This is a genomic window from Rhizobium sp. PL01 (genome assembly GCF_033447125.1).
Classification (GTDB): Bacteria; Pseudomonadota; Alphaproteobacteria; order Rhizobiales; family Rhizobiaceae; genus Pararhizobium.
The window spans coordinates 114,306-170,316 of record NZ_JAWQUM010000010.1; the positions used below are offsets into that span (position 1 = coordinate 114,306).

Consider the following 56,011-nt stretch of genomic DNA (forward strand, 5'->3'; position numbering starts at 1 on the left):
GCAGAAACTCGCGTGTCCGTCAGGTAATTTCCCGGTTTATGGACGTGCGCACGATCGTCTCGACCCACACGTCGATCGGGCCGAGCGAACAGCCCATTTCCATCATGTCGATCAATTCTTCCGGTCCCTCGACCTCAAGGTCAATCCGGTCGGTGCTGGAGTGGGATATGGCTTGCGAAAGCCCCAGCTTGGCAGCGTGGCGCTGGATCCAAGGTACGAAAGAGGTGGCATCAAGATCCCCAAGGATTGTCATCCGTTCCCGGTGACCATTGTGCCGGTCTGTCATCACGCGCCCTGTATTTGAGTTGCCTGTTGGCCAGCATACCGATTGAGCGAAGCTTCGGAAGCGGAAAATAAATTGGGCCGCATGCTGAAACCATTGATTATGGCAGAGCGATGGTTGCGACTTACTACTCACGGCTCTGTGAATGACGAAATCTCTGGCCGGAATCTTGCGATCGTGAGGGCTCCAGATTCTTTTCTGCTTTCCGGAAAATCAAGGCCGAGCAAGGAACGGTTGGTGTGGCGGCCAGGCATGATGGGATCTCAAGGCGAGGAAATCGCGCACCCGGAGGCTGGTGTTTATATCATGTCGACACGTCACTGCGCGTCTCGCAGCCTGCACGGTCCCAACCGGCACTGGTGAGCGAGTGGCGGACCAAAGTGCGTCGGCTCAATGCGCTGTTCTCTCAACCGCTCCATAGCGGATGTAGGGCGATCTTTACAATCCCTTCGTTGAAACCAACGCCGCCTTCCGGCACTGTCCGTTGTGCCGTAAAACTGAATACCGGTCCGAATCGGAACCGAAGGGTTTTTAATTGCTGATGAAGACAAGCCTCGAACATCTGCCCGAGCGCAAGCAGCGCGAACTCGCCCGCGTCGTTGAGATCATTCATACAGAGTTTTCCGACAAGCTCAGCGGTGGCACAGCTGCGTTCAAGCAGAACGGACGGATATTCAAGATCATTCTGTTTGGCTCTTATGCCCGTGGGACATTTGTCGACGAACCCCACACGATGAAGGGATACCGCTCGGACTACGATGTGCTGGTTATCGTCAACAGCAAGAAGCTGGCCGAACCGGAGTATTGGGACAAGGCAACCGACCGCTTGATGTGGGAGGCCGGGATCGAAACCCCGGTCAGCGTGATCGTCCACGGCGTCCGCGAGGTGAATAAATTCCTTCGGGATGGACAGTATTTCTTCAGCGATATCCGCCGCGAAGGTGTTGTTCTTTACGAATTCGACGACAGGCCACTTGCAACGCCGAAGTTGCTCACGAGACAGCAGGCATACGGGATCGCGAAAAGGCACTACACTGCCCGGTTTAGAGTAGTTGACACATTTGCTGAATCTGCGGTTTTCCGCCTCCAGAAAGACGACGCTCTTGGTACAGCGTTCATGCTGCACCAAGCCATTGAACAAGCGTATTCCGCGCTTCTACTGACGCTGACAAACTACAGTCCCGCTTCGCACAACCTAAAATTCCTGCGCGGCCTGGCCGAGGGGCAGGACCTGCAGCTCGCAGAAGCCTGGCCACGCGATCAGCATCGATACCAATCCTGGTTCAACACGCTGAACGAAGCATACGTCAAAGCGCGGTACTCGGAGCATTACGAGATCAGCCAGGAAGCCTTGACCTGGCTGATTGCCCGGACCTCAATCCTCTACGAGCTCGTAAAAGTAATCTGTGAGGCGCATTTGGTGAAACTCGAGAAAGCGTCCAACTCCGCAGATTAGCATTTGGCCTGAGACCCAACGTCCCTGCAGTTTTCAGGAAGGTCTGGAGTTTTCTGCTCTGGGCCCAACTTTGGAGCGCCGGGAGTTGGAGTTTTCCGGCGATTAGGTTTTCCGTAACTACGTAGCTCAGGGTCGGAACCCAGAATTGCTGCCTGGGGTGTACCCATCATCCTTTGGTGTTTTCTTGTTTCTTTGCTTTGACGAGGAGACCATCAGATCGGAACTCGGTTCAATTCGCAGGGTTTGTGTTGGCCTTCGCCCGTTTAGCACTTGATCAATTTCTGAGGTTCGCGCCTTTGACAGACCAGCCTCGTCTGCAAATCGTGGCCATTGATCAACGGCTGAGCGAACGCGCTCAACGACCTCCAGTGTGTCGCTCTCGGCGATTGATGCCACTCTGGCCACCTCGAGCAGGTGTTGCTTGCCAGGGTTCCTGCCCTCGCCAGCGATTGCAGCACTGTGCTCTCCACCCGGCCCAAGGGAGAAGGTCAGGTCGTAGGCGGGGGAAAGCTCCCATTGGCCGTCCAACCCCATCAGGAAAGCATGGTTTTTTGCGTGATCGTCACGGTTTCGAGCGCAAACGTTGAAGACCATGTGGCCGAACATACGTAGCACCTGCCTACTGTCACGCGTGATTGCACCCGTGATCTTGTGAAGGTCTCCGTAGTCAATCGAAGCAAGAGTGTGATCGGCCTGGATCAAGCCACTCGCAGTTTGCATATGGACACGTCCTTTCGGAGTGCGATCAAATCTCCTTGTTGCAAACAGCTGATTGCCCTTCTGCGTCTTTAATATCTGCGCCTCGGCCATTTTCAATCCTGCGGACTTTGCCATGAGCGCGTAGGCGTACTCTTCGACACCGATCTCCTTGTGGTCGTGGATGCTCGGCCCCTTGACCATCCAATGCTCGAAGCCGATCCCCAACTTATGGCCGTAGTCGATGACGAACGTGTTCTGTTCTGGGTTGAAGCCGATCATGATCTTCGGTCTGGCACCGGCCGAGCCGCCCTGCGCGCCTTGCAGAGCGTCAATTTCCGCCGTAGCCATCTCGTTCTGAACAAGTTCCACCTGCTCAACGAACCAGTCGAGGTCATGCGACCCGCGCCCTTCACCAAGAAATTCTGGGATATAGGCCAATGCTCCCATGCCGGTTGTCCCGACAGCGGAGAGCCGATCCAAAGGTGTCAACGTACTCTTGTCGATTCCAGCCGCCGTCAGCCGACGATCCAATAGCATCTTGCCCCATCCATCGGGAAGACTGTCGTTGAATAACCCATGTAGTCCTTGAAATGGGTTTCTTTTGGCTGGGATCAGTCCCGATTTGACGTGCAAATTGTAGGGCGACATAAGAAGTGGACGGGCAATGAATTCGGCGGAGTATTCGAAGTATGCCAACGCCTCACGAGCGCTCCAGGCTAGGGTACCAAGCTCCCTTTCGTTCCCCTCGAGATCGAGGATCACCTTCATCTTCGTAGCGGGCCTGAACCTCATTTCTTTCGCACCCTCTGCCTTGCCGGACGGTCTATGACATCGTCCATTGTTTTCGGTACACGCGCAGGGAACAAGGCCTCGAATTCGTCCTCGGCCTCCAGTGCAAAGGCGATCTTCACAACGGTCTCGAAGGATGCCTTGCCCGTCTCCTCGAAAGCCCGCAGTGTGCCATAGGGCACTCCAGACCTAGCCGCGAGTTCTCGCTGAGTGAAGTTGGAGTCGATCCGGCGACGTTTCATCCTAGCCGCCGACCTTGCGACGATCTCCGATGGAGATGTCAATTTAAATTCAAACATGATAGCACTTATGTAAGATAAATTTCATAATTGCTTATATCATAGCACTTATATCGCGTCAATTCGAACGACTTTACTTGGTCGCCAAAACAGAGGGCCTAAAGTGTTCGATTCCTCAAGGCGTGAAAGTTAAACCGCGTTGCGTGCTCGGGCATGGTCGAGGGTGAAGTCGAGCAAAGCCCGCGTTGGCATGCCTGATCCTGTTCCACCCAGTCCTAGCCGCGTGGCGGTCGCCTCGGATGGAAACTGAATGGTGTCACGGATCACTGTCGCCGTTGCATGGTCCTTGCCTTCCCGAAGGCCGTCGTGCGCCATGCCGTCAGCCTTGGCAATCCGGAATGCAGCGGGTGGCTGTTCCTGAGCGGCTACAGTTTGCCATTCTGATCGGCAATTTCCATGTTCTGAAGCCATTTGGCAAACTTCAAACTGCGCCTGACCTTCAAGAGATCGCGAATGTACAATTGGTCATGGACGGACGTAGACTGGTAATTCAGCATAATGTCGTCGGCGCCAGGCACTGCGATGATAAAGTTGTTTGCTGCGGCCGCGGTAAGCGTCAGAGCCCGTTTGAGCCTGATGAGTAGGCTTCCCATTGCGATGTGGATCATGGCCTGTGAGCAGTCGACGCGCTGCTCGTAGTCGCGCACGAGACGCCGCCATCGGTTCATCCATCCGAAGGTCCGCTCGACGACCCACCGTCTTGGGAGGATTTTGAAGCAATCAGTGGTATCGCTGCGCCGGATGATCTCGATGGTGAAGTCGAGGAAGGCGGCCTTGTCCATGAGCTTTGTGCGGCCATCGGCGCGATCGGCGAAGAGGTGTTTGAGCCAGGGCCAGCGCTTGCGCACGCTATCGAGGATCAACTGCGCCCCGGCGCTGCCGGAAATGTCAGCAGGCGTGAGATTGACCATCAGCAAGCGGCCGTCGATATCGACTGCGATGGGGCGCTCGCCCATGAGTGAATGACGCCACGCGCACCAAACTTCTTCTCATAGGCCTCGACGGTACCAGAATATTCCTTCGCGAAGTTCTGATAATCCCGCTGCTCATCCTCCTCGGAGACATTCAGGTGGTAGAGATTGCCAAAAAACTCATCGAAACCGTGGTTGGTCGGCAGATGTTCGTTCCGGTCTCCCAAATGGCTCTTGCCAAAATGACCGGTGGCGTAACCGGCAGCCTTCATCACCTCCGCCAGGCTTGGCGAGGCGGTCTGAAGACCAAGGCGGTCGCCCGGTTGCCCGACAGTGGTCATGCCGGAGCGGATCGGATACTGGCCTGTGATGAACGCGGCGCGACCGGCGGTGCAGGATGGCTGTGCATAGTGATCGGTAAAGCGGATACCCTCGTTTCCGATACGATCGATGTTGGGCGTGAAATAGCCCATGGTTCCCATGCCGTAGGCAGAGACGTTCTGCCAACCGATATCGTCACCCCAAATGACGAGGATATTGGGCCGTTTACCTATTGCCGCCGCCTGCGCCTGGCCTCCTGCACGGCAGAAAGGGGGCTGATCGTCGATACCGCAGCAAGGACACTGGAACTCAAAAGAAGGTTTCTACGCGTTAGGCTTGCCGGCGCATCCACGTCTGCGATAGCTTCTTTGTCTGCCGTATTGGGCTTTGGATCATCACTCATGAATGTGCGCTCCTTGCGGTGGTATTTATAGAAACAGGAGTTGCGTCTTCCTGGTTATGAAGAAGCGCTTATCGGTACGAACACGTGAGAACATGTTCCGGTTCTTGAATAAATTCAACACACAAAGCAAACAGGACGACGTCCGCATCTTTTCGCCGAGTGAATTGCGCAGCGTTCAACAAAATTGTCCACGAGTTTGCCATCGTCTGACATCGCCCCGAGGTGTTCGGCAGGGAAATGCTTGCCGTGGATGGCACGCGCATCAAGGGGTCAGTAATAGTCATGTCCGACGGTCACTTGCATGCGATCAACACCTTCTTGATTGCTTCCTTGGCGTTACCCCTGGCCCGTTGGGCATCGCCTTTTGCCTCTTGGATCACGCCCTTCGCATCGATTTCCTCGTTGCCGACAGCATTTCCCACCGCATGCCGCGCCTTGCCTGCGAGTTCTTTGACCTTACCGGAAATTTTATCGGATGTGATACCGATGGTGAGACTCCTTATGAAGACTTGATGCCTCATTGAGTGAACCGCAGCATAGACGTTTGGTTCGGTGCACATGGCTATTTCGTGCCATCGAAATTCAAACCTCGACGGGCTTGGACAATCTCTGACGCGGTCGGCTCACTTTTCTTGGCACGACCTTGAGCGCGATCGGAGTGGATGCGGTCAGAGCGGATCGTGCCGCTTCACTGAGGGATGTTGCAACGAAGTCCGCGTCTATTTCAGCCGCGTCAATTGTGGTTGAACCGTCCCCACTCGCTGCCGGAATGAGTATGCCGACGCGAACTGACGGCTTGCGGCGTTTGAGCCGTCGTACGACCTGTCTGGCATGCGATTTTGAGCCGGCATTGAGAAATGTGACGATCACGGTGTCGGTACCAACCATCGAGATTTCAAGCGCTGCCCTCCCTGAGAGATCGGAATGCGCTGCAGTCACGACCGTAGCGCCCTGAACCTCCAGCACCTGTGACAGCATTGCAGCAGCGGCGTCGTCGATGGCTCCGCGGCCACCGATACTCATCACTGAATGTCCATTGCCGTCAGGCAGTTCCATCTCGCGGTCAGAGGAGCGTACTTCCTCAGCGTCAGCACTGTCTTCTTCCCGTTCCTCCTCGACGGCGATGTCGGAAAGGTTTTCTACCAACGTCATCGAACTGGCGGAGAAAAGCGTTACCTGCGCGTCGGACATGACACCGCGTTGCCTGTCCATCTCTCCCAGCAACAATGCGGGAAGGCCGACCTTGTCGTAGTAGTCAACGAGATATTCGTCCTCGAGAAGCTCTTCGGCGTTGTCTGTGGCCTCATTCGGATCGCCCGCGAGCAGGCGTTGGTAGAGCTTTTCGTGCGGTTCCAGAACGGGTTCGTTGCCGAGCAGAACATCAAGGAAGCTGAACTGTGGCACATACCGCCCAAGAACGACCAAGCAGACCGTCAGGGGAGTCGACAACATCAGGCCGAGCGGTCCCCACAGCCATGACCAGAAGATCGCCGAGATGATGATTGCCAATGGCGACAATCCCGTGTGGGACCCGTATAGCCAAGGTTCGACCACATTGTTGCTGATCAATTCCACGGTGATGAAAAGCGCGGCCACCCAAATGACCAGGGACCAACCGGGCGCGATGGCAAGAGCGAGGAACAGCGGAAGTATCATCCCAATTGCAGCTCCAATGTACGGGACGAAGCGTAAAACGAGCGTCAACAACCCCCAAAGGATTGCATTGGGAATGCCGAGAACCCACAGGCCCAGTGCGATAGGGATGGAATAGAGACTGTTTACGACCAACTGCATAAGAAGGTATTTGCCGACCCGCTTGCCAGCATCTTGAAGAGCTGCCGTGGTTCGATGCAGATCGCTAAGACCGACCAGGCGGATGAACCTGTCGCGCAGGTCTTCGCGCTCAAGAAGCATGAAGACGACCAGGACGATAACGAGGCCCGCCGTTGCGAACGGGCTGATCAGCGGAAGGATGAGGTTTACAAGCGTCTGGATCGGATTGGAGCGTGTGACAATTTCTACTGGCATCGGTTCGCGTGTCGTTGCTTCCGAGGCTGGTGTGTTGTCTTGGTTCTCGGCAGCTCCGGTTTGTATCTCCGCACCCACACGCTCGACCACCTTGCTTAGGTGATCGAAAATTCCATTACCAGAGCCCGCCTGTGCCAAAGCATGGACTTTGGCGACGATGTTTCGCTGATAGGCTGGAATATTCTCCGCAAGGTTTGTCACTTGTGTCGCCACGATGACGCTGAAGAGGGCGATCGCGCAGAAAGCTGAAACCACGGCCATTATCACAGCCAGGATTTTAGGGACCGACCTCTTCCTGAGAAACGAGACGATCGGGGCGAGCGTAAACGCAAGCAGGAGAGCCAGGGCGAGCGGAACGAATATGTCCTGACCGACCTTAAGGATCACAGCGACCGCGATCAGGATGAGAACCGTACGGCCAGAGAGCCTGCTATGTGCCCCGACGTCGTGAACCGGGTAGAGCCCTGCCTCTACCGATCCGCCAATCTTCAATTTTTCCATGGCTTGCCCCCGTTTGGCACGCTGCGCCAATGTTCGTGGCGTCCCCTACGCCGAACGCGCTTTGAGGCAGTAAGTTCCAGAGTGGACGCTCAAGCGAGGCGATCGTCAACCATCGGATTGCTCCGGAAAATCGCAAGCAATTCCGAGAATATTGACTTCGGCGAAATGATCCATGTTGATGAGGGCACCGACGAGGGCGTTACGACCCTCACAGACCGAGGCACCGAGAGCCTGCAGGAGTTTCTCAGAGATATTCGCTCCTGCGAGGGCGTCGTTCCACATTTCCTTATCGATTGCCATGCGACCCACAAATGATCGAGCGTATTATGGCTGACGAGTGCAAACTATAAGACCGCGGCCTTCACCGGATGTGGACCAAGAAAACGCCCATACCCCCATATGGTTCGAAAGTTGAGGCGACTGTCACCCTCGCCAGCGCCAAAAAGTGCGTTCCCGACGCTGACATCAAAAAAGGTGCCTACGCTGGCGAGTAATCGCGGTGAAACGGTTACAAGCCGCCTTGCGATCTTTCGGTGCCCCAGACCATGAATGCACCTCATCGTTAACGGACTCTTAACCACGTTTGTTTATGAAGAGTTAACTTGATCCTGACGCGATCTGATCAAGTCGTCTGCCTGAGAACGGCCCACTCAAGAATCTTGGGTGGGCCTTTTTCGTACCCATGAACGGCGACCGAGGCTAGAGACACATATTCAACCCAGGTGATCGAAGTGCACCAGGCGGCGCCTGTTAGGTGCGTGCGAATTCCAGCAGCGGCGCTATATTATGATTGTCTGCTGCGCGCAGGGTCCACACGTATCGAGCGCGTAATTCGCCAACGTCGCCCATATTGCCGCCGCCCCAACTGAAACGCTCGCCGCCAAGGCGTTCGATCAGAAGGTCGGCCGCCAGGCGAGCGTGACGGCCGTTCCCATTCGGAAACGGGTGAATCGCGACCAGGCGATGGTGGAACCTTATCGCAATCTCATCCGGCGGAAATGTCTCGTGCTCGATCCAGTAACGGATGTCGCTCAACAAGCCCGCAAGCTCCACTCCGATACGGTAAGCCCCGACGCCAATGTTGCGCTCCGTCGTTCGGAATGTGCCGGCCCACTCCCAGACATCTCCGAACATGCGCTTGTGCAGTGTTCTGATGAAGTCTCCGCTGAGCATTCGCTCAAGCGACACCCGCCGGCGGCCGCGCACCCGAGCCGCACCTTCTACAATGTTTTCCTGTTCTGCCTCGTTGAGGTCGCGACGGTGTGTTATCCATGTCTGAAGCAATCCGTCACGCTCGTTTGGCTTAAGAGGTGTGGCGTCCTCAGGCTCCCGAAATAGGTCCGTCATGTCTCGTTCCAGAGGTCGCGCTCGGAGAGTATGTCGCGAATGTATGCCTGCACACGAGATTCGAAGTCCGACTCGCCCGTGCCTTGAGCTTCGAGCCGCATCGTATGCGCGACGCGCTGAAGCTCGCGGGTTGCGATTTTGCGCGCGCGCGACTCGATGATTGCCTCAAGTGAACTGTTTGGAACGAGGGCGTAGACGAGCGTGCAATCCAGCGCCTCAGCTGCTCGACGTAAAGTGTTGAGTTGGATGGTGCCTGCGGCTTCTGACTTCTCGATGGCTTCAACAGTTTGAGGTCTCACGCCAATGCGTGTGCCGAGTTGCGCCCCCGTCATCCCGAGCGCGTCGCGTAGTGCGCGCACCCATCCCTTTGGCGGCGCCCTGAACCGGTCAATAGGTTGGAGCGCTTGAAGTCTTTCATCGAGTCGCAGCCGCCCCCTTTTTCGACTGTCGCTTTTCATACATTAACCTCAGGCTGTAAGCTGATCATAACGAAAGTTTATCAGTACATAGACTGATTATCAATGTGTATGAATCAGTTTGTAATATGATTTATTAAGTCATAATATCAGTCTCTGATCCGTGATTCACGCTAAAAAATCAGCCTGTAGTATGACAAAATGTTAATTGCCCGTCGATGTTTTTCTCCGAGTTTCCGTTACCACACTCTCAGGCGGTCTTTCTTCGTCCGGGACGAACAGCGGCTACGACCGGTATAAGGGACGATCGTTGGCGAGGAGCGACCTCTCCAACTGGCGCACTTGAGTTGTTTTCTCTCCACAAGAACAGGGTCGAAAGTTCGAATCCGCTCACATCAGGATTTTGTCAATTGTTCATTCGAGTGGCATCGAATTTCTCCTTCGTAGGCGGATCCACGGTCTGAGCCCATAGCAATTACCGGCCCGATTCTCGGGCCTATACGGCCGAAACTGCCATCCCAGTTCCACAGGTAGAAACAGCTGAACAACGTGCTTTTCGGCGGCAGGTCCTTCGGCACGGACCGCCATTGGCGGCCTGTGCTGAGAACACAAAGCAGGCCGTGAAGACATCGCGCCTGCGACCGCCGCGCTTGGCTGGTGGGATCAAAGGCTAGACCAGTCCCCATTCCGCGTGCGTCAAATCGCTCGGATAGCGCAGATCATCTCGATTGTATTTCCCACGGTGCGCCTTGGTCCACATCGGTTCCACGCCCTCGTCGAATCAAATCAACGGCATGCAATCACAAGCGATTCATATCATTCAACTTCTTTGTGGACCGACACTCAGAGTCTGTTCAAGAAAGCGGATATCTGGCCAGCCGCCGTGTCATACGCTTGATCATAGTGGTCTGGATGAAGGCGGGGCTTGTTGCGGAAAACCGCTCGAAGTCCTTTGCCAGACGCCGGTTTATGCCAATCCATGCATGCGTGCGCTCAACGATCCAGCGCTTCGGCAGCACCTGGAACCCAACCCGGTTGCGCTTGACGATCTCCATTGGTCTCGGGCTTGCCTTTTCGACCTTTGGACCCTGATAGCCGCCATCGCCGCAGATTGTCTCAACAAAGGGAAAGCGGTTGGCGAGCTTGTCGAAAACGAGAGCTGCTCGTCGCGATCCTGAATGCCCGCCGAATGGACCTCGGCCTTGAGAAGCATACCCAGGGTATCGACCAGAATATGCCGCTTCCGGCCCTTTTTCTTCTTACCCGCATCGTAGCCGATATCGTGGCGGGCATCCAAGCGCGGTATCACGGTCGATCCGCTCAATCCGATCTTTCGTGAAGTTGGCCACAATCACCTGAAGAGCAGGCTTCTCCCATCCGGATGTAGCGCTCGCGCATCATGCCGATCTGGTTTCATCGGAACATGCCGACAGGGTCGCCGGCGCCCACTGATATCGTTTCTCCCGCTGCCTGGCGCAGTGGAAGCCGGCTTCCAGGCGAGTGGCCTTGCGGCTGTGCCGGAGGCACCAACATCAGCTCAGAAAAATGGGCCGCCCGTGCCATCGAAGAATGCAGACAATCAAACACATGCGATCTCTATCGCCGATTTCGTCGATAGAGATTTGTGGCGCAAGCCGTGCGGCGAGGCGGGCAGTGCAATCGACAACGATGTATTGCTGACCCGAGCCATGAACTCGGCAGTGTACTATCGTCGCAGTCTCTGCGACGCGCTCCCGCATTGCGTCGCCCATGAGCTGGCGGACCATGATATCAGTCACGAAGCGCTGATCTTCGTCGTCCGTCAAGCGTTTCAAAGCGATCATCGTATCGTGTCGGCCGCGCAGTCGACCTCGAAGCGATCCGGGAGCGTCATCGCTTCCGCCCGTGCGACCGACGCGTTATAGGTCGCACCCGCAGCGTGCTTGACTTTTTTCGCCATTCTCGCCGGCGATCAACACCACCAGAAAAAAGGAGGCAACGGTTGCCTGGTCGCAGTCCAACAGTCGTCGGCCGTTGATGTGATTGACCCTGTCGAAGGGCGCAACATAGCTGAAGAAACGCACGCTGCGCTGTCAGGCGCTCACCCAACGGAGCATTTTGCCTGAAATCTGGATCGCAACTTGCGGAATTGCCAGAAGGTGACGTAAACCCTGAAACGGTTACAGCGTGGCGCCGGACCCCATGTATGCTTGTAAGAGAGAATAACAGTGATGACTGAGGATCCCGCCTCCGAGATTTATGCGATTGGCGATATTCATGGACGCGCCGATCTTCTTGAGGTCTTGCTCCGTCATGTCGCTGTCGCCTCAGGTCAGGGCGGATTAAAGCCGATCGTGATATTTCTGGGCGATCTGATTGACAGGGGACCCCGCAGCCCGCAGGTGCTGGATCTCGTTGCCTCGACGCTTGAACTTTATCCCGGTTCGCGACTAGTCCTCGGCAATCACGATTTTTACTTGCGCGCTTTGCTTCGCGGCGAACTTGTACCTGAAGACGCGGTGAACTGGATGGATTGGGGTGGCGTTGCAACCGTAAGCGCCTACTCCGATCTCCCAGTGCCCGATTTCGAGGGGATTGCCGCAGAGATACGCGAAGCGTTTCCGCACCATGCACACTTATTGGAGAGCGCGCTGACATACAAGGAAATCGGCAGGTTCTGTTTCGTGCATGCTGGTATCCGTCCCGGGGTTCTCCTCACCGCGCAGACTGACTACGACTTGCGATGGATCAGGGCAGGCTTTCTCGATCATGTCGACGCTTTCGACCATATTGTCGTGCACGGCCACACCATCACAAATTCGCTGCTGCCCGAAATGTATGACAATCGCATCGCCGTCGATACCGCAGCCTATCGGACGGGTCGCCTGAGCGCTGCCGTGATCCGACAGGACAGACTGTCTCACTTCATATTTACCAAGCTCAACCCGACAGGTGATATCTCGGTCGAAGTGTTGCTACCGTAGTGAGGCGGCAGGAGATCGCCCGAACATGACCTTCTAACCGCGAAGATGACGCAATGACGCCGTTCAGGTCCTCAGTTCCGATTCTTACGCGGCATGTCTGAACGCCGGAAATTAGGGCGAAACCAAAGCAAACTTCAATTCAGAACAGGCCCCGCGCGCCGAGCGCTGTCGGTCCTGGTTTCCGGCATTTGCCGTGCTATGTTCAACCTCCTGTGGCTGCCTCGGAAACCCGAGCCGCATGCGCGAATTCCCGAACCGTGGCTCTTCCACCGCTAAGCTCGGCTCTCCGATATGCTCTTAGTCCGTCGGCCGGTGGCAGCCTTCCGGCGTTTCTTCAAAGAGAGAATTGTTCTCAACGCGCTTCGATCAGGATCCGAAGTTTCCTGATTTCATATGCGTATTCCAGCAGCAGATGCGATGCAAGAAAGTTCGGGTCTTCTTCGAGCTCGTGAAGATGGTCCTGATTTCGGACATGAGCGTGGTAGGAAAGGGTTCGATGTTGCCTTCTTTCGACAGGGCCTCATATAGATCAGCAATGGCCGCCAAGGCACGTTCGATCAATCTGCGCCGCTCCGCCAATGACAGGTTAGCCACCTCGTTGGTAGCCTTATAGAGTTCGCTCACGAAGTCGGGTGTCAATGACACCGCCCATCGTGCAGGCTATGCGAATGGAGGCAACGTGGTCCGGCCGATGCCGGTCATTATATTTTCCAGTCGGATGAAGACGTCCGGCGTTTTGTGCAAATCACTGACACTGGCTGGTCTAATTCGAGTGCTTACATGGGGACAAGCCGGGCGCGCACCGCGATACGGTATTGAGTTCGACCCGCCCCCTATTAGAGAATGACGCATGACAGCACAATTCGACATGTTTCCGAGCAGTCCGGACGAGCCTGTTGTCGTGCCAGACCACGAAGCTCTCCCAAAAAGAGCAGTCCCCGACGCGATGAGCGAGGCGGCGATGGTACGGCACCTGATCGAAACGGGCCGCTACAGAATTCTGACGAAGCTCGAGCACCGTGAGATAGCCGCTATCACCCGCGCGCAGTTCCCGCTGAAAGGTGTGATACTTGATACGGAAACAACAGGACGAGATCATCGAGATTGGCGCTATTGCGTTTACATTCGATGAGCGCGGAATGATTGGCGATGTCACCGGGGTTTATGGTGGGCTTCAGCAACCGTCGATATCGATCCCTGCCAGAATCACAAGGCTGACCGGAATCACCGATGAGATGGTTGCCGGCCAGATCATCGATTTGAAAGCGCTGCGGTCGCTCATCGATCCGGCTGACGTGATCATCGCGCACAATGCTGGATTCGATCGACCATTCTGCGAGACGTTTTCCGCCGTTTTTGCAAACAAGGCATGGGCCTGCTCAAACTCGGAAGTCGATTGGGAGTCCCGCGGCTACGAAGGCACGAAGCTTGGCTATCTGCTCGGGCAGGCGGGCTATTTTCATGAGGGCCATCGCGCTGTCGACGATTGCTTCGCGCTGCTTGAGGTGCTGGCGCGCGAGGAAAATGCGTGCGCGACCACCGGATTTGCCGAACTTTATCAGGCAAGTCAGCGATCGCGCGTCCGGGTCCTTGCGGAAAACAGCCCATTCGACATGAAGGATGCTTTGAAGGCCCGTGGCTATCGCTGGTCCGATGGCAGCGACGGTCGCCTGAAGTGCTGGTGGACAGAGGTGGGTGAAGAGGCGCTGGAGGATGAGCTGCGCTACCTTCGAACCGAGATCTACCGGTATCCCCATGCGGACCCGCCGACCAAGCATCTTACGGCCTTTGACCGGTTCAGGGCATAGCGGCTTAGTTTCGGCAAGCGGCCGCACGCACTGCCTTGGACCGTTCGCCCTCGTCCCATGACTTGAAGAATGCCATCATTTCGACTATGGTGATATCAAAGTTAAAGGTGAATAGGATTGTGTTAATGGCGGCGGTCACCATTCGAAACATCTCCGATGAAACACATCGGGCGTTACGCGCAAGAGCAGCTTACCACGGCCGTAGTACCGAAGCCGAGATTCGTCACATTCTGGAAGCTGCGGTCCGTCCATCTGAACGCGTGAAACTCGGGTCATTACTCGCGGCCATCGGCCGTGACGCCGAACTATCGAACAGTGACGTTGAAGCGCTGCAACAGCAGCGCGACATGACACCAGCTGAACCGATGACTTTCGAATGATCTTGCTAGACACCAATTTAGTGTCTGAGCCGTGGAAACCGACTCCTGATCCTGCCGTGATAACTTGGTTGGATGCACAAGCCATTGAGACGCTGTTCATTTCAGCGATTTCAGTTGCTGAACTTCGTTTCGGGATTGCCTCCATGCCGTCCGGGAAACGTCAGACAATTCTCCACGATCGTCTTGAAAGTGACGTTCTTCCGCACTTTGACGGGCGCATTCTGCCCTTTAACTTAGGTGCCTCGCAATTCTACGCGGAGCTGATGGCCGGCGGCCGAATAACCGGGAAGGCGATCGGCAAAGCTGATGGATACATTGCTGCTACGGCAGCACAGAACCACCTTGCGGTCGCAACGAGAGATGCAAGACCATTTGAGGCCGCCGGATTGAAAGTGATCAATCCTTGGGTCGCCTAGGACTGATCGACATTCAGCGTAGCCAGATCATGGCAGCGGCGAGATGTAAGAAGCCTTTGAAGTGGATTGTCTTCCGCTCGTAATGCGTTGCGAAGCGACGGAAATTTTTCAGACGATGGAGGCATCGTTCGATCCGATTTCTGTGTTTGTAGACGCTGATGTGGTGGGATAAAGACCTTGCGGTCTCGTTTCGAGGGGATACCGCTTCACCTTCATGGCGGTGATGGTCTCGCGTAAAGCATTGCTAGCATGAGCTTTATCAGCAAGCACCGCCTCAGCTCGCTGGTCTTCGAGAAAATCCGCTGCAGATCTGATGTCGCTGGCTTGGCCAGGTGTGATGTAAAACCGCAATGGCCTGCCGAAGGTATCGACGAGCATATGGATCTTGATGGTCAAGCCGCCTTGCCGCCTGTTGATGCGAACGCACGATGGTACTGTCCAACTTCAGATATTGGTTGTCGCGGTCCGCCGTCAGCGCATCAAACACAAGCTCCCAGACGCCGGCGTGGCACCAACGGCTGATGCGGCGATGCACCGTCTTCCATCTACCATAGCGGTCCGGCAGGCCACACCAGTGTGCGCCCGACCGCAGGACCCACAAACATCCATCCATCAGCAATAGGACATTGTCGCCATGGTTGATCCCGTTACCCGGATTGTCGCAACAGCCATGTCGTCTCCCACCAAGATCGGAACGAGCACGTCGATCTGCTCGCAACCCGACAACGTTTGGGTTGCTGCGCGCCAGTCCCAGATCAATGCCGACAAGGTCGCGATGCAGACGTCGCGACGAGGACAGCACGAACCAGAACCTGGTGCTATCGAAGACCGCGACATGCGCGAACGGTCAAAGGACGGTGAAGACAACCCAACCGGTGACAGTGAGGACCCGGGAGATCATCTGTTTTCCGGTGAGAGCGAACGGATCGGATGCGTGAATTTTGACGACGAAACAGCATTCGGTGACCGTGTTGCCATCGTTTGACGGCTGAAGCCGAAAGCAGCACCGCCAGCATGTCCTTGACATGGGCGCTGTCGAGGAATTTGAGGCCGCCGAATTTGACGAATGGGATGTTGCGGCGGGTGAGTTCCACCTCCAGCGGCCCGCTATGGCTGGACGTTCGAAACAAGACGGCCTGCTGCTTTAGCGTCATTCCGGTCTCACGGTTGGCCAAAATCTCCTCGATGATGAAGTTTGCCTGGTCCGTCTCGTCCTTGACGGTGACGAGCTTTGGGCGTTGCTCCGACTGGCGCGCGCTCCAGAGGTTCTTCGTGAAGCGTTCAAGGGCCAGGCCGATCACACCGTTTGCGGCGGAAAGGATCGGTTGCGTCGAACGATAGTTGCGGTCAAGCGTGATGATGTCGGCGGCGGGGCTGAAGCAGGCTGGAAAGTCGAGAATGTTGCGGACAGTGGCGGCTCGAAACGAATAGATTGATTGCGCGTCGTCGCCGACAACGGTCAGGCCGCGGCCGCCGGGTTTGAGGGCCATCAGCACGGAGGACTGCAGCCTGTTGGTGTCCTGATATTCATCGACCATGACATGGTCGAAACGATTGCCAATGTCCTCGGCAAGCGCTCGATCATTGACCATTTGCACCCAGTAGAGCAGCAGGTCGTCGTAGTCGAGAACGTTTTGGGCCTGCTTGGCCTCGACATAGCCCGAGAACAGGGTCTTCAGCTGTTCCTCCCAGCTTGACACCCATGGATAATGATTGCGCAGCACGTCGTTGAGTGGCGCCTCGGAATTGACCGTGCGCGAATAGATCGACAGGCAGGTGCCCTTGGTCGGAAACCGGCTTTCGGTCTTGGAGAAGCCCAGGTCGTGGCGGGCGAGGTTCATTAGGTCGGCGCTGTCTTCGCGGTCATGGATGGTGAAGTCGACATTCAGGCCTATCTGCTCGGCGTAGATCCTCAGCAACCGCGCGCCGATACCATGAAACGTACCGGCCCAGGTTAGAGCATCAGTCATGAGAGCAGAGTTTGCACCAAGCACCTGCTTGCAGATCCGTTCAACACGGCGGGCCATTTCAGAGGACGCCCTGCGCGAAAACGTCATCAGCAGGATGCGCCGGGGGTCTGTGCCGTTGACGATCAGATGGGCGACGCGGTGCGCGATCGTATTGGTCTTGCCGGAGCCGGCACCCGCAATGATCAGTAGAGGACCTGCAACATTGGTAGCTGTCTGGCCGACACCGAACTCAACAGCGCTTCGCTGCTGATCGTTCAATTTTTCCAAATGGGCAGTGGCCATGAAACGTCCGACATAGTTCTGGGTGACCGGTGCTGGAGATAACGAGACAGCTCCGAACAAATACGGAACATATAGACTTGCCGGTGTGATGGAAAGACCGATTTCAGCGCTTGTGTTTTTACCCCCATTTGATCGAAAATGTGTTCAATGGAGGAAACTTCGTATGCGGCCGGATACCATGCGAACCGTCGGTTTTTCAGGAGGATCTAACCATGATCGCTCGTTCCCAGGATTGAATAGGGTCTGGAATAGGGTCTCTCAAGCTGGAGATGAGCCGGGGTGAACCAGGTCCGATATAACATGGTCGTGCCGATAGACCTGCTTGCAGGGTCGATAAGCCTACCCGTCCTTCGATCGGAGCGATTGCGGCGGAGAGCAACGGTGATGTCGTGGTCGTCAGCGTTGCCCCTGATGGCCCTGCGGCCCAAGGCGGGTTAAAAGGCGGAGAAATGTCATTTCCGAAGTTCGCAACGAAGAGGTCAGCGGTCTGGCCGACTTTTATCGGCAAGTCTGGAACAGCGGCGAGGCGGGGACGGAAAATCCGGTCAGGATCGTTCGCGAAGGCCGCAAGACCTGGCTGAGGGTCAAGTCTGCCGATCGGGAGAGTTTTCTCAAGCGGCCGCAGCTCCAGTAGCCTGGGATCAGCAAGAGGTTCAGCCACCCGGCACGCTAGCGCCTTCTGCCCGCGGTTCTGTCACGACAAACCGTGCTCCTCAGCAAGCAGTGGTGCGAGAGCAAGCTCTGCAGTTTCACAGCTTTTTTCGCAGCGTAATCACAGTCAGTTCCGAAGGCCTTCCCAACCGCAGAGCGAAGCCTGGCCACAGGGCCGTTCCGTTGTTGACATAGAGTTGCATGTCGCCGACATCGTATAGGCCGGATACGAAGCCGTTGTTGCCTCTGGCAACAAGACGATCCAGACCGACAACCATCCCACCGTGAGTGTGTCCTGATAGCTGCAGCGCAACCCCGGCTTTCGCCGAGCGCACCGCCATTCTCGGCTGATGTTCGAGGAGTATGATCGGAGCACCATCAGGCGCGCCCTTTAAAGCGGCAACGAGGTCTGGTGCGGGCAACGTTGTCCCGAGGGCGGCAAGATCGGTTAGGCCCGCGACGACAATTTGCGCGTCCCGACGCTTGATGATGGTGTGGTCGTTCATCAGCATTCCGATGCCGAGACCGGCGTCGTGCAGCATCCATCGCTCATAGCCGAAGTAGTATTCGTGATTACCGGGTATTGCGTAGATGCCATCCGGAGCGCGGAGGTTCGCAAGGGGCGCGACGTCTGTTCGGCGATTTTCGAGGCTACCGTCGATGAAGTCGCCAGTGACCACTATCAAATCGACACCAAGAGCGTTCGATCTGCGAACGACTTCCTTCGTCCAGGAGGCTGTGAAAAGGCGGCTGATGTGGAGATCGGTCAATTGCAGAATTCGATAGCCATCGAAAGCGGGAGGGAGGCGTGAGATCGCGATCTCGATATTCTTTAAGGGCGGCACACGGATTGCCTGGGCAACCCCGAACACCGACATCAAGATGGCGACGGCGCCCATCGTGTAGCGAATTTCGGGCGGGACCAGCGGAAAGTGCCCAATCAATGGTGTCAATATCAGCGATATCGCATCCAGTGTGATCTGAAACACCGCCAACAGGACAATCACGCCGAAGAGCAGATTGAATGCGATAATCAGGGGTCTGGGGAACTCGGGCGAGAAGACTGACCCCGACGATAGGCGACTAAAGAGATGGTACTGGGAGGCAATCAGAAGAACGCCCGCAACGACGATCTTAATGGACCAAAGCCATGGGAGTGGCTGGATAAAGCGAAGAAGGACAACCAGCCAAGGCAGCCCGAAGATCAGATGGAACATTGAACATGCCTGTGACTACGACTGCATTAACCGCGCGAAGGGTTGGCGTGTGATCAGTGCCTATTCGGTTTATCGTCTAGGTCAAGGTGGCGCTGAACATCTTGTAGTGCAAGTGCACATACGGTGACGGCAAAATCAAAGAGCATTACATGACGCTTGGCGCTCGCGCGCTCTCACAATCCGGATCCGGATAGTCCTGCCTTGAAGCGCGTCTCAGCATCGGCGTCCCTCCTCAACCGGGGCGATTTCCGTTTGAGAGGGCTGCCATCGGAGGGCTCCTCATCTCCTTCTATCACTTGGCATAGAGATGGAATCGCCTGACGTGCTCCACGAAATGGCCAATGGCGTCAGCGATGTTTGGTATGGGACGCATCGCAGGCCGTGAGGGTGCTAGCCGTCGAGGCTTCCTTTCATAAATTGAAAAAAAGCGCAACGAAGCGTACGGCGCTTTGTTCCTGCTTGAATGGAACTCCATCACGGCCGTTTGGTCTTTCGATTGCGTCAATTGAAGAGTACAGGCCTACCAGTTGCCGGGATCTGCCGTGTGATCCGTTGAGGCGAAGTTGACTGCGCTATCCCGGTCCAGTTCTACATGTGTCGTCAGGTTCGCCTCGTCGGTGACCGCGTAGTTTATGGGCGCCGCGGCCCTGGTCAACGTCTGATACATGAGAAGAGCAGCCTCCTCGGCTGTCTCGGCTTGGATTTGACGGCTCGTCATGACTGTGAACGTGTGCATGTCCTTGGCCTCGTTTGTCTGTGGATTCGCAACATTTCGCGAGCGGTGCGATTTTCGGCACCGGCGCCACAAATGCTTCGATCGAGATATTTGCATGTTTTCTTAAATAAGGCCCGGTTTGAATGCGTGCATCCAGCCGATGGCCGGGCGACTGGGCCTTCTTGACCCAGCCGATAGTGCACGCCGTGACCGCTCGTCCAAGCCTGGAAAGCCAGGAGCTGTTCGTGAGCAAACCCTTCGGGCTATTGCCGCAATCGTTCGGCGGCCAAACTCCCGGCGGTGGTTAATCTAAGCGTACTCACACCGTGAACCCGGTCTTCTCCAACGAGATCGAGGCGTTGAAGATCAGATATGGTGGTCTCTGGAATTCGCGCGTCTCCAATGATCCATCGGCTTCCCGTCTTCTTTTGACGGCGGAAGAATGCGATCGCCTTCAATGCGGTCTGTTGCGGGCGGGTGAGCTCACGGCGGGGATTGAGGATGATTGCATTGTCACTCAGCGAGATCATTGTCTGGCCCTCCTTCCAGGGAGCACTTATCCTTGAACATGTGGGGCTCCACCCGGCAATTTCAAGCAGAGAGGCAGTCTTCTTCAACAACCGAACCTTTCGCGCCAGTCAATTCCTGGCGGTGGTGGCAACGCATCCTACACATGCTTTGCCCTACAACCGGAGAGCGGGATCGGCATGACAAAAATTCTGAAATCTTGGTTCGCGAAACAGCGCGGTGTGATCTACGGCGGGGGGCAGACGGCCGTGGCACGCCCTTAAGCCGCTGGCTGTTTGCTGCAAAAGTTGCAATCCTGCTGATTACCCTGGCTGCCTCGCAGTCTGGCCATGCGCCCTGAAGTGGCAGCAAAGATGGCGTAGATCGTTGCCAACGCGACACGTTCATCTTCAAGGACGGATCGGTCAGTGCCAGAAGGAAATCCTGCACAAGCTACATGGGAGGTGTCGGCCTGTTGAGTACGCCGCTACAGGACATGCAGGCGGGGCGCAGGACTGCTCTTGCCGGTCTGACCGATACTGCGTTGGCCCTCGGGTCGGCGCAAGATGCGCAGGTCGTTCGCGTCGTCCAAACAAGGTCGATTTCAACGGCATTGGGATTGTATGGTGTTGGTCGTCGAGGAACTGACGCGTGGTAACTTGGCGTAGCCGAACCTATTGCGGCCTTGTTCGCCGGGGGCCATTTTCGTTCGTAGGTATCCTATGGAAGCCGTATTGAAGTCCGGTCGCTCTGCCAACACAGCCGCATTGTGAAAAGCGAGACCGCTGTCAAGGTAGCCATCACGACTGAGTCGTGATTGTCCTGGACGATAGCGCTGGGCTTGTTCAGGGCTTCTGCTCTTGTGGAGGTAGTCCTGGCGGACCGCTGCCATCCTTCGGGACGAATCCAAGAGAAAACCCGAAGAGCTTTCCGATCTTGTGCAGCGTATCCATAGTGGGGTTGCCCTTGCCGGTCTCGATCTCGGCGATCTGTCTCTTGGTTATCCCCGTGAGTTCGGCGAACTTCTCCTGCGTCAACCCGAGGGACTTCCGAATATCGAGGACCGCTTCCGGCAAACGTAGCTCGGCCGTGGCCGCGCGCTCTCTTACGCGCTGACGCAGAACCCGGATTTCCTCTCTGGCGAGTTGCCTCATTTTAGGCATGGAGAATTCCATGTTGTCACAAGTTCATGTCTGCGTTTGAGGGCTCCAAGAACCCCCTCGCAGACAGTTATCAGGTTCGCTGCCGCTCGCTTCGAGACATTGTTGCGGATGCCGAATTCGTTGAGATCGCCCAACGAAAGTATATGTTCCGCAAAACCACCGATTTCGTCCAACAACCCCATCGTCTTACAAGGGTCGTCGGGAAACACCGCCTGACATACCTCGAACCAATCGGGCGCGGTATCCCTATGCGTTTCCCTCATCGCCGCCCAGCGGGTCGATCGGGCAGTCCCCTCGACAGCAAGGCGCATTGGCGCGAAGTCAAACAGTGGCGCTAGACGTACGCTGCCATCCGGTCCCTTTGAAAGAGCCGTGTTGCGACCGTGGTTGTCAGGGTTGCCGAACGCCCTGTTGGCGATGTCCCTTTTCACGTACTCGACGATGTCAGTGAAGGCTTCGTCGGAATTGCCACGGAGAACATCGATGTAATCTTCGTGACTTGCCAGATGGCCGAAGTCCGCCACGCCGAGCGCCGACACCATGCTCTCCTGGCCAAAGCGCAGCAGTCGCCCGTTTTCCACATGCCGATCGAACCTGGGGATGACAAGGACGCCCTCCGCGTACACCGAAGGTTCGTAGACATGCAGACCAAGTTCCTGCGCCAGCCTTGAATAGCCTGCCTCGCCTTCCAGAATCAGTCGGTCCTGTTCGTCGCGGCTCCTGAGGAGCTTCACGATGACGTGCCTCACAGCTTCGTCGTCGCCGACGAATGCATCCGGATAGTAAAGCCCGTCAGTGGCCAAGGTCATTGCTGCCTTAGGCCACTCTCCCTGAAGGCCGCTCGAACCCGACGCGATCATCCCGAACCTGTCAACGACTTCGACGAAAAGCTCCGATCTTTCCAGGATGTCCCGCTCAGTCACGCCGACGCGGCGTACGGCAGCGAGCCGCAGCTCCTCGGCCTCGGCCGCCTCTTTGATGCGGATATTGCCGATCGGATTGCCGCCCGCGCGCAGAAGCAGCGGTAGATCGGACTCCCGCGCATCGACACCTATACGCAGGTGGCCCGCAAGTTTTCTCCGTGCATGACCTTGCGGCATCAGGTCAAGCATGAATGGCGGCCATGTTTGGCGGTAATATCCAGCTAAGCTGACCGGATAGTTTACCGACATGGCTCTCGCGTCCGTGACGGATTCCTCGTGATGGAAGTCGGTCGCTGCCTTGTCTATGAAGTAGTCTACTTCGTACTCGGCAACCGAGGGCCCCTTATACCCGAGGCTATCGTCCATGATCCGCGCCACTCCGGACACGTGCCACTCGCCCTGCCAATAGGTTTGGAACGTTAATTGCATATACGGTCCCCTATATGGGTTCTATATGCCAAAGAAAGACTTTAAGCAACCCTTATAAGGATCTTTTAAGGATTTGGCCGCGCTTGCCGATTGGATGTATCTTCATGCCGCCCTCATGAACGCAGTTCATAAGCGCTGTAAGTGACAAGATCGCTGAGCACCGCTACGTCGTCACATCGCACTGCTTACGTTACCCTATCCGAAACCGGCCGCCTTGTTTCATTTCCCTGGCCGCGCCCTGGCCTCAAGCTGAACTACAATCTGTTCACCGGCTAAAGCCGGCGCGGGGAAGCCGCGTCGCAGCCCGCAAGCTCATTCACGCCGGAGATGAACTCCGTCCAATGAATATCGACTTCAAAACAACTTGTGGGCCACCCGCCGGCCGCAAGACCGTTACCTCGATGGATTGCACAAAAAAATAATTGGACGGTCAAAAGGACAGCGTATGCCTTATGTCATCGCGCTCCACCACATCGCACCCAAGCTCACGCGTTCCGGTCTGAAAAGACGCTCTCCGAAAGGGTCGATCACATTTTCTGTTTCTGCGTCGTAAATCATGAAGTTCTATAAATCGTCATATGCCGCCTACTTCAGTGAATCCAGTGTGTTAGAACTAAGTGGTGAACCAGGGGCGTTGGTTCGAAGTCGTTCAAGGCGGAGAGGCGGTGTCTCGATTTTGGGGAAGCGTCGGATTTGCTGAAGGGAGGTTAACGTTGGATAAACCTCACAACCTCAGGCGCTGATCCGAACTTCTGTTTGTTCGACGTGTGAAATTCAATGAATTCCTTCGCGGGGAGTGGCTTCGAAAAAAGCCAACCTTGTGCAAAATTCACACCATGTGCCCGCAGATACGCCGCTTGGATTTCTGTTTCGACGCCCTCCGCTACCGAGAAGAGCGCCAGTTCCTGTGCCATTTCGATGATGTGAAGAATGACAGAACTCGTTGCGGTGTTCTTGCCGATGGTATCAACGAAGGACTTGTCGATCTTGAGCGCATCCATCGGTAGCCCCTGGAGGTATTGAAGGCTCGAATATCCCGTTCCAAAGTCATCGATCGCCACCGCATGTCCGGATTTGCGCGCCCTGTCGACCATTGCCCGCGCTGCGTCGATGTTGATGAAGCCGCGTTCCGTGGCTTCGAGCCAGATTTGCGCCTTATGGATGCCCGTGTGCTCCAGCCGTTTGTCCAAAAAGTCGAGAATGCGGCCGGTCACGATGTCTTCGGCACAAAGGTTGATCGCGATGTGGAGAGTACGGTCGTGGACGAGCAACGAATTGAGCTCGGTGATCACGGTTTCGACAACTTGATCGGTGATCGGGACGATCAGCCCCGACTCTTCGGCCAAGGGAATGAACAGATCTGGCCGCACGAGGGTCCCGTCTGGTCTACGCCAACGAACCAAAGCCTCCGCACCGAAGCAAATTCCAGACTCCAGTTGTATGATGGGCTGGTAGTGGACGATGAACTCTCTGTGCCTGACCGCAATTTCGAGCTCCGCCTTGGGCGATAAGCGCTTCTTCGACATCCAGTAGACGATGCCAACGGTGAACAGTGCGATAAACACACCGATCGGCAGGAATTTGGTCATCTGGTTCTTGAACTGGGCAACCTGAAGAGATCGAGGCTCCATGACCACCACGACCAGGCCATTTCGCCTGACCGCTGTATAAAAGTGCGCGGCACTAAGGCCGCTCTGCTCTTGCCCGGCGAGCCTGGTCGCAAGCTCTACGTCCGGATCGTTGAGTGTATTGATGACGAGCCCGTTATTGTCCATCAAGGAGATGGCCATCGTTTTGTCGACGATCACGTCTACGAAGCGGGAAGGAACCACCAGAGCATTATAACTGCCGAGCTGTAGCGCGGTCATCTGCTTTCCACGGCTTATGATCGGCCTTATCCTCAGAAAGACCTCCATCCCGTCGGGCGCCGTGAAATCACCCTGTGTCTTTGCAATTCCGGCAGGCGCAAGTCCCCAAGATGTGCATTTGAGGAAGCCATTTTCAAAATAGCCAATCTCTTCCACCGCGGGAACGTTGATCGTTTCCGTCCGCATGCGGGTGATGTGCTCATTTGAGCAGGGCAGGAGATTGGTCTTCTGCATTGCCTTGATTGCGCTGCGGGCATCTGCGAACGTCACATCCGCGCGTGTGATAACCCTTGACGCAACCATTTCGAGGACGCTGAGTTCCTTTTCGTTGGCCACCTGCCACGATATCCAAGTCATCGCGGCGATCGGGATTATCACGCCGAGTGCGCCCAAAAGGACTGCGAGTGTTATAACGCGCCGACGTCTTGCTTTCATAACCACCTCGCAACCACGAGCCGTCTATTGATCGCAGATTAAATGTCTGCAAAACTTAACGATCACCTTCCGGCCATCGGCGCCGGATTGGGCATCGGCTATGTTCAACTATAACATGCAGGCTTTTCCCATCGATAGACTTACCGCAGCCCAAAAAGGAAATTTTTGAGATTTGGCTTTGAAGATGGCAAACACATTCATCCCGGCCCTTTTCAAATTTTACCCTTTCTTGCAATGTTTTCGGAAAGTCGCGAAGGTTTGGGTGACGTTCAATGCCAGGTGAAATGGACGGGCTCTAATTCGCGAGATCTGTCGCCGCGCGGTGGCCCGATACGTGCGTCATCGACAGCGTCTGTAGCAGTTATGCCTTCGGAAGGGTCTTTACCGCTGACCGCTCGCTACATCTGCAAGCCGATCAACGGCCGCATGGCAAAGGATGTGCTGCAAGTTCTGCCGCGACGACTGATCGGAATAGGTCTTGGGAGCCCGATCAATATCGATTTCGTGTTCAGTCGTCATGCTGTAGCGGAAACTGTGTCCAGTAGTTTCCTATCGTCGAGGTTACCGGACTACCCCTTGACCGTGGCCAATTGGGCTTACACCAAAGCGGTGAGCCATAACTACCCGCCAACTGGCATCTAAGCTTGTGGCCTTGCCTGCTGCCATTCTCGTATGTCATCCGACTGGACCCAGATTGTTTTTTCCTCGCCTTCTCTGCCGCGCTCGAGCTTAAAAGTTGCGATCTCGATGAAAGACTGCAAATGATCTAGAAGTCGCTGGTCGTCGGCCAGCGGAGGCATGGATATGGCCTCCAAGGCCTCCTTTGTGACAATGACGAGCCAATCGGTTTGTCCATCGGTCATTGCGACATGCCCGTTCTCGTCTCGCAAAAAAGGCTGCATATTCTGCCGGAGAATGAGCTTCATTTGGCTTTCCCGTCGCTTCTGATGTTCCGTACGTTCGTGAAATGGCCCAACCCGTAGAAAGCCCATCCCATTCCGGTTGGTAACTTTCAAGACAATCAGATCGCAATCTATTTTCCGCGGGTTATGTCGTCTTCTTGGTCTGACGACTTCATCGTAGAACCTAGCCGCAGTGTTAGAAAGGTCAGGACAGATAGCACGACGGCAATATCGTAGGCACCCAACCCTACCGCTGTGCCGACGGCCCCGGTCGCCCAAAGGCTAGCTGCGGTCGCTGTGCCACGAACGTTGCTTTTGACGACCAGGATGGCTCCGCCTCCGATAAAGCCCATGCCGGTGATCAGACCTTCGACAATGCGAGCGGTCGCTTCCGGGTTGCCGTGAACGAGGGATTCGGTTGCCTGTATGAAGCCGCAACTGGCAATCGCGACCAGCGGAAATGTCCGCAATCCAGCGCTACGTTCACTTTTTTCCCGGTCCCATCCGACTGGAAGAGCCAGTATGTAGGCGGCGATAAGGGCAGTGAGGTGAGGGACGATGTTGAACGAGCCGCCAATGGCGGACAGTTGGTCCAGCAATTGAAATCCTTTCGGTACATAAAATCGCGGAGGCGGAGTGGGGCGTCGACCAGCGTACATTGCGCGACGGAGAAGGGTTGCTCGGCCGCATTGGCTGACATTCCATGCATTGGCCTGTGTTGACACACCTCAACGCGGCCGCCTCCACAAGCCCAAAAGGGACGGAAAACGGCGGTGCCGTCCCTTCAGGGGTAACCGGATCAGTCTTTCAAAGCGACGGTTATCCTTCGGCTTTCTGGTTTACGACCGAGGTCGCAATTCCAGTTAAAGCGATGTCCGTTGCCTGCTCCTCATCGAGCGTCGTCTGAAGCAGCTTGGCCGCATCTTTCATGCCAAGTTCCAGAGCCCAAGTGCGCAGGGTGCCGTATCGCGCCATTTCATAGTGTTCAACCGCCTGTGCGGCGGCCAGAAGGCCAGCATCGAGCGCCGGTGAGCCTTGGTATTCCTCCATGATCTCGTCGCCTTCGTCGGTGATGCCGAGAATGGCTGCACATGTTTTCTTTTCAGGCTTCTTGCCGATGATCTTGAACACCTCTTCCAAGCGTTCAATGTGCACCTTGGTTTCGCCCAGGTGTTTCTCGAATGCCGCCTTTAGCTCCGAATTTTTCGCCGCCGTGTGCATCTTCGGCAGGGTGGCAACAATCTTGTTTTCGGCGAAATAGACATCCTTCAGGGTGTCATGGAAAAGTTCGTCAAGTGTCTTTGTGGTTTTGGCCATGATGGGCTCCGTCAATTGGTCGGCCGCTGGCGGGATTGCCGCGGTCAGTTTCAATCTCGCTGGTACGCTGCAATTTCGATGTTCAAAGCTGGGTGGGCTTGATGGTGTCGACCGGGATTTCACCTTCCAATACACCCCGTCGAACGTCTTCTCGGCCGCGTTCCACCTCGATCACGGTGTAGAGTTTCTCGTTGCGAAACGAGCTTGCGTGGGTCGTCGTGACCCCTCCCGCAGGGGAGGCGTCAATTTCCATAAAGTCCAGCTCGCGAGATGCGGCGACTATCCTGGCATCCCCGGTTGTCCGAGCCGCAACCAGAACCTCACCGTAGCTGGGGGCGTTATCCCAGTTCGGGTCATCGGGTGCTGCAAGCGGAACCAGCCGATAGATGTTCAAGACCTCGCCGACGACGTCTGATCCGATCGTCACCGCATCTTGTCTTTGCGCCTGGCTCTCGGTCGACAAACCAAACGTCGTATCGCTTGAACCGTTTGACGGGCCTGACCCGTCGTCACCGCCTGTCCGGGTATTGTTCGACATAGGATGCCTCCCGTTTTGGAAAGTGAAGCGGGCCGCTCGGCACGGCCCGCCTCGTTTGGATCAGAGAGTACGACGCGGATAGCGGCCGCGTTCCTGCTCGATTTCAGCTGGGCCGAAAGGTTCGGCAGTTTCGTCGAAGTTCGTCCAGCCCTGCTGCGAATACGCAGTCCGGCGTTCGTCGGGATCGACCCAGTTCGACTGCTTCAGGATTGCTTCGGCTTCAGGCTGGAGGTGGTCTTCGACCTTTGCCGTGACAAGAGTACCACCGCGCCGCACGCCTTCAGCGTAGACGTGAGCGTGATCTTCCGGGACGCCGGATGCGGTCATCGCACCGATGAGACCACCGGCCGCTCCGCCTGCAACGGCGCCACCCACGGCACCAAGTGCTGTAGCCGCAAGCCAACCGGCCGCCACAACCGGACCGACGCCGGGGATGGCCATGATGCCGAGACCTGTGAGCAGGCCACCTGCGCCGCCCACCACCGCGCCGATACCCGCTCCGGTGCCAGCCCCTTCGGCCGCGTTGGTTTCGTGGTCACCGTCCTTGTAACGACCGTCTGCATTGTTGGAGACAATGCTGATGTCGTCGGAGGGAATGCCGCGGGCTTCCAAAGCGCGGACCGCAGTGCTTGCATCGCTATAGTCGTCAAACAGACCAGTTACCGTTTTCATGATGACATCCTTTCAACGCGTTTCCGCGGATTATTTCGAGACGATGTTGCCTTGGTAATCGAGCGAGACGGCGACCGGTTTGCCGTCCTTCGTGCCCATTGCCTGCCAGATGCCCTTATCGTCGAGCTTCATATCGCTGACGGCGCTATAGCCAGCGCCTTCGATGCGCTCTTTGGCCTGAGCCTCCGTGAAGGAATTGGCGCCCTCGACGGGTGCCATCGTGTTCGTCGTGTCGGGTGTTGCGACCGCCGGCGTATCGCCGTCCGCCGTCGCCGGAGGGGTTGCGGTCTGGGCGAACGAATTCAGGGCCGACGCGCCAACGAGCGCAGCCGCAAAGAACAGCTTTTTCATTGTTTTTCCTCTACATTTGGCACTTCTTTCGAGCCACAGCAGAAACTTGCAACGGTCAATTTTGTTCCGAGGGGGCAGGGTATTTTCCCTCGCGCGACCGCATCGCCGCACGGAACCAACTTCCCTGGTTGGTGTTCATCATAAGTGCCGCCCCATGGTCACCCGACCAAGGTCGGACCTCAACCACGGCGTCCGATATTTGTGGCTGTGGATCGTCCAGCCTGTTCGCAAGCTATGCAATCATCTGAAAGTGTGACGATGCCAAAGTACTTCTTCACAATGGTGGACAACGAGGGCACAACCCATTCGGAAGGCGCACTCGATTTCGAAAATCATCAAGTGGCCGAAGCTGAGGCCATCAAGGCACTCGCTGGGATGGCGAATGACGACCTTCCCGGCTATCCGTTATATTTGCTTTCGGTCGAGGTCTTCGACGAATTCAAACAACCGATTGTTGAAGTCCGGCTTTTGCTGGAAGTCATTCGAAAATAGCGATCTATGGCTCCGGCTTATGTTGGACGCCGAGTGGGTCAGGGCTTTTACCGCCTGGGCGAAGCACGCTTTTCGGACGCGCGGCCCATCTTACCCCGACATAGCTTCCGAAGACTACGCCTGCCATGCCAAACGGACTTGCTGCGAATATCTGCGCCAGTCCTGCAGTCCAGCCCGAACCTGAGGTCACAAGAAACGCGAGACGGTAGCCAGCCGGAAACAGGAAGCATCCGAATACGACGGCTAGTCGAGCTTCGTGGTGGTATTCCACGCAGGTGTTATCAACGGCGCGTCGCATGTGACACGCCTTTCCGGGGTTGGCTGACTAAGGGGTTCGGGGTTCCATCCTCTGGCGATCGTGATTTTCAATTGCAAGCACGGCAAGTTCTTTGGTCGGGGCAAAACCTTGGCTGATACGATCATGGCCGGTGTCTGATCCGATGGCATTTGACCAGACCCACCCGCTGAGTTCAGCGTTTCCGTCGCGAGATACCCGGCCGATCATTCTTTGGCCGTCATAGCCGACAAAATCGCTGCCTTTGGAAAAGTCCATTGGAACCCAATGGTAGAATGGGGAAACGCTGTCGGTCTGCATTGTTTTCTCCGCACCTTTGTAAGTGCAAGTTGAGGGCTGCCAGTCTTGTCGAGCGTGGGCAGTTCGCCAGCGGCGGGCTATTTCGCGCGCTTCCTGACGTCTTCGATACACGAAACGTCACTTGGCAGATGTTCGTTCCCTAAATCTGGAAAGGGTGGGGTGGCTGCCTGCCGCTTTTTCGAATGAAGGGTAGTCGCCCAGGGCGCATTATCAACATCAGCATCAGCCGTCGAAGCCTGATATCCAGATGCTTGCCCTGTCTAAGAAGGATAAAACCCTTGCCGCGTATACAATTGGCGAAAAAATTGACCACCATTGCTATTATCGGCTCCGGCCCGACCGGGATTTATACGCTAAAGGGGCTGATGGAGAGCGACGGAGCCTCTCTCCGTGACTGTCTACGAGGCGAACGCCGATCTGGGCAAGGGTACGCCTTATCATCCCCGGGCAAACGATCGGGCGATGCTGGCCAACATCGCCAGCATCGAGCTGCCGCCCGTCTGCGAGAGCCTGACAGTGGATCCGGCGTCGTTTGTGCTGGGTATTACGAGCGCAGCAGAGCTCGGCAGTCTCGCCGCAGCTGCCATCATCGAAGACGTGGATGAGCGGCGTTTGGGGTAGAGTGCGTCCGTCAGCTGTCTTGAACGGACGGCTTTGCCCTGTGGGGCAGAACCGTCACCGACGACCAACCATTGGTGTGGTTACTTCATAAGGCCAGCCGATCGAAGAGCCCCTTCGATGACATCCTGGATTTCAGAACCTTCGCCCGCAGAGCGACGCTGGTTGGGCAGGGGCCGCGTAGAACTGACGTCGTCTGCAACAATCCTTTTTTCGAAGGAGGGGGTCAAACCCCAAGATCGAGCGATGTGAACGGTCGAGGAAATACCGACATCGATCATGTAAGGTGCGCTGTGACCATAACCGCTCGCAGTATCGAGAGGCGTTCCGTGAGCCATTCCCTTGATGCGGTAATATTCGATGGCTTCACGGCCGGACGCATCCAACCATGTCTCTTTTGTTTGGCCGTCTACAAGCTCCGATCGGACTGCCTTTGCCCCAACAGCGTGGACGCCAATCCATTGGTCGATGATCGCTCTCGCGTTTGCCTCCACGACGGTGTTGTCCGATGTCCCTTGCCAGACGGAGATCGTTGGCCAAGGGCCAGTGTGCCGGCTGGCTTTGCGCACGTTGGCTTGTAGAATTTCACGTAAGGGAAGGCCATGGCCGCGCATGCGGTCAAACGCTTCCGGGACAGTTGATGCGACGCCGTGCGGAAGACCGGCAATGATCGCGCCGCCGGCAAAGACATCGGGATAGGTGGCGAGGAGAGAGTTTGCCATTGCGCCGCCTGCCGACAGGCCCGTTACATAGACGCGTTTGGGATCGACACCGTGCTGTTTTACCATATCGGTGACCATCTCCCGTATAGACAACGCTTCCCCGTGCTCTCTGGTTACGTCATCAACATTGAACCAGTTGAAACAGAGGTTGGCGTTGTTCTGTCGGGACTGCTCGGGAAACAGCGCTGCGAAACCATAGTCGTCGGCCAGTTTCGACCAGCCGGAACCGAGGTCGTAACCTGCCGCTGTCTGGGTGCAGCCGTGCAGCACCACGACGAGCGCAGTGGATTGTTCGCGCCCGCGGGGAACGCTGTACCACCCGGTCAGTTGGCCTGGGTTGCGGCCTGTGATTTCCAGCTTGGACAAGGTGTTGATAGGGGAAGAGGAGCCAACTCCGCCGTTGCGGTACCGGGCCAGCCGTTCGATCGTATCGGAAATGGTTCTCATCGCAGACCTCGATTGTGCGGAAGGCCTACCGACATCCCGATATTGAAAGGTAATGCTGCACTGCACAATTACAAGAACCCCAACCGCAAGCGAACTGAAAACCTTTGGGGAGAGCCGGCTTCGCCCCAACTTGACAATCCGCAGCACATCGCGCTGCGGATTTCTTGTTGGCTTGTGGCTGCTTGTTTTATGCCAGCATCCTCACGTTCGGCTCACGATCCCAGTAACGTTTCGCCGCCGCCCTTAGGAAGCTGGCGTCTAGTGGCACGACGCCATCGCCCGGTTCGACGCCTGCCTTGTCTAACAAGGGCTGGGCATCTGGGTTGCTAGCGACAGCCTTGAGGTGGCCAAATGCATCCATTGCCCACTGTATGGCTGCCCCTTGTTTGAGCAGCATTTTACAGCCATCCCCGGACAGTAGAATTGCGACCGCATCGAATATCTGAGATGGTGATCCAGCCAGTTGCCCATCGGCCTTTATAACTTGACCGTCGGATAGAACGACCTTTCCGACTTTTGGCGCTACAACGAACGGGGTTGCGCCAGCCTCCTTTATATCGGTGATCAAACCCTTGAGTATTTTGGCATCGCTGCCGTCGGCGATCAGAATTCCGATCTTACGTCCCTCGATCGTCTCTTTCATATTCTTCTGGATCGACAAGGCTGCGGAAGCATCCATGTCGATTGCGTCACGCGCGGGCGGGTTTTTCTTCGGCATATCGATGCCAAGACCATCTGCCACTCGCTTCGCCAGGTCTTCATCGACGTTGAGAAGGTTTCCAACCATGCGGGGCGGCACCTGCTCCAAGGCGACCTTGGAGAGCTCGAAGACAAAGGACGATGCGATGTGCGCCTGTTCCGATGGTGTCTGCGACTTCCAAAAAAGGCGAGCTTGGCTGTAGTGGTCTGCGAACAACTCAGCACGGACACGGAGCTTGTCTCCCTGTTCTTCAACACCAGACGATTTCTCAAAAGTGTGGAATCCGGTCACCGGACACTCGCGTGGGCCACCGTCTTCGCCGTGCGCTGACAAGCTATTGGGCTCGTAGTTCGCCCTGCCTTTCGGCACGTTCATCTGCATCTGACCGTCGCGCTGGAAGTTCATCACAGGACACTTCGGCGCGTTGATCGGAATCTGGTGGAAGTTTGCCGTTCCGAGGCGCGACTTTTGCGTATCCAGATAGCTGAAGAGACGACCCTGAAGCAAAGGATCGTTCGTAAAATCGATCCCCGGCACGATGTTGGCCGGACAGTAGGCGACCTGCTCAGTTTCTGCAAAGAAGTTGTCGGGGTTGCGATCCAGCACGAGGCGTCCGACGATCTTGACCGGTAGAACCTCCTCCGGGATGAGTTTAGTCGCGTCCAGTACATCGTAAGGCAGGCTGTTGGCGAACTCTTCGTCAAACAGTTGCAGGCCGAGCTCCCATTCCGGAAAGCTGCCGGACGCAATTGCTTCGTAAAGATCACGACGATGAAAATCATTGTCGGCTGCCTGGAGCTTGAGCGCCTCATCCCAAATGACCGATTGGATGCCGAGTTTTGGCTTCCAGTGAAACTTCACGAAGGTCGACTTGCCAGCTTCATTAACCAGGCGGTAGGTGTGGATGCCGAAGCCTTCCATCGTGCGTAGCGAACGCGGAATGGCGCGGTCCGACATTGCCCAAGTCAGCATGTGGGTTGTCTCCGGCATAAGAGACGCCCAGTCCCAGAAGGTGTCGTGGGCGCTGCCAGCCTGTGGATAGGCGCGATCCGACTCCATTTTCACCGCATGCACCAGATCGGGGAATTTCATGGCATCCTGGATGAAGAACACAGGAATGTTGTTGCCGACGAGGTCCCAATTCCCCTGTTTCGTATAAAATTTGACAGCAAAGCCACGCACGTCACGTGGAGTATCAACCGACCCCGCACCGCCAGCAACGGTGGAAAATCGCACGAAGACGGGTGTCTTCTCACCCTTACGCTGGAACAGATCCGCCTTGGTGATACCGGAGAGATCTTGCGTTAACTCGAAATACCCATGTGCCGCCGATCCGCGGGCGTGGACAATCCGCTCAGGAATGCGCTCGTGGTCGAAATGGAAGATTTTCTCACGAAGGACGAAGTCTTCGAGGAGCGTTGGTCCTCTGGACCCCGACTTGAGGCTGTTCTGGTTATCCGAGACCCGGATGCCCTGGTTGGTCGTCAGATGGCCCTCTGCGCTGTGAGAACCCTTTTCCGGCACTCGCTGATGGGTTTCGCCGCCAGCGCCAAGCTCATTATCGAATGTTTTTTCAACCATTTGCGTCTCGCCTCCGAACCGTCGAGAAGACAGAATTGTCATCCTCGAACGTCCAATTTTGTGGATTGCTGGGCCGCCACGCAGTTCATTTCGACGAAGAACAGTGTTCTGTATGAACTGAACCTTTGGGACGAGCACATCGAGACTAAAATGCGCGCCGTTCGCAAATGTTCCGAACCAGTAAGCTCGGCGGGCTTGCTTCCTTCGAACCTGCAGGCCTTATCTTGGCCCCTGGCGTCGCAGCTGTATTCCTGAAAACTTGGAAAACTCTTGCCGATGCCATCCACCGAGGGCCGGGCGACAAAGCAGGCATGACGCATCGTTGCAGGGGACAGATTTGCTGCTCGCCCGCTTGGCAGCCGGAACAGGATTTGGCCTATGCCTCGCCGGCGGAGGACAGCCGGGCCGCCTTGTCGAAATAGCGCTGGTAGGCCTGTGCCGCAAGCATGATCGCCCCGGACTGCGCCGGATAGGTGTGGACTACCTCGGCAAGCGCCGTCATGCCGATGCCGGTGCTCATGATGACGGCCATTTCATTGATCAGTTCGCTTGCCCGAGAGGCGACGATGGTCGCGCCGAGGATCTTGTCGCTGCCTTCAGCGACATGGATCTTGACGAAGCCGGCCTCCTGGCCATCCGTGATGGCACGATCAACATCGGTCATCATCACGGTGAAGCTTCTGATCGGGATGGATTGCCGGCGGGCTTCCCAGACATGCAGGCCGATATGGGCGATCTCGGGGTCGCAGTAGGTGCACCACGGAATGAGCGAACTGTCGTGCCGCTGGCGCCCCTGCGTCAGCGCAGTCTGCACCGCGACGCGTGCGGAGGATTGCGCGGTATTGGTGAATTTCAGCGGCAAGCAGACATCGCCGGCGGCGTAGATGTCGGGGTTGCCGGTCCTGAGGAAATCGTCAACCGTGATGCCGCAGTCCGTGTCGAACGCCACGCCGGCCACCGCAAGATCGAGCATTTCGACATTGGGCACGCGCCCGGCGCAGACGAGAATTTCATCGGCGGCGATCTCGCCTTTCATATCGTAGTTGAGCGTCTCCAGAACTTTGGCGTCACCGTCGCGCCGTGCGCCGGCGACGGTGGTGTTCAGGCGGATGTCCATGCCGTCGCGCGCCATGGCCCACGAAAGGATCTCGGCCGCGTCGCGTCCTTCGCGGGGGAGGAATTTCGCGCTTTTCTGCACGATCGTCACATGCGAACCCAGCCGGCAAAAGGCTTGGGCCAGCTCGCAGCCGAGTGGACCGCCGCCAATGACGACAAGACGTTTCGGCAGTGCCGTCATGTCGAAGATCGTCGAGCTGGTGCGATACTCCATTCCGCCGAGGCCGGGAATGTCGGGGATCCTCGGCCGCGCACCCGTGGCGACGAGCGCCTTTTTGAATGTCAGGCCGATATCGTTGACGAGAATCGTATTCGCGCTCGCGAACCGGGCGGCGCCGAACAAGATGTGCACGCCAAGCGCTGCGAGTTGTTCGACCGAATGGTACTCCGCTATACGCGTCCGGATTCCGCGCATGCGCGCCATCACCGCGGCGAAATCGAGAACGGGTTCGCGCGGAATGGGCACGCCGAACCCGTCGGTCTCGCGCATCAGGTCATAGGCAAGCGCGCTGCGGATGATCGCCTTCGACGGCACGGAGCCGGCGTTCAGCGAATTTCCGCCCAGACGGTGGCGCTCGATGAGTGCGACGGAGAAGCCGCGCCGCGCCGCCCATTCGGCCGCCTCCAGCCCCGCCGGCCCGGCACCCACGATGACGAGATCGTAGACGCCTTTCGGTTCGGGGTTGGTCCAGTCCTGCGGCCGCACGCGCCGCAGCAGAAGGTCTTCATTGTCCGGCCTTGTCCGTGGTGCACTGTCTTGCATGTCTATAACCACCCGCCGTTGAACCCGGCCCGCGCCAGACCGTCACGCACATATCCGCAGCGCCGGATGATGTTCCAGATGAGGCCCGTGCGATGATTCTCGATCGTCATTGCGAGCAGGCCCTGGTCGAGCCCGTACCATCCTTCCGAAAGCCAGCCCTCCGAACCACAGCGCAGCGTCGGGTTGAAGCCGCTGGAAAAGCGGTCCGCGGTGCAGACCTGCGGGTAGGTTTCGAGAAGGTGGCGGGTGCCGGAAAGCGCGGCCTCGGCGGCATAGGGCAGCGTTGCCAGCATCGCCCAGGGCGAGATCGTACCGTCGTCCGGGCCATAGGGCACGCCGCGCGACATGTAGCCGTAGAACCGGCGGTCCCTGCCGCTCTGGCGCAAGGCCGGCACCGATGGGCCATCGCCCGCCGTGACACCCCAGAAGTCGCGGCTATAGCCGGCGAACTCGTAGGGATTGCGCTCGCCATAATCGCGGTGGATGGCGATCGTGTTTTTCGTGTTCTCGAAATAGTCGCTGTTCTTTTCCCGCATGAAGGCATCGCGGATGCCGCGAAAGTCGATCCAGGCATGCGAAAACAAATGGGTGAAAAGCGGGCCGGAATAGAGCACGTTCCGGTCCATCAGGTTTTCCCACTGGTAGGTCAGGCTCCAGGTCTCGTAGCAGCTGGCCGTCAGCGGGAAGGTCGGCGAGCCGAACCCGAGGACATACAGGATCAGGGCTTCGTTATAGCCCTCCCAGCCATAGTGGAGAAAACCGCATTCGGGCTTCCAGCCTTGCGAGAGGCCGGCGGTTTCATTCTGCGCCCAGCGCCAGTCGACGCGGCGGTAGAGCGCGTCGGCATGCTCGCGAATTTCGCGCTCCTCGTTGTCGCCGTCGAAGTAGCCCGCCGCCACGAGGATGCCCGCTATCAGCAGAGCGGTGTCGACAAGCGAGAGTTCGCATTGCCAGACGCGCTTGCCCGTCTTCATATCGAGAAAATGATAGTAGAAACCCTTGTAGCCGGTGGCGTCGCTTGCAGCACTTTGCGTGCTGCGGGCAAAGAACCGCAACACCTTGAACGTGCGGGCCGCGGCCTCGGGGCGCGACATCCAGCCGTTTTGCACGGCGACAGGATAACAGGACAGCGCGAAGCCGACGACGGCAATGCTGCACGGCGAGCCCGGACGGGACGTGTCCGCGACGAGGCCGGTATCCTCATCGGCATAGTCGACCAGATAGGAGAAGGCCGCCCGCTGAAGCCGTTCGACCAGCGCCTCGTCCGAAAGCAACCTCACGCCGTCCATAAAACCTGCCCTGACAATGAATAATCGTAGCCGATCATGCGATACCGTTACACATGCAGGGACGCGTCCTTCCAGATGCGGAAGCCGCCGATGAAGGCGCGGGTGTTGTCGCCGCGCAGCGCATTTGGCGGCAGGTCGTGGAGATGTTCGACATTGCCGCCGCCGATGACGACATAGCCCGGCAGCAATGCCGCACTCAACAGTTCGGTGACGGCAAACACCGCCTTGCGCCATTTTTTCTTGCCGCGTTTCTCCAATGCCGGTTCGCCGACATAGTCCTCGAAGGTCTTGCCGTTCTTGTAGGGCAGATGGCCGACCTCCATCGGAAGACAAACGTTTTCGACGATCATGGCGGTTCCGAGCCCGGTGCCCAGACCGAGGAAAAGCATGCGCGCGCCTTCGTAGCTGCCGATCGCCTGCATCATGGCGTCGTTGACGATTTTGACCGGCTTGCCGAAGGCCTTTGCGAAATCATGGCCTGTCCAGCCGGCACCCAGATGGACCGGATCCCTGAGAGGCTTGTTGTCGCCGACCGGTCCCGGATAGCCGATGGAGACCACGTCATAGGACCATCCCTCGGCAAGGGATTTGACCGCCTCGACCATCTGGACCGCCGTCATGGCGGCACCGGATTCGACACGACGCTCCTCGTCCTCGATGCTCGTCCTGATCTTCACATGCGATCCGCCGACGTCGATCGCCAGAACGATCGGATCCTTGGCGGTTGCGCCGTTTTCTGCTTTTTTCATTCGATCCATCCGTCGCTTCAATCAGAGGTCTCATGCCATCCGTTCGGCGGCCCGACGTTTTTCATGACCTCGCGAGGCCCCCAGGTGCCGGGTTCGTAGACAGCCGGCGGCGAGGGATCATCGAGCACCGGCGCCACGATGCGCCAGGCGATCTCGCTCGCATCCTGCCGCGTGAAAAGCTGGGCGTTGCCGTTCATCGCATCGCCGATCAACCGTTCGTAAGGCGTCATGTCACCACTGTCGTCATCGACCGCGAAAAGCTCGATCGGCTCGCCGACCATTGCATCTCCCGCAGCCTTGCGCCGGGCACCGATCGCCACCGCCACCTGCGGCGAGATCCGGAACCGCAGATAGTTGGCGTCATCTGGCGTGATCGTGTCGAACACATCGAGCGGCGGGCGCTTCAGGCGCACGACGACTTCGGTCACGTGGACCGGCAGGTTCTTGCCGGCGCGAATGAAAAAGGGAACATCCTTCCATCGCCAGGTATCGACGTGAAAGCGAACGGCCGCAAAGGTCTCCACCGGAGAGTTCGGCTTCACGCCCGGCTCTTCGAGGTAACCTTTGAATTGTCCGCGTACCACATCGGCCGGCTGGAGCGTGCGCACCGCCTTCAGCACCTGCACCTTTTCGTCGATCAGGTCGTCAACCGTGCGGCCCGCGGGCGGCTCCATCGCAAGCAGCAGCAGGACGTTGAGCAGATGGTTCTGGATGACGTCGCGCAGGCATCCCACCTCGTCGTAGAACTTGCCCCGGCCTTCCACGCCAAAATTCTCCGCCATGGTAATTTCGACGGATTCGACATGGTTGCGGTTCCAGATCGGCTCCAGGAAGGAATTGGCGAAGCGGAAATAAAGCAGGTTTTGAATCGCCTCCTTGCCCAGGTAATGATCGATGCGGAAGATCGATTTCTCCGCGAAGGCCACATGCAGCAGGCTGTTGAGCCAGCGCGCCGATTGCAGGTCGCGCCCGAAGGGCTTTTCCACCATCAGCCGGCCGCCCTTGGCGAGGTCCGATTGCTGCAGGCCCTGCACGACCACCTCGAACATGCTGGGCGGCACGGCGAGATAGAAGAGCGGTCGCTTGCAGGCACCGATCGCGGTTTTCAGCGCGTCGAAGGTCGACTGGTTGCGGTAATCGCCGCTGACATAGATCAGCAGCGAGGCGAGCCTGGCAAAAACCGCCTCGTCGATTGTCCCGACAGCGTTGGTGATGCCGTCGCGCGCCCGCGCGGTCAGCGTGTCGAGCGGCCAGTCGTCAAAGGCGATGCCGATGATCGGTTCATTGAGATTGCCGCGCGCCACCATCTGGTAGAGCGCGGGAAAAATCTTCTTGTGTGCGAGGTCCCCCGTCGCGCCGAACAGCACCAGCGCATCACAACGATCGTCCGTCATGCTCATCTCCTGCAATGCGATCAGTCCTTCTTCTTCTCGACATGGCCGCCGAAGGCGAAGCGCATGGCGGATAGCAGCTTGTCGGCAAATTCGGATTCGCCTTGCGAACTGAAGCGGTCGAACAGCGCCGAGGAGAGCACTGGGGCCGGTACGCCGGTGTCGATTGCCGCCTTCAGCGTCCACCGGCCCTCGCCGGAATCCGAGACGCGTCCACCGAAATTGGCAAGCGCCGGATCGTCCTTCAGGACGCCTGCCGTCAAGTCGAGCAGCCATGAGCCGATCACGCTACCATGGCGCCAGACTTCGGTGACGGCGGGGAGGTCGATGTCGAACTGATAATATTCCGGGTGTTTGAGCGGGCTTGTTTCTGCGTCCGCCTCGCGCTTGCGCTTGCCGGCATTGGCAGCTTTCAGGATGTTGATGCCTTCGGCATAGGCCGCCATCATGCCGTATTCGATGCCGTTGTGGATCATCTTGACGAAGTGGCCCGCGCCGCTCGCGCCGCAGTGAAGATAGCCTGATGATGCCGTATCTCGGGTCCCCGAGAGTGTTGTGCCCGCATCGGCGCCGGGGGCAAGGCTTGCGAAGATTGGATCCAGATGGCGCACCGCCGCCACCGGTCCGCCGATCATCAGGCAGTAGCCGCGGTCGAGCCCCCAGACGCCGCCGCTGGTGCCGACATCGACGAAGCTGATGTCTCTCGGTGCCAGCTTGCTGGCGATGTCGACTGCATCCTCGTAATGGGAGTTGCCGCCGTCGATGATGATGTCGCCGGGCTGCATCAGCGCTGCAACCTCGTCGGCGATCTTGCCGGTGATCGCGGCCGGCAGCATCAGCCATATGCAGGCGGGCTTGGAAAGCTTGGCGACAAGATCCTCAATCGAGGTCGCGCCGGATGCGCCGTCCGAGGCAAGCGCTGCGACGGCCCCCGGATTGATGTCGTAGACCACGCAGTCATGGCCGTCCTTCATCAGGCGGCGCACCATGTTTGCGCCCATGCGCCCCAAACCCATCATGCCGATCTGCATAGCAACGTCCTTTCTGGATTGAATGCCTGTCCGCCGGAGCTTCAAATTCCCTAATCCGGCGCGATGATGACTGTGAAATTCGTGCCTTCCCAACGTCCGGCTTCGACCCAGAAGACGGTGAATTCGAGGCTTGTACCTTCCGCCAGCCCGGACGCGGGGATTTCAACGAGGTGGATGCCGAAGGCATTGCCGCCCGTCGCGCTGTCATTGACGGTCGCCCACCCATCGGCGCTCCAGCGGACGTTCGCGGCGGCCAAGAGTTCGATGCGCAGCAGCTTGCCTTGCGGGATCGTGCGCACCTTGTTGTTGAAGCGCCAGGACCGGAAGGGCGCGGTGGTCCTGTTCTTTATGTAGCGCTCCGGCCCTTGCTGCGGCATGTCGAAAACCTTGCCGTCGCGAAGCGAGCGTAGAAGCTTGATATATTCCGCATGCGCCCAGACGAGCGGCATCGCGCTGCCGGACGGACCGCCGAGATGCAACTCCCGTTCCGGCATGTCGGCGCCGTCCCAGACCTGTTCCGGCAGCAGCCCGCCGACACCTGCCGATGCGGCAAAGGTTCCCAGCAGGTCCATTGCGGATTGCGGCCGGCCGGCGGCGAGTTCGTAATGCGCCCGCTCGCCTGCGAGCAACGGCCACGGCCTGCCCTGTCCCGTCCCGTCGAAGGGCGCGCCGTTGGCATGTTCGCCGTAGCCATCGTCGGTGTAGCGATACCAGAGCGGCCCTTGCGGGAGGTTGGCGCGCAGATGCGCATCAATGAGCTTCACGGTGTTGACGATCCGGGGATCGTCCGCCGCCCTGAGGCCGAAGCGCACCAGCGCCAGTGCATCGGGGCTGACGATCAGGTCGGGCGCCCGGTCGGTGTCGTCGGGCGGGCGGTTCTTGATCGGCACGAAACCATCCTTGGGGGAGGCTGCATCCGCGAGATCGGCCGGCGCGATGCGGACATAGTAGCCGTCTATGCCGAGTTGGGCACAGCTGGCGGTGCGGCTCACATAGGTCCATTTCTCGATCTGGTCGTTCCAGCAATCGGCGGTCTGCCGGGCGAAACCGGCGGCCTCGCCCTTGCCGCAGGTTTCCAGAATGTCTGCGGCGGCAAGCAGCGCTGCAATTTCCACGGCGAGCGTAAAGGGCGAGTAGCCGCTATCCTCTTCCCACCGGTCTTCGCCGGTGACCGGCCCGTTCTGGACAAGGTAGGCGGTGGCGCGTTCCACCATGGGCAGATAGGCGGCAAGCGCTTCGCCGGCCAGGCAACCCATGCGGTGCAGCGCGTCGGCAAGCAGCAGCGGAAAGCCGCACTCGTCCATCTGGATGCCGTCCCAGTAGGTCGTTCCGTCGAGCCAGGCGTTTTGCGGCCAGTGGCCGTCGGCCTCCTGTATTGTCCGCAGATAAGCAAGGATTTGAAGCGCATCGTCCGTCAAGCCGGCTGCAAGGAAGCCGCCCGCCGTTTCGACCAGATCACGCGGCCAGACGAGATGATAACCTCCGAGATCGTCATCGCCCTTGCTGGATCCCCAGGGGATGGAGAGGCTTGCGACGGCGGGCCCGGGGAAACCGAGCGAGCGGTGGGTGCCGAGCACGGCCGTGCTTGTGCGATAGAGGTTCGCGCCCTTGTGGCCGGGCTGGTCGAGCGGCAATAGGCGTTTTTGCCAGTCGCGCCATCCCGCCACATAGGCTGTTGCAGCGTTGTCGTAGCCGTCGTTGAGGCTCGCAAGCGCATTGTAGCCCGCTTCCTCAGGCGTCGGGCCGAAGGACAGCGCGATCACCGCGGTGTCGTTCTCGTCCGTGAAGCCGATTTCTGCGGTGAGCGCGACATTTCCATCCGTCGCGTTCTGGTATTGGAGACCGAGCCGTCCCGAAACCGATAGGCGCCGCCATCCATCCGAAGCGCCGACATAGTCTGCAGACGCCTCCCGCCATGGTAGGGAGCATGCGAGCGCCAGCGATTGTCCGCGACCGGACGCAAAGAGCATGCGCACGCCCTTGTAGTCACCGATCCAGGCGGAATTGCCCATTCCAGCATTGACGAGATGCGGAGCCAGCAGCGCATAGACGCGGTAATCTCCGGCCTTGCCCGACAGCGGCGTGAAGCGGATATTTTGCAGAACCGTCGGCCGGCGCGGATCGGAAAGAACGCGCTTTTCTATAACGTAGGCGCCATCGAGCGCGGTATTGGTGAGATGGAAGGCGGGAACGCCATCGTGGAACCACGCGACGTCATGCGCGGCGTGGCGCTTCTCCTCGGAGAAATAGCCGTCATCCCGTGTAATGACCAGACCGAGATCGCGCGTGCAGGCGTGGTCGAGACGCGGATGATAAACTTCGTTGAGGATGCCGTGGCTGACGGTGAACCAGGTGCGTGATGCCGCCGAAAGTGCCGTGCCGACGCCGCTCTTTGCGCTGGATGTCCAGCGGGCGGCAATCCCCGGTGCGCCCGGTGCGGGCACGTTTGTGACGGGCATTCCAATGTCCCTCCACGCTTTGCAACCGCAAATCAGCAGGCGGAAGTCTGGCAACGCAAGTTATGTCGCTTTTTCGCTGAGCGGACAACTGTTACATTCAACGCCTCCAAATCCCGTAGGGACAATATCCTGTCTGGATGGCGCCCGTTTGGTAATGCGCTTTTGGACAGCATTTGCGCTTTGCTGGAGGGGTGCATTCTCGTCTCCGGCCTTCAGATAGGCGGGACGCTTTGCGCTCGTTTGATTGCAGACCCGAGAGGGGACGGCGGCGGCGGGCGAGCGATCCAAACAATTTGCTGTGAAGCGCTGATCGCGTTCAGGCGGAATGGGGCTTCGGGCGAAATCCCGAGCGGAAGGCTTGCCACTGGCTTGAGCCTCCAAGCGGCCAGAAGTGGATTGACGTTGGCTGCGGCAATGGAGCGTTTACAGAAACTCTGATCTCTCGTGCTGTGAGGGCGCGCAGCGTGTTTTCACCCATGCCCTCGTTGACCAGCTGGCGCAGCGTTTCGACATCCTAGTCAGTCAGAAGTTCGGCCAACTCGTCGCGGCGTTCCATTGGCAGCACAGCGGCGATGGTGTCGAGCGCGTTTGCGCGCAGATCGACGGGATCTTTCGAAGGGGACGGTTTGGGCACGGCAACACTCTGGATCGACGGTTTTCGACGGCTCTGGGACCGTGCTTAGCACCGACAGCGCGGAAACATCACCGCCAGAAGCCGTGCTGAGAGACGACGCTGAGGTTTCATCGAGGTGAAATTCGTTGTTTTGCTCGATGATTTGTGACATTTCTTTATGCGGTCACCTCCAGAATGTTATCCAGCGTTGCCCGCCCTGCGTCAGCCTTCATCGCGTTGAAGCCGGTCGGTCCATCCGCGTCAGCAATGGAGCTTTCCATCGATGCGACAGTTTCGGCGGTAAGCGCTGCGCTTACCTCTTGAAGCCAACCATCCAGATATTGTTGCCGCTGCGAACGAACGAGCCGTTCAAGCTCCTTGGCAGACGGTCCATAGATATTGCGATCTCGGCACCAAAGAAACACCGCCTCAAACATACCGCTGACGGATTGTCCGGAAGGGCAAAGCTCACCAATGATCCACCGAGAAAGCGCTTCCCGGTCTCGTCGCGTCATTCGGCGAAAGCCGAGATACTGTAAAATCTCGGCGCAACGCCAACGGACAGTTCTCCCGCCGAAATCATAGCCGGACAGTTCGTCGGCTGGGACGCCGATTTGCTCTGCCAGGTATTCGGCAGCATCATGCGGGACCAATGTGCCATCGTCAGCGAAGAAACCACGAGCGCTGAAAAACTTCAACTGCGCGGCCAAGCCGAGCCTCGTAGCCGCCGGTTTAGAATTGATGAAATCAATGTCGGCGAAGGTCAGGCTCCATTGGCTGACAAAATCCGAACTCGAAATACCCGTACTCATTAAAACGCTCCTCAAATTGAAGCGCAATCTCACGAGCGAGCGCTTCTCAGGTCAATCCTGCAAGCCATGTTCCCACAACGTTCTTCGAATTGGCCGAAATCACAGCTTCGGGCCGACTGGGCCAATAAGCTATGACCTCCCGCATCACCGACCAGGATCACCCCTTACATGAAATTGAGCAGTTCGAGCGTGAGCGTGCTGCCCAGAGAGAGGCGCAGCATATTGTCCTGACATGGCTGCAAGCCATCGCAACCGCCCACAGCACCGGCGAAGACCTGGCATTGCTGGGGTACGGGTCCGAAGGCATGGATATCATCCTGGTGGGCGCCAAGCTTGAAGGCAATCCACCGATTGAATACCTGCAGCGGTTGATAAGTGCCGGAAATCCGGTTTGATCAGCGTGTTGGAAGAAAATGCGGCAGCCGGCAAGGATTTCGCTATAAGGCAAGTATGGTAGCACTTCCTGAATATCACCTCTTTCTTGACGACACCGGCAGCCGGGATCCGGACCACAATCCTGTGGCGCGCCGCGACCGTATGGACTGTTTTGGATTGGGCGGAATCCTGATCAAGGAGGAGGATGTTGATACTCTGAAAGAGCGGCATGCGACGTTCTGCGCGGCACACGGCATTACCTATCCGCTTCATTCGCATAAGATCCGTGGTGGCCGAGAGGAATTCGGCTGGCTGAAAACGCCAGAAAACGCCCGTGTCTTCTTTCCGGAGCTTGATGCATTTATCATGGGGCTGCCCATCATCGGCATTGCCACGATTATCGATCGCCCGGGTTATCTGGCCCGCTATCAGGAAGCTTACGCCGAGCGGCTGTGGCTGATGTGCAAAACGGCCTATTCCATATTGATCGAGCGCGCCGCGAAGTATGCGGACAGCCAAGGACGTGTTTTAAGGGTGTTTTTCGAGGAAAGTGGGAAGCACGAAGACCGCGATCTGATACAATACGCTAAGGCGCTGAAGGCTGAAGGCATGCCGTTCCAGGGCAACAACGCCGGCGCCTACGAGTCTCTTACGGCGGAAGATTTTCGGCGGATTGTCATGGGCGAACCCAAACGGCGAACCAAAAAGGCGCCGATGTTGCAGGTTGCGGATCTTATTCTCTATCCCATAGCCAAAGGCGGCTATGATCCAACCTATCGACCTTACGTCGATCTCATGGCGGCCGGAAAGCTGATTGATGCGCTTATCCCGCCGCAGGATCGCCCAAATCTCGGGATAAAGTACAGCTGTTTTCCATGAAAAAAGGCCCTCAAAGGGGCCTTAATCCATTTCGGCCAGCGCTGGGCGCTGACCCCGGAGCGTTGCTCTGATCTGAATATAGGGAAAAGTTGCGCAAAATGCAACTTTATCTGTTGCCGGCATTTATCCTCTCCACGAACGGTGAATCGTCAGCAGGTTGCAGATGCACGGCCATGGTGGCTGGTGACATTGGACGGCCGGGGTTGACCAGCGGAGCGCCTCTGTCTTTGTTGACGCGCCATTGGCCATTACTGCAGAGGACGACGTCCTGCCAGCCGATCTCACAGACATCGTTCGGTCCATTGCCGCCGGTTTCAAGATCGATGAAGCGAATTCTGGATGCGGGCATTTTGATGACGCTTTCTGGCCCTCTGTCAGCATTCTATCGTCATAAATTGAGATCGAGCTGCGGTTGTTCCGCACCGTTGGCGTCCTGTTCATTGCTCAGCGATGACAACGTGACCCCGAGCAGCCGCACCGATCGCTTGAATGGATAGGTGGTTGCGAGCAAAGCGGATGCGGTATCGATTATCTCCGCAACATTCGTCAACGGAAACGCAGTCGTCCGGCTGCGCGTCGCCTGGGTGAAATCCGAATACTTGATTTTGACTGTGACAGTCTTGCCGCTGATCCCCTGCGCTTCGCAGGTGTGCCAGACCTTTTCGGCCAAGGGTCTCAATTCCAGGGTGGCAAGATCAAGATCATCGATGTCCTCGATAAAGGTGTCTTCGGCGCCAACCGACTTGCGGATCCTGTCTTGTCTGACGCGTCGTTCGTCGATACCGCGCGCGATGCCATAGAAATACAGCCCCGACTTCCCAAAGTGCTCCTGCAGAAACTGGAGGGATTTCGATTTCAGATCGAGCCCGGTTTCGATGCCGTATTTTCGCATGCGCTCGGCGGTAGCCGGCCCAACGCCATGGAATTTATTGACGGGGAGGGCTTCGACGAAACCGGGACCGTTCTTCGGCGTGATGACCGCCTGTCCATTCGGTTTGTTCAGATCGCTTGCCATTTTGGCCAGAAACTTGTTGTAGGAAATACCGGCAGACGCGTTCAACCCGGTAACCTGCTTGATCCTCGCGCGGATCTCCAGCGCAATCTCGGTGGCGATCTCCATGCCCTTCAGATTTTCCGTGACATCGAGATAGGCCTCGTCAAGCGATAGCGGCTCGATCAGCGGCGTGTATTGCGCAAACACCTCACGGATTTGCTGGGATACCGATTTGTAGACGTCAAAACGGGGCGGCACAAAGATCAGGTCCGGGCATTTGCGCTTTGCGGTGACCGACGGCATGGCCGAATGCACGCCGAAAACACGCGCCTCGTAACTTGCGGCCGCAACGACACCGCGTGCCGCCGACCCGCCGACGGCCAAAGGTAGCCCGCGCAGGTCCGGGTTGTCGCGCTGCTCGACGGAGGCATAGAAGGCATCCATGTCCACGTGGATGATTTTGCGAACGGGCTTCACGCTATCCATCGTCGCATTTCCCGAATGGTAAGTCCGCACAGCATGTTCGGGCTTTTGGCTCCCCTGGTCGGGGTGCGTGCGGGTGATCAAAGCAACAGACCTTCATCGTCCAATGGCGCCTTGGGCTGCGGTGGCACGATGACCAGCATGTTGCCGGGCAGGGGGCGTTGCAGGTGTCTTGCTTCATCCCAAGAGGCCGTCAGCCAGGTATCGACCTCCTCGGGCGTCGTCAGGATGGAAGGCATGGCCTTTTGGTGGATGGGCTCGACAATCTCGTTCGGGGTGGTGGTGAGGAACCCGAACAGCTCGTATTCCTGGTTGCCATCCCGCACCTTCCGAATACCTTTCCACGGCGTCCAGAAACCTGCGAAAAACATCAGCGGCCGGTCCTCATTGCCCGCAAACCAGGCATTCGGAACCCGTCCGCCTGCAACCTTGCTGGCGGGATCTGGTTCGGCGAACGAGGTGAACGGCACGACGCAACGGCTGGTCGGCCCCAGCCAGCGGCGCCAGTGCGGCGAGCTAACATTGCGGATGTTGGTGACGCCAGGATCATAGTTTTTCACAAAGGCGGGTGGCGACGGCATGCCCCAGGTCGTGCGCGCAATTTCGCGCTGCCCGTCTTCGGCGACACGGACAATCGGTGCCTGGTAGCCCGGATAGACGTCGAATGAAGCCTCATTCCATCCGGCGCGGTCGCGGAACGCCTTGGTGAACTGAAGAACCGCATCACGGGTGGTGGTGACGTTATACAAATTACACATGGTTCCCCATCCTCCTGGAGCGTGCCGGTTACGTCCGGGTCAACCCGAACTGTCCACAACGATTTCCCGCCAATTCTTTCCGGCGGCATTTGCTCCGCATAAGTCGGGGCAAATGCCTGTCGGGCAAGCGATTCAGACAATGCTTTCACCCAACCTTCCAAGGTCGAAGCGCCAGCCGTCCTGCCGCCACAAAAGAATCAGGATTGACTCATATGAGCGAAGGGAACAAATAATGAACATATCAGCCCGAGCAACCTGTGAATAGCCCCTTGGACACGACATCACGCCGATGAATGAAACCGCTGTCAGCCCGACGATTGCCGAGCTTCGAGCCCGGATCCAATGTCTTGAAGGCAGGCCCCTGCGCAAGGACGAGGTGCTGTCGTTCGGCGTCGCCGAGATGGACTCGAAGCTGCCCGGAGGCGGGCTTGCCATGGGTGCGCTGCATGAAGTGGCTGGCGGAGGTGCTGATGCCATTCATGGTGCCGCAGCCGCCCTGTTTGCCGCCGGGATTGTTGCGCGCACCAAAGGCGACGTCCTCTGGTGTCTTGCCCGGCCTGACCTGTTTGCGCCGGCCCTCACGCAGGCTGGCTTGCACCATGACCGGGTGATCTATGTCGAGGCCGACCGGGAGGAAGATGTTCTCGCTAATTTCGAGGAAGGGCTTCGTTTCGGGGGGGTCGGGGGGGTGGTCGCCGAACTGGTCCGCTTGCCGATGACGGCATCGCGGCGGCTTCAACTGGCAGCCGAAGCCTCCGGCACGATCGGCATTGCACTCAGGCGCTGGCGCCGACCGACGGAGGCAGCTGACTTCGGACAACCGACGGCGGCGACGACCAGGTGGCGGATCAGCGTACTGCCGTCAGAAGCACTTCCAGTTCCAGGCATCGGGCGTGCGCGGTGGCTGGCGGAACTCATCAGAGCAAGAGCGGGCGAAGCCGCAGAATTTGAAATAGGTGCCTGCGATGCCACGGGTTGTATCAGTTTTTCTCCCGTATCTGCCGACAGACCGGATCAGGCGGGCCGATCCCGATCTGCCGGCTGAAACGCCTGTCGTCGTCGTCGCCCGCAGCGGCGCGAAGCGCACGATCAGTGCTGCCGATGTTGCGGCGCTGAAAGCGGGCGCGCGCATCGGAATGCAGGCGGCCAAGGCACAGGCGATGATTTCCCACCTGCATATGGTCGACGCAGATCCAGACGGCGACGCGGCTGCCGTCGAGCGTCTGGCACTCTGGATGCTGCGGCAATATACGCCGATCGTCGCGCTTGATCTCCCGGATGGTGTGGTGATGGATACGGAAGGTGCAGATCACCTGCGTGGCGGCGAACTGCCAATGCTCACTGGATTGGTGAACAGTTTTCGCGGGCATGGGCTGCAGGCCCGCGGCGCTATCGCCGACAGCTGGGGGGCCGCCCATGCACTTGCCCGGGCAATCCGCCGGGAGACCGTCATCGTGCCGCCGGGAGAAACTGCCAAGGCGGTGGTCAATCTGCCCATATCCAGTCTGCGTTTGTCGGCCGATATCGTCAGCAGTCTCGGCGTGCTGGGGTTTCGGACAGTTGGCGAACTTGCGGCAACGCCACGCGCGCCGCTGGCGCTGCGCTTCGGACCAGAGGCCGGACGTCGCCTGGATCAGATGTTTGGTCGTTTGCCGGAGCCGATCGAGCCAATCAGGACAAAGGAACTGATCGAGGTCTCTCGCCCTTTTTCCGAGCCGATCGGGGCCGCGGAAACGATCGCAAAATATGTCGGCAAGCTTGTCGTCGAGCTTTGCGCGCTGCTCGAACAGAAAGGACAGGGGCTTCGTCGCGCCGACCTGGTCGTTCATCGCGTCGATAATACCCTTCAGGCGGTGCGAGCCGGGATGGCAAAGCCGGTCCGTGATGTGCCACGGCTGACCAAGCTTCTCTGTTCTCTGATCGAGACAATCGACCCGGGTTTCGGGATCGAAAAAATGTCGCTCGCCGCCACGATGATCGAACCGCTGGACCTGAAGCAGGCGCTGTCCTCGTTGATTGAGGAGACGGTTGTCGATGTCACCCCGCTGCTCGACACCTTTGGCAATCGCGGCCAGCGTCTCTACCGATTGGCGCCGGTGCAGAGCGATGTGCCGGAGCGCAGCATTCAACGGGTGGCAGCGATGGCGGTGAAACTCGGTGAATCCTGGCCGACGCGATGGCCACGGCCGAGCCGCATACTGGCGCGCCCCGAACAGATCGAAGTCATTGCAATGATCCCCGACCATCCACCGGCATCGATGATCTGGCGCGGCAAGCGCTGGCGGATAAAGCGCGCTGACGGCCCGGAACGCGTCTTCGGTGAATGGTGGATCCGCGAGACCGAGATGGAGGCTTTGCGCGATTACTATTCTGTCGAGGACGAAGACGGTCATCGCTTCTGGGTGTTTCGCTCCGGCGACGGGCTGGATCCGGAAACCGGATCGGCAAAGTGGTTCCTGCACGGGATCTACGGCTGATGCGGTACGCCGAACTCCAGGTCACCAGCCATTTCTCCTTTCTGCGTGGCGCATCAGGGTGCGACGAACTCTTCGCGACTGCCCACGCACTTGGCATCGAGGCGCTTGGGATCGTCGATCGCAACAGCCTTGCCGGGATCGTGCGTGCCTGGGAGGCGGCCAAGGAAACCGGTGTTCGTCTCGTCGTCGGCTGCCGGCTTGATCTTGCCGACGGCATGTCGATGCTGGTTTATCCCACCAACCGCGCCGCTTATGCGCGCCTTTGCCGATTGCTGTCGCTCGGCAAGGAGCGCGGCGGCAAGGGCAAATGCATCTTGCATCTGGCCGATGTCACCTTTTATGCCGAGGGGCAACTGGCCATTCTGGTTCCCGATGAGGCCGACGAAACCTGCGGCATTCAGCTTCGCAAGATGAGGGAGACGTTTGGCGACCGTGCCTATCTGGCGCTGACGCTGCGCCGGCGGCCCAACGATGAGCTCCGTCTGCACGAACTGAACAATCTGGCGGTCCAACATCGTGTCAAATCCGTCGTCACCAACGACGTGCTGTTTCACGATCCGAGCCGGCGGCAGCTGCAGGACGTGGTGACCTGCATCCGCCACGGCAAGACCATTGATCAGGCAGGCTTCCTGCGCGAACGCCATGCCGATCGTTTCCTGAAGCCGCCGGAAGAAATGCACCGGCTGTTTTCCCGTTATCCCGACGCGCTGGCCCGGACCCGCGATATCGTCGATCGCTGCCGCTTCGACATGTCGGAGCTGACCTACCAATATCCCGAGGAGGCGATTGTTCCAGGGTTGACGGCGCAGCAATCGCTGGAGAAATTCACCTGGGAAGGCGTCAAAGATCGCTACCCCGAAGGCGTGCCGGATGATGTCGTCACGACAATCAACCATGAGCTCGACCTGATCCGCAAGCTCAACTACGCCCCCTACTTTTTGACCGTCTACAGCATTGTCCGATTTGCCCGCTCGCAGAATATCCTGTGCCAGGGCAGGGGCAGTGCCGCGAATTCTGCCGTCTGCTACGTGCTAGGCATCACCGCAATCGATCCTGCCGCCAATGACCTTCTGTTCGAACGGTTCATTTCCGAGGAACGAAACGAGCCGCCCGACATTGACGTCGATTTCGAGCACGCCCGGCGGGAAGAAGTGATCCAGTGGATCTACAAGACCTATGGCCGGCAAAAGGCGGCCCTCTGCGCCACTGTTACCCGTTACCGCGCCAAGGGCGCGCTGCGTGATGTCGGCAAGGCGCTGGGCCTGCCCGAAGATATGATCACAGCCCTGTCGGCCGGTGTCTGGGGCTGGAGCAAGGAGGGCGTTGGCGAAAAGCAGGTCAACGAGCTCAACCTCAATATGTCCGATCGGCGATTGCGGCTGGCGTTGCAGTTGGCGCAACAGCTGATGGGCGCCCCCCGACATCTCGGCCAGCATCCCGGCGGCTTTGTCCTGACCAATGACCGCCTCGACGAACTGGTGCCGATCGAGCAGGCCCGCATGGACGATCGGCAAACAATCGAGTGGGACAAGGACGATATCGAGTCCCTGAGGTTCATGAAGGTCGATGTTCTGGCGCTCGGCATGTTGACCTGCATGGCCAGGAGTTTCGAGTTTCTCAAAAGCCACAAGCATATCGATCTCGATCTGGCGACCATCGAGCAAGAGGATCCGGCCACCTATGCGATGATCCGCAAGGCCGATACGCTGGGGACGTTCCAGATCGAATCCAGAGCGCAGATGTCAATGCTGCCGCGGCTCAAACCCCAGACCTATTATGATCTCGTCATCCAGGTGGCGATCGTTCGCCCCGGGCCGATTCAAGGGGATATGGTGCATCCTTATCTACGCCGCCGCGAGGGCAAGGAGGCGGTCGTCTATCCCAAGCCTGAGCTGGAGGCAGTGCTTGGCAAGACGCTCGGCGTGCCATTGTTTCAGGAGAGCGCCATGCGGGTGGCGATCGTATGCGCAGGCTTTACCGCCGGCGAAGCGGATGCGCTCAGACGCTCCATGGCGACGTTCAAATTTTCCGGCGGCGTCAGCAAGTTCAAGGACAAGCTGGTCAGCGGCATGGTGAGGAACGGTTATACGGAAGAGTTCGCCGAGAAGACGTTTTCGCAGCTCGAGGGGTTCGGTTCCTACGGCTTTCCGGAAAGCCATGCCGCCTCGTTTGCCCTCATCGCCTATGCCTCATCCTACATCAAATGCCATTATCCCGATGTGTTTTGCGCCGGGCTGCTGAACGCTCAACCGATGGGATTTTACGCGCCGGCGCAGATTGTCACCGATGCGAAGGCGCACGGCGTCGCGGTCCGGCCAGTCTGCATCAATCGCTCGCGATGGGATTGCACACTGGAACCGATCGCTGGGAGCGACCACCATGCGGTGCGTCTGGGTATGCGGCTGGTCAAGGGATTGGCGGCAGATGATGCCGCAAGGATCGCCGCCGCGCGGGGCGACGATCCCTTCGTCTCGATCGACGATATGTGGCGGCGCTCCGGCGTGCCGTCGGCGTCTCTGGTGCAATTGGCAGAGGCTGATGCGTTCCGGCCCGCTCTGAAACTGGAGCGGCGCGATGCGCTCTGGGCCATCAAGGCGCTGCGAGATGAGCCGCTGCCGCTGTTTGCAGCCGCAGCTGATCGCGAGCGCGCGGTGATCGCCGAGCAGCAGGAGCCTGCCGTCGAACTGCGTCAGATGACCGAGGGCACCAATGTCGTCGAGGATTATGGACATACCGGTCTGACACTGCGCGATCACCCGTTGAGCTTCCTGCGCGGCGACCTCATCAAACGGAGCATAGTCACCTGCGCCGAGGCGACATCGGCGCGGGATGGCCGCTGGCTGATGACGGCCGGCCTGGTTCTTGTCCGCCAGAAGCCCGGCAGTGCCAAGGGCGTGATGTTCATGACGATCGAAGACGAGACCGGGGTGTGCAATGTCGTTGTGTGGCCCAGCCTGTTTGAAAAGCAGCGGCGCATCGTGCTTGGAACCAGCATGATGGCGATCAACGGCAAGATCCAGCGGGAGGGCGGCGTGGTCCACCTGGTAGCTCAGCGGTTGTTCGATCTCTCCGGTGATCTGGCAAGCCTAGGCGAGCGGCATACCGCTTTCCGCGTGCCGACCGGACGTGGCGATGAATTCGCGCACGGATCACCGGGCAGTCCGGATTCACGCGACCGGGCGCCGCTCGGCGTCAAGGCCCGCGATATTCTGATTCCCGATCTGCATATCGATACGTTGAGGGTGAAGGCGCGGAATTTTCAGTGATCTGAGAGCGGCCGCAGGACTTGTCAATGGTTCGATTCCTATCAAGGCGGGACTGCCGTGGTGCCCAAAGCGCTTCAAAGCGCAGCGCCGATGGCCGTTCCCGCCTTGTCAAAAAGCGTCGATCGGACGTTATCAATACGGATGCCCACTGTCTCGCCTATGCCGAAGGCGTTGTCTGCCGGTGCGCTGACATTGATCAGGCCGAGTTTGGGATTGCGCACAAACACGGACGTAGTGCCGCCAAGATACTCGCGGGCCTCGACTGTGCCGCGGAATTGACCATTTTCGGGAGGAACCAGCGACATATGCTCGGGGCGCGCGCCGAGGTGCACCGGCGTGGCACTGCGTGTTAGCGCCATCTCCATGGTGCCTTCCCCCGACAGGTCAAGCCGGCCGTCGCCGTTGCGTCGGCAGGGCAGAACGTTCATCTTGGGACTGCCGATGAATTGCGCGACAAATAGATTGGCCGGCTTTTCATAAAGTTCGTGTGGAGTGCCGTGTTGCATGATGCGGCCGTCCTTCAGCACGACAATACGGTCCGCCAACGTCATCGCCTCGACCTGGTCGTGGGTGACGTAAATCATGGTGGCGCCAAGTGTGCGATGAAGCTTGGCGATCTCCAGCCGCATATCGACCCGAAGCGCGGCGTCGAGATTGGACAATGGTTCGTCGAACAGAAACCCGACCGGTTCGCGCACGATCGCTCGTCCGATTGCAACACGCTGACGCTGGCCGCCGGACAGCTCCTTCGGATAGCGGTCAAGTAGGAGGGTGAGTTTCAAAGTGTCGGCTGCCGCATCGACCTTGGCCTTGATTTTGTCAGCCGGAAGCTTGGCCAGTTTCAGTCCGAAGCCCATATTCTGGCGAACCGTCATGTGCGGGTAGAGCGCATAGGATTGGAACACCATGGCAAGTTTGCGCTCGACCGGCGACGCCGCCGTCACGTCGCGACCGTCGATGAGGATCTGGCCGGAGGTTGTCTGCTCCAGCCCCGCGATCATACGAAGCAAGGTGGACTTGCCGCAGCCGGAGGGGCCGACGATCACGACAAACTCACCGTCGGCGATCTCCAGGTCGAGGTCCTTGATAATTTCGATGGCGCCATATTGTTTGCCTGCCTTACGCAGCGAAATCGTACCCATGGTTTTCTCCTGAAAATAGGTCAGCCCTTGACCGCGCCGGCCGTCATCGACCCGCTGATCTGGCGATACATGATGAGGCCGAGCAGAACCGGCGGCAGTGCGCCAACGACCATGACGGCAGAGGCCACCCCCCATTGCACGCCGCCGCCACTGGCAGCGAAGAAGAACGAGGCGCCCACGGTGATCGGTACCGCCTTCGATGTGGTCAGCATCAGGCCGAACAGGAATTCGTTCCATGCGGTTATGAAGCCAAAGATGAGGCTGGTGACGATGGCTGGGCGGCAGACAGGCGCAATGACGCGCAAAAGGATCTGCGCTCGGCTGGCCCCGTCCATGAGGGCTGCCTCGTCGAGTTCGCCGGGCAGGTCGCGGATGGCATTGACCAGGATGACGAGTGCCAATGGCAGGTTGACGATCGAAAGGATCAGGCCGAGCCCAAGGCGCGTGTCTAGCAGCGCCAGCCACTGGAACATCATGTAAAGCGGGATGGCAAAAATGATCAGCGGCACGGCGCGCAGGTTGACGATGAAAGGCAAAAGCGTGCGTTCGCCAAGCTTGCCACGGGCAATCGCATACGCTGCGGGGAGGGCGAGAACGACGGCAAGCGTGGTGCCGATGAAGGCAACCGTTATGCTGTTAAACAGGTAGAGGAAAATGTTCAGCCTGTCGGATACCTGAAAGACCGCGAAATAATTGTCGAGCGTCGGTGCCTGCACCCATAGTCCCGGATTGGCCGATAGTTCGCGCGTGCTCTTGAAAGACGTGACGAGTGTCACGATGATCGGGAAATTCATCGCAAAAGCGGCAATGGCAAAGACGACCCAGCGAAGCGCATTGATCATTTGAGTGCTCCCTTGCGGCGGCTGGCGATCATATTCAGCCCGTAGAGAACGGTGAACGAGACGGCGAACAAGATCACCGATGCTGCAACCGCCTTGCCGATGGCGCCCTGCTTGAAGAAGGCCTCGTAGATGTAGATCGATAATGATGCGGTCGAGCCGCCGGGGCCGCTACCGGTCAAAACATAGACATTGTCGAAAACGCGGAAACCATCGATGAACCGGATGAGCAGGGCGACGACGATTGTCGGCGCCATCAGCGGCAGCTCGATATACCACAGCAGATGCCAGCGCTTAGCGCCATCCATGGCAGATGCCTCGACGACTTCGCCTGGGATTGCCCGGTAGGCCATATAAAACAGCAGCACGGCAAACGGCGTCCACTGCAATGTCTCCACGACGATCAATGTCCAGAACGCTGAGGTGGGGCCAAGGAAGGAGACGCTGGCGCCGAACCATG

55 protein-coding genes and 7 pseudogenes (1 of these 62 running past the window's edge) are annotated in these 56,011 nt (G+C 58.0%); 16 read left to right on the plus strand and 46 right to left on the minus strand.

Features of this window, described 5'->3' with window-relative positions; all coding sequences use genetic code 11:
• Positions 1–19: 19 nt before the first annotated feature.
• Positions 20–286 carry an acylphosphatase gene (locus tag R6X40_RS22405; RefSeq protein ID WP_318416207.1) on the minus strand — a complete coding sequence of 89 codons (267 nt, stop codon included), beginning with the start codon at positions 284–286 and terminating at the stop codon, positions 20–22.
• A gap of 538 nt (positions 287–824) precedes the next feature.
• Here R6X40_RS22405 and R6X40_RS22410 point away from each other — a divergent pair.
• A complete protein-coding gene (locus tag R6X40_RS22410) occupies positions 825–1,739 on the plus strand; it encodes a nucleotidyltransferase and HEPN domain-containing protein (RefSeq protein ID WP_318416508.1) in 915 nt (304 codons plus the stop codon).
• A 126-nt stretch (positions 1,740–1,865) separates the two neighbouring features.
• On the opposite strand, the gene R6X40_RS22415 is transcribed toward R6X40_RS22410, so the two are convergent.
• The 14 genes and pseudogenes from R6X40_RS22415 to R6X40_RS31665 form a co-directional block, all read right to left on the minus strand.
• Positions 1,866–3,206, minus strand: coding sequence for a type II toxin-antitoxin system HipA family toxin (locus R6X40_RS22415; protein ID WP_318416209.1), 1,341 nt, complete (start codon positions 3,204–3,206; stop codon positions 1,866–1,868).
• Positions 3,207–3,226: 20 nt separating this feature from the next.
• Positions 3,227–3,469 carry a helix-turn-helix transcriptional regulator gene (locus R6X40_RS22420; RefSeq protein WP_318416210.1) on the minus strand — a complete coding sequence of 81 codons (243 nt, stop codon included), beginning with the start codon at positions 3,467–3,469 and terminating at the stop codon, positions 3,227–3,229.
• Between the two features lie 189 nt (positions 3,470–3,658).
• Positions 3,659–3,841, minus strand: a pseudogene (locus tag R6X40_RS22425) (ethanolamine ammonia-lyase light chain EutC); the annotation flags it as partial.
• 50 nt (positions 3,842–3,891) lie between these two features.
• Entirely contained in the window at positions 3,892–4,119 is a 228-nt protein-coding gene (eutB, locus tag R6X40_RS22430) for an ethanolamine ammonia-lyase subunit EutB (protein WP_318416509.1), read from the minus strand.
• A pseudogene (locus R6X40_RS22435) lies at positions 4,099–4,476 on the minus strand (transposase); the annotation flags it as partial. The gene eutB and the pseudogene R6X40_RS22435, both read right to left, overlap by 21 nt.
• Entirely contained in the window at positions 4,437–4,919 is a 483-nt protein-coding gene (locus tag R6X40_RS22440; RefSeq protein WP_318416211.1) for a sulfatase-like hydrolase/transferase, read from the minus strand. The pseudogene R6X40_RS22435 and the gene R6X40_RS22440, both read right to left, overlap by 40 nt.
• Positions 4,920–5,454: 535 nt before the next feature.
• Entirely contained in the window at positions 5,455–5,721 is a 267-nt protein-coding gene (locus tag R6X40_RS22445) for a CsbD family protein (RefSeq protein WP_318416213.1), read from the minus strand.
• Positions 5,722–5,743: 22 nt separating this feature from the next.
• Positions 5,744–7,690: an AI-2E family transporter gene (locus R6X40_RS22450; protein WP_318416214.1), complete on the minus strand. Its 1,947-nt coding sequence runs from the start codon at positions 7,688–7,690 to the stop codon at positions 5,744–5,746.
• A 105-nt stretch (positions 7,691–7,795) separates the two neighbouring features.
• Positions 7,796–7,990, minus strand: a complete 195-nt coding sequence (locus tag R6X40_RS22455; protein ID WP_318416215.1) for a hypothetical protein — start codon at positions 7,988–7,990, stop codon at positions 7,796–7,798.
• Positions 7,991–8,440: 450 nt separating this feature from the next.
• Positions 8,441–9,037, minus strand: a complete 597-nt coding sequence (locus R6X40_RS22460) for a mobile mystery protein B (protein ID WP_318416216.1) — start codon at positions 9,035–9,037, stop codon at positions 8,441–8,443.
• A complete protein-coding gene (locus tag R6X40_RS22465; protein WP_318416217.1) occupies positions 9,034–9,495 on the minus strand; it encodes a mobile mystery protein A in 462 nt (153 codons plus the stop codon). The genes R6X40_RS22460 and R6X40_RS22465 overlap by 4 nt, the downstream gene beginning before the upstream one ends.
• Before the next feature lie 455 nt (positions 9,496–9,950).
• Positions 9,951–10,213, minus strand: a pseudogene (locus R6X40_RS22470) (transposase); the annotation flags it as partial.
• A gap of 94 nt (positions 10,214–10,307) precedes the next feature.
• Positions 10,308–10,508 (minus strand): transposase, encoded by a 201-nt coding sequence (locus tag R6X40_RS22475; protein ID WP_318416218.1) that lies wholly within the window; start codon positions 10,506–10,508, stop codon positions 10,308–10,310.
• Complete coding sequence (locus R6X40_RS31665) at positions 10,421–10,762, minus strand: transposase (protein ID WP_412178443.1); 342 nt, start codon at positions 10,760–10,762, stop codon at positions 10,421–10,423. Before R6X40_RS31665 ends, R6X40_RS22475 begins: the two co-directional genes overlap by 88 nt.
• Here R6X40_RS31665 and R6X40_RS22480 point away from each other — a divergent pair.
• From R6X40_RS22480 to R6X40_RS22490, 3 genes and pseudogenes are all read left to right on the plus strand, one after another.
• Positions 10,746–10,905: pseudogene (locus R6X40_RS22480) on the plus strand (isopenicillin N synthase family oxygenase); the annotation flags it as partial. The gene R6X40_RS31665 and the pseudogene R6X40_RS22480 sit on opposite strands and share 17 nt — an antisense overlap.
• 26 nt (positions 10,906–10,931) lie before the next feature.
• Positions 10,932–11,357, plus strand: a complete 426-nt coding sequence (locus tag R6X40_RS22485; RefSeq protein ID WP_318416220.1) for a serine O-acetyltransferase — start codon at positions 10,932–10,934, stop codon at positions 11,355–11,357.
• Positions 11,358–11,663: 306 nt separating this feature from the next.
• Positions 11,664–12,416: a metallophosphoesterase gene (locus R6X40_RS22490; RefSeq protein ID WP_318416222.1), complete on the plus strand. Its 753-nt coding sequence runs from the start codon at positions 11,664–11,666 to the stop codon at positions 12,414–12,416.
• Positions 12,417–12,782: 366 nt separating this feature from the next.
• Here R6X40_RS22490 and R6X40_RS22495 read toward each other — a convergent pair whose 3' ends face one another.
• The gene (locus R6X40_RS22495) at positions 12,783–13,040 is read right to left on the minus strand and encodes a hypothetical protein (protein WP_318416224.1); all 258 of its coding nucleotides are present in this window, start codon (positions 13,038–13,040) and stop codon (positions 12,783–12,785) included.
• A 322-nt stretch (positions 13,041–13,362) separates the two neighbouring features.
• Between R6X40_RS22495 and R6X40_RS22500 the strand changes: the two are divergent.
• From R6X40_RS22500 to R6X40_RS22510, 3 genes and pseudogenes are all read left to right on the plus strand, one after another.
• A pseudogene (locus R6X40_RS22500) lies at positions 13,363–14,224 on the plus strand (3'-5' exonuclease).
• A 125-nt stretch (positions 14,225–14,349) separates the two neighbouring features.
• Positions 14,350–14,604, plus strand: a complete 255-nt coding sequence (locus R6X40_RS22505) for a FitA-like ribbon-helix-helix domain-containing protein (protein ID WP_318416226.1) — start codon at positions 14,350–14,352, stop codon at positions 14,602–14,604.
• Positions 14,601–15,020, plus strand: coding sequence for a type II toxin-antitoxin system VapC family toxin (locus tag R6X40_RS22510; RefSeq protein WP_318416227.1), 420 nt, complete (start codon positions 14,601–14,603; stop codon positions 15,018–15,020). The genes R6X40_RS22505 and R6X40_RS22510 overlap by 4 nt, the downstream gene beginning before the upstream one ends.
• Before the next feature lie 108 nt (positions 15,021–15,128).
• On the opposite strand, the gene R6X40_RS22515 is transcribed toward R6X40_RS22510, so the two are convergent.
• Positions 15,129–15,410, minus strand: coding sequence for a transposase (locus R6X40_RS22515; RefSeq protein ID WP_412178444.1), 282 nt, complete (start codon positions 15,408–15,410; stop codon positions 15,129–15,131).
• Complete coding sequence (locus R6X40_RS31670) at positions 15,295–15,738, minus strand: transposase (RefSeq protein ID WP_412178441.1); 444 nt, start codon at positions 15,736–15,738, stop codon at positions 15,295–15,297. The genes R6X40_RS22515 and R6X40_RS31670 overlap by 116 nt, the downstream gene beginning before the upstream one ends.
• Here R6X40_RS31670 and R6X40_RS31675 point away from each other — a divergent pair.
• A complete protein-coding gene (locus R6X40_RS31675; protein WP_412178442.1) occupies positions 15,655–16,005 on the plus strand; it encodes a hypothetical protein in 351 nt (116 codons plus the stop codon). The genes R6X40_RS31670 and R6X40_RS31675 overlap by 84 nt on opposite strands.
• On the opposite strand, the pseudogene R6X40_RS22520 reads toward R6X40_RS31675, so the two are convergent.
• Positions 15,974–17,272, minus strand: a pseudogene (locus R6X40_RS22520) (ATP-dependent helicase); the annotation flags it as partial. The gene R6X40_RS31675 and the pseudogene R6X40_RS22520 sit on opposite strands and share 32 nt — an antisense overlap.
• A 245-nt stretch (positions 17,273–17,517) precedes the next feature.
• On the opposite strand from R6X40_RS22520, the pseudogene R6X40_RS22525 reads away from it, so the two are divergent.
• Positions 17,518–17,906, plus strand: a pseudogene (locus tag R6X40_RS22525) (PDZ domain-containing protein); the annotation flags it as partial.
• A gap of 115 nt (positions 17,907–18,021) precedes the next feature.
• Here R6X40_RS22525 and R6X40_RS22530 read toward each other — a convergent pair.
• From R6X40_RS22530 to R6X40_RS22585, 12 genes are all read right to left on the minus strand, one after another.
• Complete coding sequence (locus tag R6X40_RS22530) at positions 18,022–19,140, minus strand: metallophosphoesterase (protein ID WP_318416230.1); 1,119 nt, start codon at positions 19,138–19,140, stop codon at positions 18,022–18,024.
• A gap of 520 nt (positions 19,141–19,660) precedes the next feature.
• Complete coding sequence (locus tag R6X40_RS22535; RefSeq protein WP_318416232.1) at positions 19,661–19,876, minus strand: hypothetical protein; 216 nt, start codon at positions 19,874–19,876, stop codon at positions 19,661–19,663.
• 242 nt (positions 19,877–20,118) lie between these two features.
• Positions 20,119–20,385, minus strand: coding sequence for a hypothetical protein (locus tag R6X40_RS22540; protein WP_318416233.1), 267 nt, complete (start codon positions 20,383–20,385; stop codon positions 20,119–20,121).
• Between the two features lie 822 nt (positions 20,386–21,207).
• A complete protein-coding gene (locus tag R6X40_RS22545) occupies positions 21,208–21,525 on the minus strand; it encodes a helix-turn-helix transcriptional regulator (protein WP_318416235.1) in 318 nt (105 codons plus the stop codon).
• The gene (locus tag R6X40_RS22550; protein WP_318416237.1) at positions 21,513–22,877 is read right to left on the minus strand and encodes a type II toxin-antitoxin system HipA family toxin; all 1,365 of its coding nucleotides are present in this window, start codon (positions 22,875–22,877) and stop codon (positions 21,513–21,515) included. Before R6X40_RS22550 ends, R6X40_RS22545 begins: the two co-directional genes overlap by 13 nt.
• Positions 22,878–23,584: 707 nt before the next feature.
• On the minus strand, positions 23,585–25,081 hold the full coding sequence (locus R6X40_RS22555) for an EAL domain-containing protein (protein WP_318416239.1): 1,497 nt from the start codon (positions 25,079–25,081) through the stop codon (positions 23,585–23,587).
• A 737-nt stretch (positions 25,082–25,818) separates the two neighbouring features.
• Entirely contained in the window at positions 25,819–26,106 is a 288-nt protein-coding gene (locus R6X40_RS22560; RefSeq protein WP_318416240.1) for a hypothetical protein, read from the minus strand.
• A gap of 107 nt (positions 26,107–26,213) precedes the next feature.
• Positions 26,214–26,681, minus strand: a complete 468-nt coding sequence (locus tag R6X40_RS22565) for an MgtC/SapB family protein (protein ID WP_318416241.1) — start codon at positions 26,679–26,681, stop codon at positions 26,214–26,216.
• A 220-nt stretch (positions 26,682–26,901) separates the two neighbouring features.
• Entirely contained in the window at positions 26,902–27,399 is a 498-nt protein-coding gene (locus tag R6X40_RS22570; protein ID WP_318416243.1) for a ferritin-like domain-containing protein, read from the minus strand.
• A gap of 82 nt (positions 27,400–27,481) precedes the next feature.
• A complete protein-coding gene (locus tag R6X40_RS22575) occupies positions 27,482–27,937 on the minus strand; it encodes a hypothetical protein (protein ID WP_318416245.1) in 456 nt (151 codons plus the stop codon).
• Between the two features lie 60 nt (positions 27,938–27,997).
• Complete coding sequence (locus R6X40_RS22580) at positions 27,998–28,609, minus strand: general stress protein (RefSeq protein ID WP_318416247.1); 612 nt, start codon at positions 28,607–28,609, stop codon at positions 27,998–28,000.
• 30 nt (positions 28,610–28,639) lie between these two features.
• Positions 28,640–28,960, minus strand: a complete 321-nt coding sequence (locus R6X40_RS22585; protein ID WP_318416249.1) for a PepSY domain-containing protein — start codon at positions 28,958–28,960, stop codon at positions 28,640–28,642.
• 258 nt (positions 28,961–29,218) lie between these two features.
• Here R6X40_RS22585 and R6X40_RS22590 point away from each other — a divergent pair, with 258 nt between their 5' ends.
• Positions 29,219–29,452, plus strand: coding sequence for a DUF6894 family protein (locus tag R6X40_RS22590; RefSeq protein WP_318416251.1), 234 nt, complete (start codon positions 29,219–29,221; stop codon positions 29,450–29,452).
• A gap of 325 nt (positions 29,453–29,777) precedes the next feature.
• Here the strand turns inward: R6X40_RS22590 and R6X40_RS22595 are convergent, their stop codons facing one another.
• The gene (locus tag R6X40_RS22595; RefSeq protein ID WP_318416253.1) at positions 29,778–30,047 is read right to left on the minus strand and encodes a hypothetical protein; all 270 of its coding nucleotides are present in this window, start codon (positions 30,045–30,047) and stop codon (positions 29,778–29,780) included.
• A gap of 390 nt (positions 30,048–30,437) precedes the next feature.
• On the opposite strand from R6X40_RS22595, the gene R6X40_RS22600 reads away from it, so the two are divergent.
• The gene (locus R6X40_RS22600) at positions 30,438–30,668 is read left to right on the plus strand and encodes a hypothetical protein (protein ID WP_318416255.1); all 231 of its coding nucleotides are present in this window, start codon (positions 30,438–30,440) and stop codon (positions 30,666–30,668) included.
• Positions 30,669–30,748: 80 nt separating this feature from the next.
• On the opposite strand, the gene R6X40_RS22605 is transcribed toward R6X40_RS22600, so the two are convergent.
• The 9 genes from R6X40_RS22605 to R6X40_RS22650 form a co-directional block, all read right to left on the minus strand.
• Complete coding sequence (locus tag R6X40_RS22605; RefSeq protein WP_318416256.1) at positions 30,749–31,834, minus strand: PHB depolymerase family esterase; 1,086 nt, start codon at positions 31,832–31,834, stop codon at positions 30,749–30,751.
• A 187-nt stretch (positions 31,835–32,021) separates the two neighbouring features.
• Positions 32,022–34,115, minus strand: a complete 2,094-nt coding sequence (locus tag R6X40_RS22610; RefSeq protein ID WP_318416258.1) for a catalase — start codon at positions 34,113–34,115, stop codon at positions 32,022–32,024.
• Positions 34,116–34,491: 376 nt separating this feature from the next.
• On the minus strand, positions 34,492–35,994 hold the full coding sequence (locus tag R6X40_RS22615; RefSeq protein ID WP_318416260.1) for a mercuric reductase: 1,503 nt from the start codon (positions 35,992–35,994) through the stop codon (positions 34,492–34,494).
• 2 nt (positions 35,995–35,996) lie between these two features.
• Complete coding sequence (locus tag R6X40_RS22620; protein ID WP_318416261.1) at positions 35,997–37,283, minus strand: glucoamylase family protein; 1,287 nt, start codon at positions 37,281–37,283, stop codon at positions 35,997–35,999.
• A 47-nt stretch (positions 37,284–37,330) separates the two neighbouring features.
• Positions 37,331–38,032: an ROK family protein gene (locus tag R6X40_RS22625; RefSeq protein WP_318416263.1), complete on the minus strand. Its 702-nt coding sequence runs from the start codon at positions 38,030–38,032 to the stop codon at positions 37,331–37,333.
• A gap of 17 nt (positions 38,033–38,049) precedes the next feature.
• Positions 38,050–39,426: a glucose-6-phosphate dehydrogenase gene (gene zwf, locus R6X40_RS22630; protein ID WP_318416265.1), complete on the minus strand. Its 1,377-nt coding sequence runs from the start codon at positions 39,424–39,426 to the stop codon at positions 38,050–38,052.
• Between the two features lie 20 nt (positions 39,427–39,446).
• Positions 39,447–40,454: a phosphogluconate dehydrogenase (NAD(+)-dependent, decarboxylating) gene (gene gnd / locus R6X40_RS22635; RefSeq protein WP_318416267.1), complete on the minus strand. Its 1,008-nt coding sequence runs from the start codon at positions 40,452–40,454 to the stop codon at positions 39,447–39,449.
• A 50-nt stretch (positions 40,455–40,504) separates the two neighbouring features.
• A complete protein-coding gene (locus R6X40_RS22640; RefSeq protein WP_318416269.1) occupies positions 40,505–42,913 on the minus strand; it encodes a glucan 1,4-alpha-glucosidase in 2,409 nt (802 codons plus the stop codon).
• A gap of 789 nt (positions 42,914–43,702) precedes the next feature.
• A complete protein-coding gene (locus R6X40_RS22650; RefSeq protein WP_318416271.1) occupies positions 43,703–44,338 on the minus strand; it encodes a DUF4158 domain-containing protein in 636 nt (211 codons plus the stop codon).
• Positions 44,339–44,469: 131 nt separating this feature from the next.
• Between R6X40_RS22650 and R6X40_RS22655 the strand changes: the two genes are divergently transcribed.
• Positions 44,470–44,733: a hypothetical protein gene (locus R6X40_RS22655; protein WP_318416273.1), complete on the plus strand. Its 264-nt coding sequence runs from the start codon at positions 44,470–44,472 to the stop codon at positions 44,731–44,733.
• Positions 44,734–44,788: 55 nt separating this feature from the next.
• Positions 44,789–45,592, plus strand: a complete 804-nt coding sequence (locus R6X40_RS22660) for a DUF3800 domain-containing protein (protein ID WP_318416275.1) — start codon at positions 44,789–44,791, stop codon at positions 45,590–45,592.
• Positions 45,593–45,980: 388 nt separating this feature from the next.
• Here the strand turns inward: R6X40_RS22660 and dinB are convergent, their stop codons facing one another.
• Together dinB and R6X40_RS22670 are read right to left on the minus strand one after the other, a co-directional pair.
• Complete coding sequence (dinB, locus tag R6X40_RS22665; RefSeq protein WP_318416276.1) at positions 45,981–47,072, minus strand: DNA polymerase IV; 1,092 nt, start codon at positions 47,070–47,072, stop codon at positions 45,981–45,983.
• A 77-nt stretch (positions 47,073–47,149) separates the two neighbouring features.
• Positions 47,150–47,827 carry an SOS response-associated peptidase gene (locus R6X40_RS22670; protein WP_318416277.1) on the minus strand — a complete coding sequence of 226 codons (678 nt, stop codon included), beginning with the start codon at positions 47,825–47,827 and terminating at the stop codon, positions 47,150–47,152.
• A 289-nt stretch (positions 47,828–48,116) separates the two neighbouring features.
• Between R6X40_RS22670 and R6X40_RS22675 the strand changes: the two genes are divergently transcribed.
• From R6X40_RS22675 to R6X40_RS22685, 3 genes are read left to right on the plus strand one after another with little or no spacing between them, the layout of a single operon-like run.
• Positions 48,117–48,872, plus strand: coding sequence for an ImuA family protein (locus tag R6X40_RS22675; protein ID WP_318416278.1), 756 nt, complete (start codon positions 48,117–48,119; stop codon positions 48,870–48,872).
• Positions 48,793–50,304 (plus strand): DNA polymerase Y family protein, encoded by a 1,512-nt coding sequence (locus R6X40_RS22680; RefSeq protein WP_318416279.1) that lies wholly within the window; start codon positions 48,793–48,795, stop codon positions 50,302–50,304. Before R6X40_RS22675 ends, R6X40_RS22680 begins: the two co-directional genes overlap by 80 nt.
• Positions 50,304–53,570 carry an error-prone DNA polymerase gene (locus R6X40_RS22685; RefSeq protein WP_318416281.1) on the plus strand — a complete coding sequence of 1,089 codons (3,267 nt, stop codon included), beginning with the start codon at positions 50,304–50,306 and terminating at the stop codon, positions 53,568–53,570. The genes R6X40_RS22680 and R6X40_RS22685 overlap by 1 nt, the downstream gene beginning before the upstream one ends.
• A gap of 74 nt (positions 53,571–53,644) precedes the next feature.
• Here the strand turns inward: R6X40_RS22685 and R6X40_RS22690 are convergent, their stop codons facing one another.
• The 3 genes in view from R6X40_RS22690 to R6X40_RS22700 are tightly spaced (at most 20 nt apart) and all read right to left on the minus strand, a layout consistent with a single transcriptional unit that may run on beyond the window.
• Positions 53,645–54,712, minus strand: a complete 1,068-nt coding sequence (locus R6X40_RS22690; RefSeq protein ID WP_318416282.1) for an ABC transporter ATP-binding protein — start codon at positions 54,710–54,712, stop codon at positions 53,645–53,647.
• 20 nt (positions 54,713–54,732) lie between these two features.
• Positions 54,733–55,554, minus strand: coding sequence for a carbohydrate ABC transporter permease (locus R6X40_RS22695; protein ID WP_318416283.1), 822 nt, complete (start codon positions 55,552–55,554; stop codon positions 54,733–54,735).
• Positions 55,551–56,011, minus strand: the 3' portion of a protein-coding gene (locus tag R6X40_RS22700; RefSeq protein ID WP_318416284.1) for a sugar ABC transporter permease. 421 nt of this gene lie beyond the right edge of the window; 461 of the gene's 882 nt are visible here — the last part of the coding sequence; its start codon lies off the right edge, out of view — the gene reads right to left on this strand; its stop codon occupies positions 55,551–55,553. Before R6X40_RS22700 ends, R6X40_RS22695 begins: the two co-directional genes overlap by 4 nt.

Excerpts from the sequence above, each read along its gene's own strand:
- R6X40_RS22505 (WP_318416226.1), top strand. The coding sequence starts at position 14,350 with ATGGCGGCGGTCACCATTCGAAACATCTCCGATGAAACACATCGGGCG.
- R6X40_RS22625 (WP_318416263.1), bottom strand. The coding sequence starts at position 38,032 with ATGAAAAAAGCAGAAAACGGCGCAACCGCCAAGGATCCGATCGTTCTG.
- R6X40_RS22460 (WP_318416216.1), bottom strand. The coding sequence starts at position 9,037 with ATGACGGACCTATTTCGGGAGCCTGAGGACGCCACACCTCTTAAGCCA.
- R6X40_RS22490 (WP_318416222.1), top strand. The coding sequence starts at position 11,664 with ATGACTGAGGATCCCGCCTCCGAGATTTATGCGATTGGCGATATTCAT.
- R6X40_RS22650 (WP_318416271.1), bottom strand. The coding sequence starts at position 44,338 with ATGAGTACGGGTATTTCGAGTTCGGATTTTGTCAGCCAATGGAGCCTG.
- R6X40_RS22610 (WP_318416258.1), bottom strand. The coding sequence starts at position 34,115 with ATGGTTGAAAAAACATTCGATAATGAGCTTGGCGCTGGCGGCGAAACC.
- R6X40_RS22535 (WP_318416232.1), bottom strand. The coding sequence starts at position 19,876 with ATGCACACGTTCACAGTCATGACGAGCCGTCAAATCCAAGCCGAGACA.
- R6X40_RS22605 (WP_318416256.1), bottom strand. The coding sequence starts at position 31,834 with ATGAGAACCATTTCCGATACGATCGAACGGCTGGCCCGGTACCGCAAC.
- R6X40_RS22455 (WP_318416215.1), bottom strand. The coding sequence starts at position 7,990 with ATGGCAATCGATAAGGAAATGTGGAACGACGCCCTCGCAGGAGCGAAT.
- R6X40_RS22450 (WP_318416214.1), bottom strand. The coding sequence starts at position 7,690 with ATGGAAAAATTGAAGATTGGCGGATCGGTAGAGGCAGGGCTCTACCCG.
- R6X40_RS22655 (WP_318416273.1), top strand. The coding sequence starts at position 44,470 with ATGACCTCCCGCATCACCGACCAGGATCACCCCTTACATGAAATTGAG.
- R6X40_RS22675 (WP_318416278.1), top strand. The coding sequence starts at position 48,117 with ATGAATGAAACCGCTGTCAGCCCGACGATTGCCGAGCTTCGAGCCCGG.
- R6X40_RS22585 (WP_318416249.1), bottom strand. The coding sequence starts at position 28,960 with ATGAAAAAGCTGTTCTTTGCGGCTGCGCTCGTTGGCGCGTCGGCCCTG.
- R6X40_RS22510 (WP_318416227.1), top strand. The coding sequence starts at position 14,601 with ATGATCTTGCTAGACACCAATTTAGTGTCTGAGCCGTGGAAACCGACT.
- eutB (WP_318416509.1), bottom strand. The coding sequence starts at position 4,119 with ATGGGAAGCCTACTCATCAGGCTCAAACGGGCTCTGACGCTTACCGCG.
- R6X40_RS22685 (WP_318416281.1), top strand. The coding sequence starts at position 50,304 with ATGCGGTACGCCGAACTCCAGGTCACCAGCCATTTCTCCTTTCTGCGT.
- R6X40_RS22420 (WP_318416210.1), bottom strand. The coding sequence starts at position 3,469 with ATGAAACGTCGCCGGATCGACTCCAACTTCACTCAGCGAGAACTCGCG.
- R6X40_RS22660 (WP_318416275.1), top strand. The coding sequence starts at position 44,789 with ATGGTAGCACTTCCTGAATATCACCTCTTTCTTGACGACACCGGCAGC.
- R6X40_RS22695 (WP_318416283.1), bottom strand. The coding sequence starts at position 55,554 with ATGATCAATGCGCTTCGCTGGGTCGTCTTTGCCATTGCCGCTTTTGCG.
- dinB (WP_318416276.1), bottom strand. The coding sequence starts at position 47,072 with ATGGATAGCGTGAAGCCCGTTCGCAAAATCATCCACGTGGACATGGAT.
- R6X40_RS22415 (WP_318416209.1), bottom strand. The coding sequence starts at position 3,206 with ATGAAGGTGATCCTCGATCTCGAGGGGAACGAAAGGGAGCTTGGTACC.
- R6X40_RS22580 (WP_318416247.1), bottom strand. The coding sequence starts at position 28,609 with ATGAAAACGGTAACTGGTCTGTTTGACGACTATAGCGATGCAAGCACT.
- zwf (WP_318416265.1), bottom strand. The coding sequence starts at position 39,426 with ATGACGGACGATCGTTGTGATGCGCTGGTGCTGTTCGGCGCGACGGGG.
- R6X40_RS22620 (WP_318416261.1), bottom strand. The coding sequence starts at position 37,283 with ATGGACGGCGTGAGGTTGCTTTCGGACGAGGCGCTGGTCGAACGGCTT.
- R6X40_RS22530 (WP_318416230.1), bottom strand. The coding sequence starts at position 19,140 with ATGTTCCATCTGATCTTCGGGCTGCCTTGGCTGGTTGTCCTTCTTCGC.
- R6X40_RS31675 (WP_412178442.1), top strand. The coding sequence starts at position 15,655 with ATGGTTGATCCCGTTACCCGGATTGTCGCAACAGCCATGTCGTCTCCC.
- R6X40_RS22670 (WP_318416277.1), bottom strand. The coding sequence starts at position 47,827 with ATGTGTAATTTGTATAACGTCACCACCACCCGTGATGCGGTTCTTCAG.
- R6X40_RS22550 (WP_318416237.1), bottom strand. The coding sequence starts at position 22,877 with ATGCAATTAACGTTCCAAACCTATTGGCAGGGCGAGTGGCACGTGTCC.
- R6X40_RS22575 (WP_318416245.1), bottom strand. The coding sequence starts at position 27,937 with ATGTCGAACAATACCCGGACAGGCGGTGACGACGGGTCAGGCCCGTCA.
- R6X40_RS22405 (WP_318416207.1), bottom strand. The coding sequence starts at position 286 with ATGACAGACCGGCACAATGGTCACCGGGAACGGATGACAATCCTTGGG.
- R6X40_RS22590 (WP_318416251.1), top strand. The coding sequence starts at position 29,219 with ATGCCAAAGTACTTCTTCACAATGGTGGACAACGAGGGCACAACCCAT.
- R6X40_RS22445 (WP_318416213.1), bottom strand. The coding sequence starts at position 5,721 with ATGTGCACCGAACCAAACGTCTATGCTGCGGTTCACTCAATGAGGCAT.
- R6X40_RS22410 (WP_318416508.1), top strand. The coding sequence starts at position 825 with ATGAAGACAAGCCTCGAACATCTGCCCGAGCGCAAGCAGCGCGAACTC.
- R6X40_RS22640 (WP_318416269.1), bottom strand. The coding sequence starts at position 42,913 with ATGCCCGTCACAAACGTGCCCGCACCGGGCGCACCGGGGATTGCCGCC.
- R6X40_RS22475 (WP_318416218.1), bottom strand. The coding sequence starts at position 10,508 with ATGGAGATCGTCAAGCGCAACCGGGTTGGGTTCCAGGTGCTGCCGAAG.
- R6X40_RS22440 (WP_318416211.1), bottom strand. The coding sequence starts at position 4,919 with ATGGGAACCATGGGCTATTTCACGCCCAACATCGATCGTATCGGAAAC.
- R6X40_RS22690 (WP_318416282.1), bottom strand. The coding sequence starts at position 54,712 with ATGGGTACGATTTCGCTGCGTAAGGCAGGCAAACAATATGGCGCCATC.
- gnd (WP_318416267.1), bottom strand. The coding sequence starts at position 40,454 with ATGCAGATCGGCATGATGGGTTTGGGGCGCATGGGCGCAAACATGGTG.
- R6X40_RS22595 (WP_318416253.1), bottom strand. The coding sequence starts at position 30,047 with ATGCAGACCGACAGCGTTTCCCCATTCTACCATTGGGTTCCAATGGAC.
- R6X40_RS22560 (WP_318416240.1), bottom strand. The coding sequence starts at position 26,106 with ATGAAGCTCATTCTCCGGCAGAATATGCAGCCTTTTTTGCGAGACGAG.
- R6X40_RS22465 (WP_318416217.1), bottom strand. The coding sequence starts at position 9,495 with ATGAAAAGCGACAGTCGAAAAAGGGGGCGGCTGCGACTCGATGAAAGA.
- R6X40_RS22680 (WP_318416279.1), top strand. The coding sequence starts at position 48,793 with ATGCCACGGGTTGTATCAGTTTTTCTCCCGTATCTGCCGACAGACCGG.
- R6X40_RS22615 (WP_318416260.1), bottom strand. The coding sequence starts at position 35,994 with ATGCAAGACAGTGCACCACGGACAAGGCCGGACAATGAAGACCTTCTG.
- R6X40_RS22570 (WP_318416243.1), bottom strand. The coding sequence starts at position 27,399 with ATGGCCAAAACCACAAAGACACTTGACGAACTTTTCCATGACACCCTG.
- R6X40_RS22540 (WP_318416233.1), bottom strand. The coding sequence starts at position 20,385 with ATGATCTCGCTGAGTGACAATGCAATCATCCTCAATCCCCGCCGTGAG.
- R6X40_RS22545 (WP_318416235.1), bottom strand. The coding sequence starts at position 21,525 with ATGCCTAAAATGAGGCAACTCGCCAGAGAGGAAATCCGGGTTCTGCGT.